The 56,007-nt window shown below is 72.9% G+C and carries 55 protein-coding genes (1 of these 55 only partly in view); 28 read left to right on the top strand and 27 right to left on the bottom strand.

Annotated elements, in window-relative coordinates; genetic code table 11:
* Positions 1 to 1,103: the start of a sigma-70 family RNA polymerase sigma factor gene (locus AB0I91_RS35915; protein WP_499640895.1), read on the bottom strand. 1,150 nt of this gene lie to the left of the window's left edge; 1,103 of the gene's 2,253 nt are visible here — the first part of the coding sequence; its start codon is at positions 1,101 to 1,103; its stop codon lies off the left edge, out of view.
* Between the two features lie 147 nt (positions 1,104 to 1,250).
* Here AB0I91_RS35915 and AB0I91_RS35910 point away from each other — a divergent pair, with 147 nt between their 5' ends.
* Positions 1,251 to 2,057: a GGDEF domain-containing protein gene (locus AB0I91_RS35910; RefSeq protein ID WP_499640893.1), complete on the top strand. Its 807-nt coding sequence runs from the start codon at positions 1,251 to 1,253 to the stop codon at positions 2,055 to 2,057.
* A gap of 238 nt (positions 2,058 to 2,295) precedes the next feature.
* On the opposite strand, the gene AB0I91_RS35905 is transcribed toward AB0I91_RS35910, so the two are convergent.
* Entirely contained in the window at positions 2,296 to 2,778 is a 483-nt protein-coding gene (locus AB0I91_RS35905) for a ricin-type beta-trefoil lectin domain protein (protein WP_499640891.1), read from the bottom strand.
* Positions 2,779 to 3,038: 260 nt separating this feature from the next.
* Between AB0I91_RS35905 and AB0I91_RS35900 the strand changes: the two genes are divergently transcribed.
* From AB0I91_RS35900 to AB0I91_RS35870, 7 genes are all read left to right on the top strand, one after another.
* Positions 3,039 to 3,455: a GntR family transcriptional regulator gene (locus AB0I91_RS35900; protein ID WP_499640889.1), complete on the top strand. Its 417-nt coding sequence runs from the start codon at positions 3,039 to 3,041 to the stop codon at positions 3,453 to 3,455.
* Positions 3,452 to 4,324 (top strand): ATP-binding cassette domain-containing protein, encoded by an 873-nt coding sequence (locus AB0I91_RS35895; protein ID WP_499640887.1) that lies wholly within the window; start codon positions 3,452 to 3,454, stop codon positions 4,322 to 4,324. The genes AB0I91_RS35900 and AB0I91_RS35895 overlap by 4 nt, the downstream gene beginning before the upstream one ends.
* Complete coding sequence (locus AB0I91_RS35890; protein ID WP_498780455.1) at positions 4,321 to 5,301, top strand: ABC-2 membrane transporter-related protein; 981 nt, start codon at positions 4,321 to 4,323, stop codon at positions 5,299 to 5,301. Before AB0I91_RS35895 ends, AB0I91_RS35890 begins: the two co-directional genes overlap by 4 nt.
* Before the next feature lie 130 nt (positions 5,302 to 5,431).
* Positions 5,432 to 6,628, top strand: coding sequence for a 5-(carboxyamino)imidazole ribonucleotide synthase (locus tag AB0I91_RS35885; RefSeq protein WP_498780453.1), 1,197 nt, complete (start codon positions 5,432 to 5,434; stop codon positions 6,626 to 6,628).
* Between the two features lie 17 nt (positions 6,629 to 6,645).
* A complete protein-coding gene (purE, locus tag AB0I91_RS35880; RefSeq protein WP_499613308.1) occupies positions 6,646 to 7,131 on the top strand; it encodes a 5-(carboxyamino)imidazole ribonucleotide mutase in 486 nt (161 codons plus the stop codon).
* Between the two features lie 52 nt (positions 7,132 to 7,183).
* Positions 7,184 to 8,347 (top strand): acyl-CoA dehydrogenase, encoded by a 1,164-nt coding sequence (locus AB0I91_RS35875; protein ID WP_498780451.1) that lies wholly within the window; start codon positions 7,184 to 7,186, stop codon positions 8,345 to 8,347.
* 216 nt (positions 8,348 to 8,563) lie between these two features.
* Positions 8,564 to 8,893 (top strand): hypothetical protein, encoded by a 330-nt coding sequence (locus tag AB0I91_RS35870; protein WP_498780450.1) that lies wholly within the window; start codon positions 8,564 to 8,566, stop codon positions 8,891 to 8,893.
* A 24-nt stretch (positions 8,894 to 8,917) separates the two neighbouring features.
* Here the strand turns inward: AB0I91_RS35870 and AB0I91_RS35865 are convergent, their stop codons facing one another.
* The 4 genes from AB0I91_RS35865 to AB0I91_RS35850 all read right to left on the bottom strand — a co-directional run bounded on the left by AB0I91_RS35865 (position 8,918) and on the right by AB0I91_RS35850 (position 11,106).
* Complete coding sequence (locus tag AB0I91_RS35865) at positions 8,918 to 9,115, bottom strand: hypothetical protein (protein ID WP_498780448.1); 198 nt, start codon at positions 9,113 to 9,115, stop codon at positions 8,918 to 8,920.
* A 9-nt stretch (positions 9,116 to 9,124) separates the two neighbouring features.
* The gene (locus AB0I91_RS35860; protein WP_499640904.1) at positions 9,125 to 10,186 is read right to left on the bottom strand and encodes a VanZ family protein; all 1,062 of its coding nucleotides are present in this window, start codon (positions 10,184 to 10,186) and stop codon (positions 9,125 to 9,127) included.
* Between the two features lie 112 nt (positions 10,187 to 10,298).
* Entirely contained in the window at positions 10,299 to 10,778 is a 480-nt protein-coding gene (locus AB0I91_RS35855; RefSeq protein ID WP_499613253.1) for an SRPBCC family protein, read from the bottom strand.
* On the bottom strand, positions 10,768 to 11,106 hold the full coding sequence (locus AB0I91_RS35850; RefSeq protein WP_498780444.1) for an ArsR/SmtB family transcription factor: 339 nt from the start codon (positions 11,104 to 11,106) through the stop codon (positions 10,768 to 10,770). The genes AB0I91_RS35855 and AB0I91_RS35850 overlap by 11 nt, the downstream gene beginning before the upstream one ends.
* Positions 11,107 to 11,250: 144 nt before the next feature.
* Here AB0I91_RS35850 and AB0I91_RS35845 point away from each other — a divergent pair, with 144 nt between their 5' ends.
* The gene (locus AB0I91_RS35845; RefSeq protein WP_499640885.1) at positions 11,251 to 11,658 is read left to right on the top strand and encodes a DoxX family protein; all 408 of its coding nucleotides are present in this window, start codon (positions 11,251 to 11,253) and stop codon (positions 11,656 to 11,658) included.
* Between the two features lie 3 nt (positions 11,659 to 11,661).
* On the opposite strand, the gene AB0I91_RS35840 is transcribed toward AB0I91_RS35845, so the two are convergent.
* The 4 genes from AB0I91_RS35840 to AB0I91_RS35825 form a co-directional block, all read right to left on the bottom strand.
* Positions 11,662 to 12,357 carry a TIGR03089 family protein gene (locus tag AB0I91_RS35840; RefSeq protein WP_498780440.1) on the bottom strand — a complete coding sequence of 232 codons (696 nt, stop codon included), beginning with the start codon at positions 12,355 to 12,357 and terminating at the stop codon, positions 11,662 to 11,664.
* A 54-nt stretch (positions 12,358 to 12,411) separates the two neighbouring features.
* Complete coding sequence (locus tag AB0I91_RS35835; RefSeq protein WP_498780439.1) at positions 12,412 to 13,284, bottom strand: hypothetical protein; 873 nt, start codon at positions 13,282 to 13,284, stop codon at positions 12,412 to 12,414.
* A 225-nt stretch (positions 13,285 to 13,509) separates the two neighbouring features.
* A complete protein-coding gene (locus tag AB0I91_RS35830) occupies positions 13,510 to 14,721 on the bottom strand; it encodes an LCP family protein (protein ID WP_498780438.1) in 1,212 nt (403 codons plus the stop codon).
* 83 nt (positions 14,722 to 14,804) lie between these two features.
* Positions 14,805 to 16,241, bottom strand: a complete 1,437-nt coding sequence (locus tag AB0I91_RS35825) for an LCP family protein (protein WP_499640883.1) — start codon at positions 16,239 to 16,241, stop codon at positions 14,805 to 14,807.
* Between the two features lie 266 nt (positions 16,242 to 16,507).
* Between AB0I91_RS35825 and rfbB the strand changes: the two genes are divergently transcribed.
* Positions 16,508 to 17,500, top strand: coding sequence for a dTDP-glucose 4,6-dehydratase (gene rfbB, locus AB0I91_RS35820; RefSeq protein WP_498780435.1), 993 nt, complete (start codon positions 16,508 to 16,510; stop codon positions 17,498 to 17,500).
* Positions 17,500 to 18,393 carry a dTDP-4-dehydrorhamnose reductase gene (gene rfbD, locus AB0I91_RS35815; RefSeq protein WP_499613261.1) on the top strand — a complete coding sequence of 298 codons (894 nt, stop codon included), beginning with the start codon at positions 17,500 to 17,502 and terminating at the stop codon, positions 18,391 to 18,393. The genes rfbB and rfbD overlap by 1 nt, the downstream gene beginning before the upstream one ends.
* A 9-nt stretch (positions 18,394 to 18,402) precedes the next feature.
* On the opposite strand, the gene AB0I91_RS35810 is transcribed toward rfbD, so the two are convergent.
* The gene (locus AB0I91_RS35810; RefSeq protein WP_498780431.1) at positions 18,403 to 18,885 is read right to left on the bottom strand and encodes a GNAT family N-acetyltransferase; all 483 of its coding nucleotides are present in this window, start codon (positions 18,883 to 18,885) and stop codon (positions 18,403 to 18,405) included.
* A gap of 36 nt (positions 18,886 to 18,921) precedes the next feature.
* Here AB0I91_RS35810 and AB0I91_RS35805 point away from each other — a divergent pair, with 36 nt between their 5' ends.
* Positions 18,922 to 19,665, top strand: a complete 744-nt coding sequence (locus tag AB0I91_RS35805) for a hypothetical protein (RefSeq protein WP_499640881.1) — start codon at positions 18,922 to 18,924, stop codon at positions 19,663 to 19,665.
* A 44-nt stretch (positions 19,666 to 19,709) separates the two neighbouring features.
* Complete coding sequence (locus AB0I91_RS35800; protein WP_499640879.1) at positions 19,710 to 20,576, top strand: GNAT family N-acetyltransferase; 867 nt, start codon at positions 19,710 to 19,712, stop codon at positions 20,574 to 20,576.
* Here AB0I91_RS35800 and AB0I91_RS35795 read toward each other — a convergent pair.
* The 3 genes from AB0I91_RS35795 to AB0I91_RS35785 all read right to left on the bottom strand — a co-directional run bounded on the left by AB0I91_RS35795 (position 20,573) and on the right by AB0I91_RS35785 (position 22,308).
* Positions 20,573 to 21,013 (bottom strand): Imm1 family immunity protein, encoded by a 441-nt coding sequence (locus AB0I91_RS35795; protein WP_498780425.1) that lies wholly within the window; start codon positions 21,011 to 21,013, stop codon positions 20,573 to 20,575. The two genes, AB0I91_RS35800 and AB0I91_RS35795, sit on opposite strands and share 4 nt — an antisense overlap.
* 237 nt (positions 21,014 to 21,250) lie before the next feature.
* The gene (locus AB0I91_RS35790; RefSeq protein WP_499613273.1) at positions 21,251 to 21,475 is read right to left on the bottom strand and encodes a DUF397 domain-containing protein; all 225 of its coding nucleotides are present in this window, start codon (positions 21,473 to 21,475) and stop codon (positions 21,251 to 21,253) included.
* Positions 21,457 to 22,308 (bottom strand): DUF5753 domain-containing protein, encoded by an 852-nt coding sequence (locus tag AB0I91_RS35785; RefSeq protein WP_499640877.1) that lies wholly within the window; start codon positions 22,306 to 22,308, stop codon positions 21,457 to 21,459. The genes AB0I91_RS35790 and AB0I91_RS35785 overlap by 19 nt, the downstream gene beginning before the upstream one ends.
* A 112-nt stretch (positions 22,309 to 22,420) precedes the next feature.
* Here AB0I91_RS35785 and AB0I91_RS35780 point away from each other — a divergent pair, with 112 nt between their 5' ends.
* Positions 22,421 to 22,771 (top strand): hypothetical protein, encoded by a 351-nt coding sequence (locus tag AB0I91_RS35780; protein WP_498785457.1) that lies wholly within the window; start codon positions 22,421 to 22,423, stop codon positions 22,769 to 22,771.
* Here the strand turns inward: AB0I91_RS35780 and AB0I91_RS35775 are convergent.
* From AB0I91_RS35775 to AB0I91_RS35755, 5 genes are read right to left on the bottom strand one after another with little or no spacing between them, the layout of a single operon-like run.
* Positions 22,710 to 23,795, bottom strand: coding sequence for a glycosyltransferase family 4 protein (locus tag AB0I91_RS35775; protein WP_498785455.1), 1,086 nt, complete (start codon positions 23,793 to 23,795; stop codon positions 22,710 to 22,712). The two genes, AB0I91_RS35780 and AB0I91_RS35775, sit on opposite strands and share 62 nt — an antisense overlap.
* Positions 23,788 to 26,280, bottom strand: a complete 2,493-nt coding sequence (locus AB0I91_RS35770; RefSeq protein WP_499640875.1) for a glycosyltransferase — start codon at positions 26,278 to 26,280, stop codon at positions 23,788 to 23,790. The genes AB0I91_RS35775 and AB0I91_RS35770 overlap by 8 nt, the downstream gene beginning before the upstream one ends.
* A gap of 47 nt (positions 26,281 to 26,327) precedes the next feature.
* Entirely contained in the window at positions 26,328 to 26,765 is a 438-nt protein-coding gene (locus AB0I91_RS35765) for a CU044_2847 family protein (RefSeq protein ID WP_499613282.1), read from the bottom strand.
* An 11-nt stretch (positions 26,766 to 26,776) separates the two neighbouring features.
* On the bottom strand, positions 26,777 to 30,598 hold the full coding sequence (locus AB0I91_RS35760; RefSeq protein ID WP_499640874.1) for an nSTAND1 domain-containing NTPase: 3,822 nt from the start codon (positions 30,596 to 30,598) through the stop codon (positions 26,777 to 26,779).
* Between the two features lie 12 nt (positions 30,599 to 30,610).
* Positions 30,611 to 31,525 carry a glycosyltransferase family 2 protein gene (locus AB0I91_RS35755; protein WP_499640903.1) on the bottom strand — a complete coding sequence of 305 codons (915 nt, stop codon included), beginning with the start codon at positions 31,523 to 31,525 and terminating at the stop codon, positions 30,611 to 30,613.
* Between the two features lie 26 nt (positions 31,526 to 31,551).
* Between AB0I91_RS35755 and AB0I91_RS35750 the strand changes: the two genes are divergently transcribed.
* Positions 31,552 to 32,589, top strand: a complete 1,038-nt coding sequence (locus AB0I91_RS35750) for a glycosyltransferase family 4 protein (RefSeq protein WP_498785446.1) — start codon at positions 31,552 to 31,554, stop codon at positions 32,587 to 32,589.
* A 76-nt stretch (positions 32,590 to 32,665) separates the two neighbouring features.
* Positions 32,666 to 33,793, top strand: coding sequence for a glycosyltransferase family 4 protein (locus tag AB0I91_RS35745; RefSeq protein WP_498785468.1), 1,128 nt, complete (start codon positions 32,666 to 32,668; stop codon positions 33,791 to 33,793).
* Position 33,794: 1 nt separating this feature from the next.
* Here the strand turns inward: AB0I91_RS35745 and AB0I91_RS35740 are convergent, their stop codons facing one another.
* Positions 33,795 to 35,180, bottom strand: coding sequence for a hypothetical protein (locus AB0I91_RS35740; protein WP_499640872.1), 1,386 nt, complete (start codon positions 35,178 to 35,180; stop codon positions 33,795 to 33,797).
* Positions 35,181 to 35,272: 92 nt separating this feature from the next.
* On the opposite strand from AB0I91_RS35740, the gene AB0I91_RS35735 reads away from it, so the two are divergent.
* From AB0I91_RS35735 to AB0I91_RS35725, 3 genes are read left to right on the top strand one after another with little or no spacing between them, the layout of a single operon-like run.
* Positions 35,273 to 35,698: a DUF4396 domain-containing protein gene (locus AB0I91_RS35735; RefSeq protein WP_498785466.1), complete on the top strand. Its 426-nt coding sequence runs from the start codon at positions 35,273 to 35,275 to the stop codon at positions 35,696 to 35,698.
* A 10-nt stretch (positions 35,699 to 35,708) separates the two neighbouring features.
* A complete protein-coding gene (locus AB0I91_RS35730; RefSeq protein ID WP_498785442.1) occupies positions 35,709 to 36,560 on the top strand; it encodes a glycosyltransferase family 2 protein in 852 nt (283 codons plus the stop codon).
* A 40-nt stretch (positions 36,561 to 36,600) separates the two neighbouring features.
* Entirely contained in the window at positions 36,601 to 39,798 is a 3,198-nt protein-coding gene (locus tag AB0I91_RS35725; protein WP_499640871.1) for an NACHT domain-containing protein, read from the top strand.
* Here the strand turns inward: AB0I91_RS35725 and AB0I91_RS35720 are convergent.
* Together AB0I91_RS35720 and manB are read right to left on the bottom strand one after the other, a co-directional pair.
* Positions 39,783 to 40,673 (bottom strand): DNA-3-methyladenine glycosylase family protein, encoded by an 891-nt coding sequence (locus AB0I91_RS35720; protein ID WP_499613317.1) that lies wholly within the window; start codon positions 40,671 to 40,673, stop codon positions 39,783 to 39,785. The genes AB0I91_RS35725 and AB0I91_RS35720 overlap by 16 nt on opposite strands.
* Before the next feature lie 20 nt (positions 40,674 to 40,693).
* Positions 40,694 to 41,770, bottom strand: a complete 1,077-nt coding sequence (gene manB / locus AB0I91_RS35715; RefSeq protein WP_499640869.1) for a mannose-1-phosphate guanylyltransferase — start codon at positions 41,768 to 41,770, stop codon at positions 40,694 to 40,696.
* Between the two features lie 158 nt (positions 41,771 to 41,928).
* Here manB and AB0I91_RS35710 point away from each other — a divergent pair, with 158 nt between their 5' ends.
* Positions 41,929 to 42,312, top strand: a complete 384-nt coding sequence (locus tag AB0I91_RS35710) for a hypothetical protein (RefSeq protein WP_499640867.1) — start codon at positions 41,929 to 41,931, stop codon at positions 42,310 to 42,312.
* Positions 42,313 to 42,361: 49 nt separating this feature from the next.
* On the opposite strand, the gene AB0I91_RS35705 is transcribed toward AB0I91_RS35710, so the two are convergent.
* From AB0I91_RS35705 to AB0I91_RS35690, 4 genes are read right to left on the bottom strand one after another with little or no spacing between them, the layout of a single operon-like run.
* Positions 42,362 to 42,904, bottom strand: a complete 543-nt coding sequence (locus tag AB0I91_RS35705; RefSeq protein ID WP_499640865.1) for an NUDIX hydrolase — start codon at positions 42,902 to 42,904, stop codon at positions 42,362 to 42,364.
* Positions 42,901 to 44,235: a coenzyme F420-0:L-glutamate ligase gene (locus AB0I91_RS35700; protein ID WP_499640901.1), complete on the bottom strand. Its 1,335-nt coding sequence runs from the start codon at positions 44,233 to 44,235 to the stop codon at positions 42,901 to 42,903. Before AB0I91_RS35700 ends, AB0I91_RS35705 begins: the two co-directional genes overlap by 4 nt.
* Positions 44,228 to 45,193: a 2-phospho-L-lactate transferase gene (gene cofD, locus AB0I91_RS35695; protein WP_498785430.1), complete on the bottom strand. Its 966-nt coding sequence runs from the start codon at positions 45,191 to 45,193 to the stop codon at positions 44,228 to 44,230. Before cofD ends, AB0I91_RS35700 begins: the two co-directional genes overlap by 8 nt.
* Positions 45,194 to 45,217: 24 nt before the next feature.
* A complete protein-coding gene (locus AB0I91_RS35690) occupies positions 45,218 to 45,970 on the bottom strand; it encodes a site-2 protease family protein (RefSeq protein WP_498785428.1) in 753 nt (250 codons plus the stop codon).
* Between the two features lie 269 nt (positions 45,971 to 46,239).
* Here AB0I91_RS35690 and AB0I91_RS35685 point away from each other — a divergent pair, with 269 nt between their 5' ends.
* Both AB0I91_RS35685 and AB0I91_RS35680 read left to right on the top strand, forming a co-directional pair.
* Entirely contained in the window at positions 46,240 to 46,545 is a 306-nt protein-coding gene (locus AB0I91_RS35685; RefSeq protein WP_053723270.1) for a WhiB family transcriptional regulator, read from the top strand.
* Positions 46,546 to 46,632: 87 nt separating this feature from the next.
* On the top strand, positions 46,633 to 49,908 hold the full coding sequence (locus AB0I91_RS35680) for a glycosyltransferase (RefSeq protein ID WP_499640863.1): 3,276 nt from the start codon (positions 46,633 to 46,635) through the stop codon (positions 49,906 to 49,908).
* A 90-nt stretch (positions 49,909 to 49,998) separates the two neighbouring features.
* Here AB0I91_RS35680 and AB0I91_RS35675 read toward each other — a convergent pair whose 3' ends face one another.
* Positions 49,999 to 50,442, bottom strand: a complete 444-nt coding sequence (locus AB0I91_RS35675; protein WP_230570507.1) for a metallopeptidase family protein — start codon at positions 50,440 to 50,442, stop codon at positions 49,999 to 50,001.
* 150 nt (positions 50,443 to 50,592) lie between these two features.
* On the opposite strand from AB0I91_RS35675, the gene AB0I91_RS35670 reads away from it, so the two are divergent.
* The 6 genes from AB0I91_RS35670 to AB0I91_RS35645 all read left to right on the top strand — a co-directional run bounded on the left by AB0I91_RS35670 (position 50,593) and on the right by AB0I91_RS35645 (position 55,867).
* Positions 50,593 to 50,952: a DUF3499 domain-containing protein gene (locus tag AB0I91_RS35670; RefSeq protein WP_073885657.1), complete on the top strand. Its 360-nt coding sequence runs from the start codon at positions 50,593 to 50,595 to the stop codon at positions 50,950 to 50,952.
* Positions 50,953 to 51,040: 88 nt separating this feature from the next.
* The gene (locus tag AB0I91_RS35665; RefSeq protein ID WP_498785425.1) at positions 51,041 to 52,393 is read left to right on the top strand and encodes a phosphomannomutase/phosphoglucomutase; all 1,353 of its coding nucleotides are present in this window, start codon (positions 51,041 to 51,043) and stop codon (positions 52,391 to 52,393) included.
* 5 nt (positions 52,394 to 52,398) lie between these two features.
* Positions 52,399 to 52,596 (top strand): Trm112 family protein, encoded by a 198-nt coding sequence (locus AB0I91_RS35660; protein WP_053723294.1) that lies wholly within the window; start codon positions 52,399 to 52,401, stop codon positions 52,594 to 52,596.
* 6 nt (positions 52,597 to 52,602) lie between these two features.
* Positions 52,603 to 53,679, top strand: coding sequence for an SIS domain-containing protein (locus AB0I91_RS35655; protein ID WP_498785423.1), 1,077 nt, complete (start codon positions 52,603 to 52,605; stop codon positions 53,677 to 53,679).
* 10 nt (positions 53,680 to 53,689) lie between these two features.
* Positions 53,690 to 54,901, top strand: a complete 1,212-nt coding sequence (gene manA, locus AB0I91_RS35650; protein ID WP_498785461.1) for a mannose-6-phosphate isomerase, class I — start codon at positions 53,690 to 53,692, stop codon at positions 54,899 to 54,901.
* A 42-nt stretch (positions 54,902 to 54,943) separates the two neighbouring features.
* Complete coding sequence (locus AB0I91_RS35645) at positions 54,944 to 55,867, top strand: cation diffusion facilitator family transporter (RefSeq protein ID WP_498785421.1); 924 nt, start codon at positions 54,944 to 54,946, stop codon at positions 55,865 to 55,867.
* Positions 55,868 to 56,007 lie beyond the last annotated feature (140 nt).

The raw sequence follows: 56,007 nt of genomic DNA, 5'->3' as shown, positions 1-56,007 counted from the left end.
GCCGGTTCGGTCGTCGGCGCGGGTTCGGTCGTGGGCGAGGGCTCCGGCGACGGCACGACGGCAGGCGGCGGCACGGGTGGCGGCGGCTGGGTCGGTTGGGCCGGTTGCGTGGTGACCACCGGGGCGGCCTGCGCCGCGGGCACCTCCTGCTCGCCGCCGGAGGCCAGGCCGATCGCCACCGCGACCACCAGGGCGGCGGCCGAGACTCCGGCGACGAGGAACTGGCGCGGCGCGGACGCGACGGCGCCGGCCGCGCCACCCGTGCCCGCGGCGGCGACCGTGACGGCCTTGGCGGTGCCCGCGCCGGCCGCGGCGAGGTAGCCGGACGCGCCGAGGCCGAGCACCAGCGGCGCGATGATGCCGCGCAGCGCGCCGTTGACGTCGGCCAGCTCGGCGGCCAGCGCCCGGCAGGAGCCCGTGCACTCGTCCAGGTGAGCCTCGACCTGCGTGGTCTCCCGCTTGGACAGGCCGCCGCGCGTCCACGCGCCGAGCCGCTCCACAGTGGCACGGCAGCGCTCGGTCTGCGTCTCGGCCAGGTGCACCTGCAAATAGGCCTGCTTGAGGCCCTCGCGGGCCCGGTAGGCCAGCGCGGAGACGCCGTTGGCGGTCAGACCGAGCAGCGGCGCGATCTCGGCGGGCGACTGGCCCTCGATCTCGGTGTGCCACAGCACGGTCTGCCAGCGCTCGGGCAGCCGGGCGAACGCCTTGGCCGCCATCGACCGCTCCAGCCCGGCCACCGCGGTGTCCTTGAACGGCACGCTGGTCGCCTCGGGCGCGACCTCGGCCACGTCGTCGGCCAGCTCGAGCTTGCGGTCCCGGCGCGTCTTGTCGTAGGCGGTGTGGCGCAGCGCGGTGAGCAGGTAGGCGCGGAACGCCGAGTCGGGCCCGCGGCCCGCCCGCAGCGTGTCGAGGACCTTCGCGAAGGCGTCGGAGACCAGGTCGTCGGCCTCGGCGGAGGACCTGGAGAGCTGGCGGGCGAGGTTGTACGCGGCGGACACGTGGCGTTCGTAGAGCTGCCCGTAGGCCTCGATGTCCCCGGCGCGCACGGAGTCGATCAGCTCCGCATCGCTAGGTCCCTGGACTTCGGCAGGAACGGTCGCCACGTGTTCTTCCCTCCTCGCGCGGCGTCAGTGTGACCTACGGAGTCGCACACCGTCACCCAGAACCCCCCGACTGGGTGGACTTAATGCCGTCATGGCTGAGTGGCGGCGACGTCTCGTAGGCGAAACCGACGTCGAGGAGGCATCCGGGTGGATGTTCGGGAAGCGGTCGCACGGCGTGGCGGCGCCGAGGGGACGCGGGCACTGCGGTCGAGGTGGCGCACGGCCACGATGGCCGCCGGCTGGGCGTTCCCGGCGGACTGGCCGTTGGCCGAGGTGGACGGGGTGTGCCGGGCGGTGCTGGACCAGGAGGACGTGAGCACGGCGCTGTACCGGCTGGGTGCCGCGCGCGCCGAGGCGGGCGCCGGGCTGGCGGAGACGCTGCTCGACCTGGCGGCGCTGCACGCGGTGCTGGCGGAGCCGCCGGGGTCGACGGGCATCGTGTCGCCGGGGGTGGACGCGATCCCGTCGCCGATGCTGCGGTCCACCGCGCTGGGCTGGGGCGACGTGATGAGCAGGCGTGCGGCGGCCTGCGCCGCGGACAACCCGCTGACCGGCCTGGCCACGCCCGCCTACCTGCGCACGAGGCTGCGCGAGGTGTACGCGGAGGCGCGGGCCGTCGGCCGCCAGGACCACGTGCTGGTGTTCGTGGCGCTCGACCTGACCCGCACGTCCGGGTGGTCGCGCGTGGTGGCGATGACCCTGCTGGCCGACGCGCTGAAGGAGGTGTTCGACGGTGGCGAGACGGTGGCCTCGATCGGGTCGTCGGTGGCGTGCGTGCTGCTGCGCCGGGACCGGCACCTGCCGCGGGCCGTGCTCAACCTGCGGGTGCTCGCCGCGGACCGGCTGGCCGTCGACCCCCACGTCGCGCCGACCGGCCCGGTCGAGGTCTGGGTGGAGGAGTTGCCCCCGACCTGCGAGGACGCGGTGGCGTTGATCGCCGGTCTCGGCCACTGAGAGCCCGGGCGCCGAACCCCTGTCCGGCGTCCGACAACTGAAGACCCCCCTCCCCCGAAGGAGCCCGGCGCCTGGTTTCCCAGCGCGCCGGGCTCCTCGCTCTCAGGCCCCTTCGGGAGACATTCCCGGCCGATTCCGGTGCGGAACCCGCGGCGGGTGGTGGTCTCCCGGTGTCGAGGTCGGCGAATCGGGGACACCTGTCACCAATGGACCGGTGGGGTGAGCCGAGTGCCTTCGGCTATCGCTCGATGAGGTGCCACAACTGGTCGACCCGGTCCTCCTCGCACCTCGTGAGGACCAGCGCGTTGTAGGTGCCGTTGTGGGTGACGCAGAGATTGGTGCCCCTCAGTTCGACCTTCCAGACGCGCCAATTGTCACGGGGAGAGAGATCCCACTCCTGATTCGGGTAGGCGCCGCAGTCCCGGCCCGCCAACGTACCCTCGATCGAGGTCACGCACCATCCGTACTGCTTGTTCCTGATGGTGCCGTCACCGGGCCAATACCATTGCTGGTTGTCCCCGCCGTGGCGCGGGTGGGCGATGACCGGGTAGTCGGGGTTCCAGGCCCAGTTGGTCTGGTCCCATACGTCGTCGGTCACGGTATCGCTCTGGATCTCGTAGAACGTCTGTTGCGCGTCGGGCTGGGCCGCGTTGGAGAGCGGCGCGACGAGCAACGCCGAGACGGTCGCGACAAAGGTGACGAGGAGTCGTGCGAATTTCATTCGCTTTCCTTTCGGTACCGGGTTTCGTGCACGCTCCAGTAAAAGGGCCGGACCGGATTCCCGAGCGGCGGGAACAACCATCGTGGCGATAAACGACCCGGCCGGTCGGGGCGGGCGTTGCGCGGTCACGGACGCGGGACGGGCCGACACCCCACCGTGCGCGGCGGGGTGGGTCCACGGGTGACCCGCTTGACAACCTCGGGGCGTTCCGCAACCGTGTGTCAGTGTCTTAGTCGAGTGACACAATTTGGAGGCGCCGGGTGGAGTTCCGCATCGACCGGTCCAGCGGCCTCCCCGCGTACCTCCAGCTCGTGCGCCAGGTCCGGGAGGCGCTGCGCCTGGGCTGGCTAGGGCCGGGAGACCGGCTGCCGACCGTCCGCGACGTCGTCGCGAGGAGTGGTGTGAACGCGAACACGGTGCTCAAGGCCTATCGCGAACTGGAACTGTCCGGCCTGGTCGAGGCACGCCAGGGCTCGGGCACGTTCGTCAAAGCCGGGCTCGGCTCGACCGACCCGCGGGTGATGGACGCGCTGAGAGCGCGGCTCGCCGTGTGGGTCCGCGAGGCGCGCGAGGCGGGGTTGGACGCGGAGGACATCGACGCGCTGGTGCGCTCGGTCCTCGTCGCCGACGAGGGCGGCGAGCAGCAAACGGCAGGGGAGGGGGTGGCGGTCCCGTGAGCACCGGGGTGGAGACCGCCGACGCGGCCGCGGTCGCGGTCCGGGCGCGGTCGCTGGGCAAGCGCTACCGTGCGAAGTGGGCGTTGCGAGAGTGCACGTTCGAGCTGCCCGCGGGTCGCGTGGCGGCGCTGGTCGGCGCGAACGGCGCCGGCAAGACGACGTTGATGACCGTCCTGGCCGGACTCCTCGACGCCGACGAGGGGTCGGCGGGCGCGGTGGGCCGGGTGGCGTTCGTGTCGCAGGAGAAGCCGGTCTACCGGAACTTCTCGGCGGCCGACGTGCTGCGCCTCGGCGCGCGGCTCAACGTCGTCTGGGACGAGGCGCGCGCCCGTCGCTGGCTGGAGCGCTTCGAGATCCCGTTGGACCGGGCGTGCGGCAAGCTGTCCGGCGGCCAGCAGGCCCAGGTGGCGTTCGCGCTGGCCATCGGCTCGCGGCCGGACGTGCTCATGCTGGACGAGCCGCTGGCCAACCTCGACCCGCTGGCCCGCCGCGAGGTGACCGCCGAGCTGCTGGGCGAGGTCGAGCAGACCGGCATGACCGTGCTGCTGTCCACGCACGTCGTGGCCGAGCTGTCCGGCGTCGCCGACTACCTGCTGCTGCTCGCGCACGGCCGGCTGCTGGCGGGGGGTGACCTGGACGAGCTGCTCGGCAGGCACGTCAGCTACACCGGGCCGCGCTCGGACGTGCCGCCCGCGTTGGGCGGGATCGTGGAGGCGCGGCACACCGCCCGCCAGTCGACGTTCCTGGTCGAGCTGCCGGAGGGGCAGCCGCGGCCGGTGGTGGCGGGCCCGTGGGTCGAGCGCGCGCCGACGTTGGAGGACTACGTGCTCGCGCAGCTCGAAGCCACTCGGAAGGGGGCCCGCGCATGACCACCACGACGGACACCACGTCGGTGACCAAGCGTGCCGGCGTCGGGTGGGCGGACCTGGCGTGGCTGACGTGGCGGCAGCACCGGTGGGCGATCGCCGGCGTGGTCGTCGTCGCCGGCGCGGCCATCGCGCTGGCGCTCCTCCTCGCGTGGCGGGTCGAGGCCACCGGCGACGCACGGGGGCTGTTCGGCCGCTGGCGCTTCATCAGCGTGGGCAGCGTGGTGATGCTGGCGCCGATGGTGACCGGCCTGGCCGTCGCGGTGTTCTGGGCGGCGCCGGTGCTGGCGCGCGAGTACGAGCAGCGCACGCACCTCGTCGTGTGGAGCCAGGACATCACCCCGACCCGCTGGCTGGCGGGCAAGGCGGTGCTGCTCGGCGTGCCCGCGGTGGCCCTCGCCGTCGTGGTCGGCCTGGCGTCGAGGACGCTGATCGACAGCATCAACGCCACGACCGACCGGCCGATCTTCCCGCCGTTCACGATGCCGGCGTTCGAGGCGGCGCCGCTGGTCCAGGCCGGGTTCGCGGCGTTCGGCTTCGCGCTCGGGCTGGCGCTCGGCGCGGTCACCCGGCGCACGGTGATGTCGATGGGCCTCGCCCTCGGCGTGTTCGTCGCGGTGCGCGGCGTCGTGGCGGGCCTGTGGCGGCCGAACTTCCAGGAGCCGTTGCTCAAGGTGGAGCGGTACGACGCCTACGAGCGGTCGTGGGACGGGCCGGGCGACGGTTCGTGGACGGTGGCGAGCGGGTTCTCGGACGCGGCGGGCAACGAGGTCGCGTACCCCTCGGCGTGCTCGAACGTCCACGACAGCGACGCCTACACGAAGTGCATGAACGACAACAACGTGCTGTTCTTCACCGAGTACCACCCGGCGGAGCGGCTCGTGCCGTTCCAGCTGTTCGAGTCCGCGATCTTCCTCGTGCTCGCCGCGGGCCTGCTCGCGCTGGCCTTCGTGCGGGTGCGCCGCGCCAGTCGGGTCTGACCGGGGACCGGGTTCGCCGCCTTCACACCGCGGCGGCCCTGCCGTGGGGGTCCCGCGCGCGTCACCGACCGCGCGGGGCTTCCGCACCCGGTCCGGAGCACCCTGTTTGTGCACGTAGAATCACGAAACCGTGGACTCCCGAACCCGCCTCCCCGTCGTCGGCATGATCGGCGGCGGCCAGCTCGCCCGCATGACGCACCAGGCCGCCATCCCGCTCGGCCAGTCGCTGCGGGTGCTCGCCGAGTCGGACTCCGACCCCGCCGCGCTCGTCGCGCGCGACGTGGAGCTGGGCAAGCACACCGACCTGGACGCGTTGCGCGCGTTCGCCAAGTCGTGCGACGTCGTCACGTTCGACCACGAGCACGTGCCGCAGGAGCACCTGCACGCGCTGGTCGCCGACGGCGTGAAGGTGTTCCCCGGGCCCGACGCCCTGGTGCACGCGCAGGACAAGCTGGTCATGCGGGAGCGGCTGTCGGCGATGGGCGCGCCCGTGCCGCCGTTCGCCGCGGTGCTGGACGCGTCCGACGTGCTCAAGTTCGGCGCTCGGCACGGCTGGCCGTGCGTGCTGAAGGCCGTGCGCGGCGGCTACGACGGCCGCGGGGTGTGGATGCTCAACACGCCGCAGAGCGCGCAGCGGGTCGTGCCCGAGCTGTTGGCCGCCGGCACGCCGTTGATGGTCGAGCAGTGCGTGCCCATGCACCGGGAGCTGGCCGCGCTGGTCGCGCGCTCGCCGTTCGGCCAGGGCGCGGTGTGGCCGCTGGTGCAGACCGTGCAGCAGGAGGGCATCTGCGTCGAGGTGCTGGCGCCCGCGCCCGAGGTGGACCCCGCGCTCGCCGAGCAGTCGCAGGAGCTGGCGCTGCGGATCGCCGCCGAGCTGGGCGTGGTCGGGCTGCTGGCCGTGGAGCTGTTCGAGACCGCCGACGGGCTGGTCGTCAACGAGCTCGCCATGCGCCCGCACAACTCCGGCCACTGGACCATCGAGGGCGCCCGGACCTCGCAGTTCGAGCAGCACCTGCGCGCCGTGCTGGACTACCCGCTCGGCGCGACGGACCTCGCCGCGCCCGCCGTCGTGATGGCGAACGTCCTCGGCGCGGCGGACTCGCCCGAGATGGGGCCGGACGAGCGGTTGCACCACCTGTTCGCCCGGTTCCCCGACGCGCACGTGCACCTGTACGGCAAGGCGGAGCGGCCGGGGCGCAAGATCGGTCACGTGACGCTGCTCGGCGAGCGGATGGACGAGGTGCGGCAGCGGGCGAGGCTCGCGGCGCACTGGCTGTCCGACGGTGCGTGGCTGGACGGGTACGACATCCACGGAGGACAGCAGTGACGCACGTCGGCGTGATCATGGGCAGCGACTCGGACTGGCCGGTGATGAAGGGCGCGGCCGAGGCGCTGGCGGAGTTCGACGTCGCCTACGAGGTGGGCGTGTACTCGGCGCACCGCACGCCGCAGCGGATGCTGGACTACGCCACCACGGCCGCGTCCCGGGGGTTGCGGGTGATCATCGCGGGCGCCGGCGGGGCCGCGCACCTGCCGGGGATGGTGGCCTCGGCGACCGCGCTGCCGGTGATCGGCGTGCCGGTGCCGTTGAAGTACCTGGACGGGATGGACTCGCTGCTGTCGATCGTCCAGATGCCGGCGGGCGTGCCGGTGGCCACGGTGTCCGTGGGCGGCGCGCGCAACGCCGGGCTGCTGGCCGTGCGGATCCTGGCGGCGGCGGACGAGGAGCTGCGGAAGCGGATGGAGGCGTTCCAGGCGTCGCTGTCGGAGTTGGTGCTGGCGAAGGACGCCGCGCTGCGGGCTGTTGCGGACGGCACAGCGGCGAATTGAGTGAACGCGCGCTAACATCCCGGTAGGACGCCCTACCGGGAGGTAACTTAACGTGGACCCGAGCTTCGGTACCTATCAGCTCGCCGAAGAGCACGAGGCGCTGCGCGAGGCGGTCCGGTCGCTGGCCGACAAGGAGATCGCGCCGCACGCGGCGGACGTGGACGAGCAGGAGCGCTTCCCGGTCGAGGCGTTGAACGCGCTGGTCAAGTCCGGTTTCGCGGCCGTGCACGTGCCCGAGGAGTACGACGGCCAAGGCGCCGACTCGGTGGCGACGTGCATCGTGATCGAGGAGGTGGCGCGCGTGTGCGCGTCGTCGTCCCTGATCCCGGCGGTGAACAAGCTGGGCACGATGCCGATCCTGCTGTCGGCGTCGGAGGAGTTGAAGCGGCAGGTGCTGCCGTCCATCGCGTCGGGCGAGGCGATGGCGTCGTACGCGCTGTCCGAGCGGGAGGCGGGCTCCGACACGGCGTCGATGCGCACGCGGGCCAGGCTGGACGGCGACCACTGGGTGTTGAACGGCACGAAGTGCTGGATCACGAACGCCGGTGAGTCGACGTGGTACACGGTCATGGCCGTGACGGACCCGAACGCGCCGAAGAAGTCGCAGGGCATCTCGGCGTTCGTCGTGCACAAGGACGACCCGGGTTTCGTCGTGGGTTCGAAGGAGCGCAAGCTCGGCATCAAGGGCTCGCCGACCCGTGAGATCCACTTCGAGAACTGCACGATCCCGGCGGACCGCGTCATCGGCGAACCGGGCACCGGCCTGAAGACCGCGCTGCGGACGCTGGACCACACGCGTCCGACCATCGGTGCGCAGGCGGTGGGCATCGCGCAGGGCGCCCTGGAAGCCGCCGTGGCCTACGTGAAGGACCGCAAGCAGTTCGGCAAGTCGATCTCCGAGTTCCAGGGCGTGCAGTTCATGCTGGCCGACATGGCGATGAAGATCGAGGCCGCCCGGCACATGGTCTACGTGGCCGCGGCGAAGGCCGAGCGGGGTGAGCCGAACATCGGCTTCATCACGGCGGCGGCCAAGTGCTTCGCGTCGGACGTGGCGATGGAGGTCACGACGGACGCCGTGCAGCTGTTCGGGGGCGCGGGCTACACGCGCGACTTCCCGGTGGAGCGCATGATGCGTGACGCGAAGATCACCCAGATCTACGAGGGCACGAACCAGATCCAGCGGGTCGTGATGTCGCGCTCGCTGCTCAACGGCTAGTCCGCCCGGCACGCCGGCCCGACGGCGGCCTGATCTTCGCCGATCAGGCCGCCTTTGTCTTGTCTACGGACATCCGCACGCTCCTCGGTGGATTATCACCGTTGGTAGCGTCGCATTACTCTGATGGTCGAGTGTGTTCGGTGTGGCCTGCCCTTAGCGTTGCGTCCCGGTTCGACGAATCGAGCCGCAGGTAATGGAAAAAGGGGAGCAGGCCTCATGAAGAGCATCAAGACCGCGGTCGCCGCACTCGCGCTGGGCGCCGGTCTCACCGTGTCCGGCGGTGTCGCGACGGCCGCTCCGGTCGAGGCCACGGGCGGTGACGTCGGTGTCCAGTGCACCCGGCAGTACGTGCTGACCAGCAATGCGACGCTCCGTCACTCGCCCGGGGGATCCGTCAAGGCGTACGCGTTCGTCGGGGACAAGTTCAACGTGCCCAACCCGTCGGGCAATTGGTACTACGGCAACCTCTACGACCAGTACAACACCCACTTCGGTGATGGTTACATCCTCGCTTCGGCGCTCGCCTACACCGGTATCTGCTTCTGATCGGTGAATTGATCGGGTTCCCTCTCACGGGTTCCAGAACTTCGTGTCCCCCAACGGCGTGTACGCGTCCTCCGGGCCCTGCGGGTGGCGGCCGAAGGACACGTACACGTCGCCGTACCCGGTCGGCACCGAGAACTGCTCCGCCTGGTCCAGCTCCTCCTCGCAGTAGCGGTGGAGGAGGGTGAAGAAGGTTCGGTACTCGTCGTCCGACAGCGGTCCCATGGGGTGAGGCTAAGGGCTGGTCAGGGCGGTTGCGGGGGTTGGGTCGGTCGGAACGGCACGGGTTCCGGCGGCCAGGTCCGGCAGGCTCCGCTGGTCCCGGCGCAGGACCGGGATGACGAACGTGCCCAGGACGAAGAACGCCAGGACGGTCAGGTCCACGGCGAACGGCCACGGGGTCGGGGCCAGGGTGGTGTAGGTGATCAGGCCCGTGACGCCCAGGAGCTCCCGCAGGGCGATCCGGAACGGGTTCGCGCGGTCGCCGTCGGCACGGCGGAGTCGGTGGCGCAGCAGCCAGCCGCCCGGCGTCCGGCCGGTGACCGACGGCAGGACGACGCGGATCACGACCGTCAGCGCCAGCAGCCACCAGCGGTTGTCGTCGAAGATCAGGTGGGTGACGACGATCAGGATCACCACGTCTACCGCCAGCGCCATCAGGCGACGCGGCACGGTCACCGTGCGAGGTGGGGCCGTCGACGCGTCCGGGTGCGGCACGGCGGGGACGACCAGCGCGACCGGGGCGAGCATCCAGCCGAGCAGCGCACCGGTGGTGTTCGAGATCAGGTCGTCGACGTCCGCCACGCGGTACGGGCACGGGTACGCGCCCAGGTTCCCCGTGTACTGCACGACCTCGACGGCGAGCGAGATCCCCAGCCCGATCACGACCACGGTGACCGCGCCCCGGCCGTAGGACTTCCGCAGCACCACGCCCAGCGGCACGAACAGCGCGACGTTGAACGCCTGCTGGACGAACGCGCTCGACGTGACGACGGCGCCCACCCCGGAACGCCCGTTCGCCGCCAGGTTGTGGCGCATGTCCGTCACCCACTGGAACGGCGTGGTGGACAGCATCGCCTCGCCGTCGCACACCAGCGCCGACGGGAACGGCAGGAAGATCAGCGCCAACGCCACCAGCCCGTAGGCCAGCAGCCCGTACAGGACCACCGCCCGCCGCGGCTCCACCCGCCCGAACCGGTAGTAGTGCAACGCGATCAACGGCAGCAGGACGAGCACGCCGACGCCGACGAACGCCGCGAACCCCGTCCGAACCGACTCCAGGTACGAACTCAGCATCTCCACCGATCCGGTCCACCGATCCCGCGACGTAGGTCAACCGCTCTGTAACCCCGATCGCGTGAACCCCAAACCCGATCGGCTCACGTTGCCGCCGAACGGACGTGCCGGGTCAGCCCGTCGACGTCAGGTAGGCCGCCAGCCGCTCGTAGCTGGTCTCGGCGCCGTCCTTCATCCCGGTCTCCAGGGCCCGGTCCCGGTCGGCCCGCGACGGGAACTCCATCGTCTGCACGACCGTCGTGCGGTCACCGTCCGCGATGAACCGGGTGGTGTTCACCGTCGAGGGCCACTCCGGACCCCACGACTCGGTCTGCACCGTCTTCGACCAGGGCGTGACCTCCCGGTACTCGCCGGTCATCGCCATCTCGCTGCCGTCGGCCCGCTGCCACACCATGTGCCACCGCCCGCCCGGCCGCAGGTCGATCTCGCAGACGGGCATCGTCCAGCCCTCGGGCCCGAGCATCCAGTGCACGACGTGCTCCGGCTTGGTGAACGCCTCGAACACCAGCTTCTGCGGCGCGTCGAACGTCCTGGTCATGGCCACCTCCACCGCGGACGGCGTGGTCCACGAAACGGTGGTGTCAGTCGTCATCGTCCTGCTCCTTCATGCGTTCGAGGTAGCCGTCCAGGCGGCGGTAGCTGTCGTCCCAGAACCGGCGGAAGCCGTCGGCCCACTCGCTGACCTCGCGCAACGGCGTCGCGTCGAGCGCGCACGGCCGCCACTGCGCATCACGACCCCGCGTGATGAGCCCCGCCCGTTCCAGCACGCGCAGGTGCTTGGACACCGCCGGCCCGCTCATCGCGAACGGCTCGGACAGCTCCTTCACAGTCGCCGCGCCGTCCGCGAGCCGCGCCAGGATGGCCCGCCGCGTCGGGTCGGCCAGGGCCGCGAAGGTGGTGCTCAGGGGATCGTCCGCCATGGCTACCTAACCACTCGGTTATCTAACTGACTGGTTTTCTACGCCCCTGTCGAGTCGCTGTCAACCTCGCCCGCGGGCCGGGAAGTGGTTGAAACTTCATATAACTTCGAGGGTGTTCGACAGTCGACGTGAAGGGGAAACGCAATGCTCAAGGACGTGGCAGCGCTCATCGGCCGCATCGGCGTGGGAGTGGTCTTCATCGCCCACGGCTGGCAGAAGGTCACCGAGTGGGGTCTCGACGGCACCGCCACCGCCTTCGCGGGCATGGGCGTGCCGCTGCCGACGCTGTCCGCCTGGTTCGCCGCGATCGTCGAACTCGTCGGCGGCGCGCTGCTGGTCCTGGGCGTGGCGATGCCCGTGGTCGGCGTGCTGCTGGCGCTGAACATGCTCGGCGCGCTGGTCCTCGTGCACCTGCCGAACGGGCTGCTCGGCCAGGGCGGCTACGAGCTGGTCCTCGTGCTCGCCGTGGCCGCGATCGCGGTGGGGTTCAACGGCGGGTCGCTGTCCGTCGCCCGGTTGGCGAAGGGGCGCAAGGCCGAACAACCCGCCTGACGTTCAGCCGACCAGGTCCAGGGTCGTCTGCTCGCTGGCGCGGCGTGCGGCCAGCAGGTCCGGTGCGGCGTTGCTGCACTGCACCAGCGAACCGCCGCCCGCCAGCACGGCCAGGAAACCGTTCAGCAGGCCGTCCGGCAGGCCCCACTCCACAGTGGACAGCACGCGGGACGTCGTGGTGATGCCCAACGTCGCCGCCCGCTGGTGCGCCTCCTCCACAACCTCGTCCACAGTGGACTTCAGCAGGGCGGGCGTGGTGCCGGGGATCGGCTCCCAGGGTGCGAAGTCGTCGCCGAACACGCGCACGTCGTCGTTGTAGTCCACGGGCGCGCCGCTGCCCAACCCCATGGGGTGCAACGACGCCACGGCCGTGACCACGGCTCCGGGCGCCTCGACGCCGGGCGCCACGACGGCCACCTTCGCGCCCGCCGGGTCGTCGGTGACCGCCGCGCCGCACCACCACGCGCCCAGCAGCACGCCGGCCGTCTGCCAGTGCGCGGGCAGCAGCACGGCCACCGGGTCGCCGGGCTCGACGTCGTGCTCGTCACGGAGCCAGTTCGCCGTCTTGGCCGCCCAGTTCCGGATGGTGGCGCGCGACAGCTCCACCCGCGTGCCCGCCGCGTCGTCGTAGTGCGTGATCAGGGGACGGCCGGGATTCGCCGCGAACAGGGGCGCGAACAGGGCATCCGTGACGGTCATGCGCCAACCTTGCCACGCCCCGCCACCCCCGCGCCCATCGCCCCGAGCACCGGGTCAGTCGGCGGTCAGGACGCGGAGGGCGTTGGCGGTGACGATGCCGCGCCACTCCAGCGCGGCGGCCGGGCCCGGTGGCCGCCAGGTCACCGGCCAGCCGCCGTCCTCGCACTGGGCGGCGGCGAGCGCGGTCAGGTGGGCGGTGATCGCGTCGGCCGGGAAGAGGGCGCGCAGCGGGTCGGTCGGCAGCGGCGCGAAGTCCAACGGGGTCAGGCCGTAGCCCTCGCCGGGGTAGAGGTGGAACAGGCTCAGATCCTCGACCGACAGCCCGTGCCGACCGGCCCACTCCCGGTCCGGGGTGGTCGCCAGGAAGTGCAGCACGTTGACCGCCGTGTGCGCGTCGACGTCGCCGGACAGCGCCTCGATCCGCACGCGGCAGAACTCGTCGGCGGAGTCGACCCACGCGGCGGACACGCCGGCCTTGCGCAGCCCCGCGACGATGCCCGCCGTCGGGTTGAGGCCGACCGGGAACCGGCCGTCGCCCCAGTGCTCGGCGCGGGCGTGATCGGCGATGTCGGGCAGCACGATCGGCAGCCCGCCCTCGGGGGAGGTCACCGAGTCGAGGTACGGCACCAGGCTCCCGGCGAACCCGGCGACCTTCTCCCGCACCACGGCGTCGGCCGCGGCGGGCGAGTCCAGCACCTGCCCGAGCACGCCGAGCGCGAAGTCGACGGCCAGCGGCTGGCTGTGCGGCGCGCGGACGTCCGGTTCCAGCGCGTGGCCCAGCCCGCCGTCTGCGTTGCGGTAGCCCGCCAGCGCGTCCACGACCGCGACCGCCGCGACCGGGTCGGGCCGGGACCACAGGAGGGCGAGCCGTCGTTCGAGCAGCCGGGCGTGCGTGTCCAGGAACGCGTGTGCGCGGGCGAGGTCCATGCCGACGATGCTGGCACCTGCGCCGCCCGCGGGTCTTGAACGAATCGGCCGTCAGCCGACGCAGGCCGGTCAGCCGACGCGGGCCGTCAGTCGACGCGGGCCGTCAGCCGACGCAGGCCGGTCAGTCGACGCGGGCCGTCAGTCGACGCGGGCCGTCAGCCGACGCAGGCCGGTCAGTCGACGCGGGCCGTCAGTCGACGCGGGCCGTCAGCCGACGCGGGCCGGTCAGTCGACGCAGACCGGGCCGGCCTGGACGACGCGGTGGCGGGGGCCGTCCAGGCTCACCAGGCGGTCGCCCGCGAGGCGCTGGGTGGGCGGAGCGCCGGCCGTGGTCGAAGTCCCGGTGGCCGGAGGGGCAGCCGAGGTCGGGGGCGGGGCCGGCGCGGGCGTCTTCTCGCCCAACAACTCCGCCACGAACGCCTTCACCTGCGCCGGGTCCACGGTCACGATGCTCTGGCCGCGGTCGTTGCGCGCGCCGACGCCGGTCACCGGGATGGTCGCGAACTCGACGTTCCCGCCGGCCAGCCCGCGCGCCTGACCGGCGAACTTCGCCAAATCCAGGGCCTCGTCCACCACGATCGACTTGTTCACCGCGTCCAGCAGCCCGGACAGCCGCGTCGGGTCCGCCAGCGTCCCCGCCGACAGCAGCTTCGACATCGCCGCCGACATGAACACCTGCTGCCGGGTGATCCGGCCCAGGTCGCCGTTCGGGATGCCCTTGCGCTGGCGCACGAACGCCAGCGCGTCCCCGCCCGAGATCGTCTGCACGCCCGCGCGGAAGTTCGCGCCCGAGTCCGGGTCCGACGTGCCCTGCTTCAGGCACACCTCCACGCCGCCGATCACCTCGGTGAGCAGGTAGAACCCGTAGAGGTTGATCTCCGCGTAGTGGTCGACCCGCACGCCGGTCAGCTCCTGCACCACCTGCACCAACGCCCGCCGCCCGGCCTGGTCGCCCGCCTTGGAGCGCTCGGTCAGGTCGGACATGCCCGACGCCGCCAGCCGCTCCATGGTGAAGAACTTGGTCAGCCCGTACGCCGAGTTGATCTTCTCCTCGCCGACCTCCGGGATCGGCACGTAGGTGTCCCGGGGGATGGACACGGCGTGCGCCTTGCTGCCGTCGTGCGGCACGCGCATCACGATGATCGTGTCCGTGTTGAGGGTGTCCGTCGCCTCCGTGCGCAGCTTCCGCAGCACGTGCTCCGGCAGCGGCACGCCCTGGGCGTCGGTGCGGCTGTCGCTGCCGACCAGCAGGATGTCGGTCGCGCCGTCGGCCGCGGGCGGCGCGTTCGGCACGTCCGACAGCGCGGTCAGCACGTCGGTCGTGTTCACGCTCTCCTGCACGCGCTGCAACGTCGACCAGCCGTACCCGGACGCCGCCAGCACGGCCGCGGACAGCAGCGCGACGAGCACGCGTCCCGCGATCACCGCAGCCCTCACCGGCGCTCCTCCTACGAATGGGTGTCCGACCAGGCTAACCACCCTCGGCCGGTCGGACGTCCGGATTCACCGGGAGGTGGTGCTCAGTTGACGCAGACCACACCGTCGGCGGTGATCGGCGGGGTCGAGCTCGTCGAGGGCGGGCTGTCCGTGCCCGGCACGCCGACCGACGCCGGGTCGGACTGGTCCGGCGGCGCGTAGTCGGCGCCGGCGTACACGAGAACCTGCCCCCTGGGCACGGAGTCGTCCTCGATGGCCTCGGCGTTACCGGTCAGGGCCGAGATCACCTTGTCGGCGCTCGCCCGCTCACCCGGCGCGTACCGCACGGACGTCGTCTCCGCGTACGCCCCGGAGTCCGCCCGACCGCGCTTGAAACCCTTCTCCACCAACATGTCCAGCACGCTCGCGGCGAGCCGGTTCACCCCGGCGGAGTTGTAGACGTGCACGGTGATCGCCGAGGGCGGCGGCCCGGACGGCGTCGTGGTCGTGGCGGGCGCCTTCGACGGGTCGTTGTCGGTCGCCAGGCCCTTGATGAACTGGCGCACCCGCGCGGGGTCGACCGGCAGCACGTTGCCGTCGCTCCACGTGTCCATCGGGTCGCCCACCGGGATCGTGCGGAACTGGATGTTGCCGCCCACGAGGCCCTGCATCTGGGTGGCGAACTCGGTGATGTTCCACCCCTCGCTCAGCACGACGGACTTCTTCACCGCCGTCACGAGCCGGTCGAGCTGGTCGAAGTCGGTCAGCGTGCCCGTGGAGAGCACCTTGCGGGCCAACGCGCCGATGAACACCTGCTGCCGCACGATCCGGTCCAGGTCGCCGCCGGGCAGCCCGCCGCGCTGGCGGACGAACGACAGCGCCTTGGCGCCCTCGATGGTCTGCCGCCCGGCCGGGAAGTCCGCGCCCGAGTCGCGGTCGCTGGTGGCCTCGTTCAGGCACACCTCGACGCCGCCGAGCGCCTTCGTCACCTCGTAGAAGCTGGCCAGGTTGACTTCGGCATACCGGTCGACGGTGACGGAGCCGCCGGTCAGCCCCTCGATCGTCTTGATCAGCGTCTTGCGGCCGGCCAGCGTCGACTCCAGCTCGATGCGGGCCTCGTCGGTCACGCCCTTGTCGCGCAGCTCCTGCGCCTTGTCGTTCTTCTGCCTGGCCAGCGCGGAGTTCAGCTTGTGCTTGCCGAACCCGTCCGCGATCTCCACGTACGCGTCACGCGGGAACGAGATGGCCACCGCACGCGTGCCGTCCTGGGGGATGTGCACCAGGATCATCGTGTCGGTGTTCTGCGTGCCGTCCGCCACACCGCCGTTGAGCAGCGCCAACACCTCGTCCGACAGCGGGTTGCCCTGCGCGTCGGTGCGGCTGTCGACCCCGACCAGCAGGATGTCGACCGCGCCGTCGAGCGGCCTGCGGGGCACGCCGTCGGCGTCCTCGGTCACCGAGGACGCGATGACGTCGGTCGTCGTGATGTCATCGTCGATGTCGCTGAGGTAGTACCAGCCGTACCACGTGACGACGAGCACAGCCGCCGAGACCAGCGCCAGCAGTGAACGCGCGGTGATCGCGAGTGCACGCAGTGCAGCCGATCCACCGGCTGTTCCTGGCGGACTGGAGTCCACTGCCTGCCTCCCCCGTGCGCTCAGGCGTGCCTGGTCGACATTACTGGCGCGGAGGTTGGCCGCGCCGGACATTCCTCTTATACGGGAGACGCTGTAACAACCAGGTGGGTTGCACGAATGGCACTCGTGACAGACTGCGATGAGCAACCGCCTTCAGGAGGACACTGAGCATGCGGGTACTGGTAACGGGTGGGGCCGGGTTCATCGGTTCGCACTACGTGCGGGAGATGGTGGCCGGCGCGTACCCGGCCTACGCCGATGCCGAGGTGGTGGTGCTGGACAAGCTCACCTACGCCGGCAACGAGGCGAACCTGGCGCCGGTCGCGGACAGCCCGAGGCTGACCTTCGTCCGGGGCGACATCTGCGACCGCGAGCTGGTCGCCGACCTGATGGGCCGGACGGACGTGGTGGTGCACTTCGCCGCCGAGTCCCATGTGGACCGCTCGATCTCCGGCTCGGCCGACTTCGTGCTGACCAACGTGCTCGGCACCCAGACGCTGCTGCAGGGCGCGCTGGAGGCCGGTGTGGAGAAGTTCGTGCACGTCTCGACCGACGAGGTCTACGGCACGATCGAAGAGGGTTCCTGGACCGAGGACCACATCCTGGAGCCGAACTCGCCCTACTCGGCGTCCAAGGCGTCGTCGGACCTGCTGGCGCGGTCGTTCTTCCGCACCCACGGGCTGCCGGTGAGCATCACCCGGTGCTCGAACAACTACGGTCCGTACCAGTTCCCCGAGAAGGTCATCCCGCTGTTCGTGACCAACCTGGTCGACGGCAGGAAGGTGCCGCTGTACGGCGACGGCCTCAACGTCCGCGACTGGCTGCACGTGGACGACCACTGCCACGGCATCCAGCTCGTGCTGGAGGGCGGGCGCGCCGGTGAGATCTACAACATCGGCGGCGGCACGGAGCTGACCAACCGCGAGCTGACCGAGCGCCTGCTGGAGGCCACGGGGCGTGACTGGGACTCGTTCGTCGAGCCCGTCACCGACCGCAAGGGCCACGACCGGCGCTACTCGGTGGACATCACCAAGATCAGCACCGAGCTGGGCTACGCGCCGCGGGTCGACTTCGCCGAGGGCCTGGCCTCGACCGTGCGCTGGTACCGGGACAACCGGTCGTGGTGGGAGCCGCTCAAGCAGCGCGCGGCGCTGGCCGGCTGATGGCGCTCGCACTCCTCGTGCCCGGTGGCCGCGGCCAGCTCGGGCGGGACCTGGTGACGGCGGCGCCCGGCGACGGCCTCGTGCACGCGCCGTCGTCGGCCGAGCTCGACCTGACCGACGCCTCGGCGGTGGCGGACGCGGTGGCGGTGTTCGCCGCGAGCGCCCGTGACGCGGGGTTCCGGCCGGTGGTCGTGAACGCGGCGGCCTACACGGCGGTGGACGCGGCGGAGACCGACGTCGACCGGGCCGCGGAGGTCAACGCGGTCGGGCCCGCGAACCTGGCCACGAGCTGCCGCGAGCACAACGTGCCGCTGCTGCACGTCTCCACGGACTACGTGTTCCCCGGCGACGGCACGCGGCCGTACGAGCCGACCGACGAGACCGGGCCGAAGTCCGTCTACGGCCGCACGAAGCTCGACGGCGAGCGCAACGTGCTGTCCACATGGGACCGTTCCTGGGTCGTCCGCACCGCGTGGGTCTACGGCGAGCACGGCAACAACTTCGTGAAGACCATGGCCCGCCTGGCCGCCACGAACGACACGCTGTCCGTTGTGGACGACCAGATCGGCTCGCCGACGTGGTCGCTCGACCTGGCGCACGGGCTGGTGGACCTGGCCGCCGCGGTCACGTCGGGCGGCACGCCCGCCCGGGTGCTGCACGCGACCGGCGGCGGCGAGACCACGTGGTGCGGCTTCGCCCGCGCCATCTTCGCCGAACTTGGCCTCGACCCGAACCGCGTGCACCCGTGCACGACCGCCGACTTCCCCCGCCCCGCCCCGCGCCCGGCGTACTCCGTGCTGTCCAACAAGGCCTGGGAGGACTCGGGCCTGACCCCGCTGCGGCACTGGCAGGAGGCGTTGGCGGCGGCCGTGAAGGCGAACGCGGTGCCCTGAGCCGTCGGTTCAGGCCGGCAGTTCCTTGCGCAGCATCGTGCCGCGAGGCCCGTACCCGGCCGACGCGTAGAAGCGGACGGCGTCCTCGTTGAGCGTCAGGACGCCGGCGTAGAGGACGGTCACACCGCGTGCCGAGGCGGCTTGCTCCGCCCCGGCGAGCAGGGCCTTGCCGACGCCCCGGCCGCGGTGCGCGTCCAGGACGACCGTGTGCACGTCGGCCGCCGGGCGCGGCACCGCGATCTGGTGCGCGGGCGGGTCCGGCAGGGGCACCACTTCCGCCATGCCCGCGACCTCGCCGTCGACGTCCGCGACGAGGACCAGGACGTCCGACCCGCCGGAGAGCACGTCCTCGAAGTGCTGCCGGACGACGTCGGCCTCGGGCAGCCGGTAGACGGCCGGGTCGAGCCGGACGTGCTGCTCGGCGTTCGCGAGGCGGAGGCGGACGAGCGCGGGCACGTCCTCCCGCGCGGCTGCCCTGACCGTGGTCGTCACGGCCCGCAGTTTCCCAGACGGGGGGAGGATGCGGGGGTGCGCGTGATCACCCTCGCTTCGCGGCCCGACCTGGCCGACGCCGTCTACGGGATCCCCTACCCGCCCGACTCGCCCCGGTTCATGCAGGGCGACCTGGCGTCCCTGCTCGTGCGGGGACGGCGGGTCGCCGCGCGGTGGCCGCACCTGGTGGTGGCGCTGCTGGACGGCGACAGGCCCGTGGCACGGGGGATCATGGTCGCCTTCCTGGCCGACCGGGACTCCCGGGAGCGGTTCCCCGACGGCGGGTGGGACCAGGTGGCCGTGTGGGCGGCCGAGGACCTGATGGACGGCGTCGAGCCCGACACCGCGTGCGCGCTGGAGATCGCCGTGGACCCCGCCTACCTGGGACGCGGGCTGTCCGGCGCGGTCGTGGCGGCGATGCGTTCGGCGGTCGCGGCGGCGGGGCTCGCCGAACTCCTGGTGCCGCTCCGGCCACCGGACAAGGCCACCGAGCCCGAGGTGCCGATGGACGAGTACGCCGCGCGGACCCGTGCCGACGGGCTGCGCGAGGACCGGTGGCTGCGGACCCACGTGCGGGCCGGGGGACGGGTCGAGGGCGTCGCGTGGTGCTCGTCGACCGTGCAGGCGACGTTGGCGCGCTGGCGGGAGTGGACCGGGCTGCCGTTCGACCGGGACGGGCCGGTGCTCGTGCCCGGCGCGCTCGCCCCGGTGCTCGTCTCGACGTCGCAGAACGTGGCCGTGTACGTCGAGCCGAACATCTGGGTGTCCCACCGGACCTGAAACCGGGGTGCGGCCGGTCGGTGCGGTGGTGTGTGATGCGGGGCATGGCGATCGAGTTGGGCACGCCGTCCGTCGACGGGCTGGCCGGTGCGGTGGACGCGCTGCGCGAGTGGCAGCACGATGGCGCGCCGATGCAGCTGCACCCCGGCGACATCGGCTGGTTCTGGCGGTACGGCGCGGAGGCGACGGCGGCGGCCGTGCGGACCTGGAGCCGGGGCGGGCGGATCCTCGCCGTCGGGCTGCTGGACTCGCCGGACCTGCTGCGGATGACCATCGCGCCGGACGCCCACCAGGACGAGGAGCTGGCCCGGCGGGTGGTCGAGGACGTGATCGCTCCCGAGCGCGGGGTGCTGGTCGCGGGCGAGGTGTACGTCGAGGCGCCGAGGAGCGCGCTGGTCCAGGACCTGCTGGCCGAGGCCGGCTGGGACACCGACGAGCCGTGGACGCCGCTGCGGCGTGACCTGGCGGAGCCGGTGGAGGACCCGGGCGTGCGGGTCGAGGTGATCGGACCGGAGCGGGCGCACGTGCGGGCCGCCGTGCAGCGGGCGTCGTTCAGCAGTTCCACGTTCACCGACGAGCGCTGGCACGCGATGGCCGCCGGAGTGCCTTACACCGACGCCCGGTGCCTGGTCGCGCACGACGAGCAGGGCAACGCCGTGGCCGCCGTGACGGTGTGGTCGGCGGGTCCGGGCCGGCCCGGGTTGATCGAGCCGATGGGCGTGCACTCGGACCACCGGGGCCACGGCTACGGCAAGGCGATCACGGTCGCGGCGGCGGCCGCGCTGCGTGAGCTGGGCTCGTCGAGCGTCCTGGTCTGCACCCCGAGCTCCAACGTCGGCGCCGTCGCCACCTACAAGTCCGCCGGCCTCGAAGCGCTCCCCGAGGTCCGCGACCGCCGCCGGGACGCTTAGGCGGCCTGCCAGGTGACGCCCTCGGGGCGCTTGGCGGTGGCCAGGAACTCCTTCAGCGCGGTCGCCAGGACGTCCACCGGGACGCCCGCGCCGGCCGGGTAGTCGACGTACTCGGAGCGGTACTCGGGGGAGGCCGGGTCGCCGGCCAGGGTCGAGTAGTCGTGCTCGGGGTCGGCGTAGGTGAGGTAGCCGTAGCCCTGGTGGATGGCGGCGGCCATGTCGTGGTCCGGGATCTTGGCGCTGCCGGGCGCGCCGAGCAGGCCCTCGGTGTCGGTGATCAGCTCGCGGTCCTGGTGCTCGATCACGGCCGGTCCCGCGCCGGGTTCCGCCAAGCGGGTCAGGAGGGTGTCGACGTCCTCCGGCGTGCCGACGGTCATCTCGTCGGCGGCGTCGGCGTCGCGCTCTTTCATGATCGGCCACACAGCCGTGAAGCTCATGGCCGGCATCATCGCAGTGGACGCGCTGAGTGACCACCGGAGGGGTCGGTTGGGCCGTTGGGGTGGAGTAGGTTTATCGCACTGGTTTTGCGCTCAACCGGTGCGAGAACCTTTCCGCCATGTCCGCGCTCGGGCGATCCCCTGAAGCGACCGCGCCTCGTCCTGACGGCGAGCGGCAGCGGTTCTTGCGTCGCGTCTGTGCCGTGACCGGGTCACGGCAGATCTCGTGGAGCGTCCTCAAGCCCGCCCAGGCCGACCGGCAACCCGGGCACTCGTAGCGGCGGTATCGGACAGGAACGCCAACCAGGCGGACCGGGAGACGGTGAGGGTGCCCGTGCCCGGCGACTTGCTGTCCCTGATGCCGACGACGGTCGGGGAGTGCGCCACCTCGACGCAGTTCGAGTTGCCGCCGCTGTAACTCGCCTTGCGCCACGTCCCGAAGGTCAGCTCCGACGCTCCCATTCGCTGTGCTCCTCCTTGACGTACTTCCGCAGCAGGGCCAGCGAGTCCGGCTTACTGAGCGCAGTGCCGCACAAATGCTGGAACGCCAGCCTATACCGCTCCACCTCGGCTTCTTCTTCCAAGAAGAGAGTGCCGGTGAGGTGATCGATCGCGACCGTGCCATAGCCGTCGTCGAAGCGGAAGCAGGAGAAGGGCACACCCATGGCGATGTATTCGCCCGCGCGGTTCGGGATGACCTGGAACTGCACATTGGGCAGGGAGGCGGCCTCCAGCAGGTGTGAGAGTTGGGCGATGTGCACGTCCCGGCCGCCGATCGCGCGGAGCAGGGCATCTTCGGTGATGACCGCCCACACCGCCAAGTCGCCGACCAGCACGCGGTCCTGGCGTTTGGTGCGCAGTTCGACGCGCTGGTCGAGGACCCCGCTGCCGATGCCGGGGTTGGCGGCGCGGATGACAGCGCGGGCGTAGTCCTCGGTCTGGAGCAGGCCGGGGACGAGATCGATCTCGAAGTTGGACACCGCCACCGCGTCGGTCTCCAACTCCACGAAGTCGATGTTCTCGGGGTTGGCCGACTCGTCGTAGACCTGGTACCAGCCACGGGTCTTGGCGGTCCGGGCCAGGGCGACCATGCTCTCGACGGTGGCCCGGCCCGCGCCGTACAGCTCGCAGAGCATCCGCACCTCTTCGGGCTTCGCGCCCAGCTGGCAGATCTCGATCTTGGTGATCTTGGGCTGCTTGCACCCGAGGTGGTTGGCGGCGTCCTCCAGCGACGTGCCCGAGTTGACCCGGAGCTGGCGGAGGCGGCGGGCCAGGCGGCGCTGCTTGGGAGTCATCAGAGTCCCTCGATCGAGTGAAGATTGGAATTTGATTCCAATCAGGCTTGCGTCCGGATCAGGGTGCGAGCAACCTAGCGGAACCGAATTCCACACGATCGAGGAGGGTGTTGTGGCTGATCAGGTGGCCGTGGCCTACGTCCGGGGAGACACGCCGCTGCGCGCGTGGGTGGACGACGAGACCGGGACGGTGTGCCTCTCCGTCGGCCCACCGCCGGGGCAGGTCGTGCTCGGCCTCACCGCGAACGCCGCGGACCGGCTGCTCGACGCCGTCCGGCGCGAGCTGAAGATCCTCGAACCGACCGGCTACGAGTGCGACGACTGCCTCGACACCGGTCAGCAGTGGACTCCCGTCGCACGTGGCGCGGTCCGCCTCAGCGGCTGCCACTGCACGGCGGCCGTCACCGCTCGGCGGCACGCCGATAAGCCGTCAACGTCTTCTCGGCCGTCCGCCGCCACGTGAACTCCGCCGCGTGCGTCCGCCGTGCCGCCTGGTCGGCGGGCGTGGGCGGGGCCTCGACCGCCTCCACCATCGCCGTCGCCAACGCCTCCACGTCACCCACCGGCACGTGCGTCGCGTGCCCGCCGGCGACCTCGCGCAACGCCGGCACGTCCGTGCACACCACGGGCACGTTGCACGCCAAAGCTTCCAGCACGGGCAGCCCGAAGCCCTCGTCGCGCGACGGCAGCACCAACGCCGCCGCACCCGCCACGACACTCCTCAAATCGACATCGTTGAGGTAGCCGGTCCGCATCACCCGGTCGTCGGAGCTGACCACGTGCGGCCCGGCCAGCACCAACGGCGGCAACGACGGCCGGGCGGCGTGCGCGGTCAGCAACGTCCCCAGGCCCTTGCGCGGCCCGCCGGCACCCACGAACAGCAAGTACTCCGACGGCAACCCCAGTCGGGCGCGCAGCGCGGGCGACGGCGAACGGGCCGCGAACCACGCCGGGTCGACACCGAGCGGCGTCACCACGATCTTCGACTCGGGCACGCCGAGCCGTTCCATCACGACCTCGGCCACCGCACGGGTCGGCGTGCACACCACGTCGGCCCGCGTGGCCGACTTGTGCACCAGCTCGGGCAGCCGGCGGTCCGACGGCGGCAGGTCGCCGGGCGTGTCCAGGAACGCCAGGTCGTGGATGGTCGTCACGCCACCCGCCCGCAGCGCCGGCGGCAGGATGAAGTTGGTCGCGTGCATGACGTCCGTCGGCCCGGCCAGGAACTCCACCGGCGGGAACGGCATCCGCAGCCAGAACTGCCGCAGCAGCCGCGCCGACACCGGCAGCCCGCGCGCCACCACGTCGTGCGGCAGCACGGTCCGCAGCGCGCGCCACCCGCGCAACGTGAACGCGACCGCGCGCACGTCGACCTCGTCCAGCATCGACGCCAGCTCCTCGGCCAACGCCGCGGTGTAGCGGCCGATCCCGGTCCGCTGCCCTAGCAGCGGGGTGCCGTCGATCAGCACCCGCAGCGGCCTAGCCACGGCCGCGCAACTTCTTCAGCACCCGGCCGGTCGCGCGACGGGCCACCTCGCCGGCGCCGCCGGCGGTCATGTACTCCTTGACCAGCGCGACGTCCCGCTGCACCTTCTCCAGCCGCCCGAGCGACCGGTTCGGCACCATGAACGACGTGCCGGTCAGCCGGTCGGCGGCGGGCCGCGGGTTGCGGCAGAACTCGGTCAGCGGCGCGAGCACGTTCTCCCAGGTGTAGCGCTCCCGCACGGCGGCGATCCGCTCCGCGCACCCGGCGGCGAAAGCGGTGTCGTACATGACCTTCTCCAACGCGTCGGCCAACGCGTCCGGGTCCTCCGACGGCACCACCACGCCCAGGTCCTCGCGGCGCACCAGGTCGGCGAACGAGTCGCCGTCCGTGGTCACGATCGGCAGCCCGGCCCACAGGTAGTCCAGCACCCGCGTGCGGAACGCGAACGTCGTCTCCACGTGCTCGTAGTGCGTGGTCACGCCGGCGTTCGCGTCGAGCAGCCAGTTCTGCCGGTCGTGGTAGGGCACCCAGGTCTCGTTGAAGAACACGTGCGAGCCCGTGAGGTCCAGCCGCCCGGCCAGCGCGCGGGTCTGCCCGGCGATGTCCATGTCCGGCACCTCGGGGTTGGGGTGCTTCATGCCCAGGAACACCAGCCGCGCGTCCGACCGGCGCGTCCGCAGCCGGTCCATGGCGTGCAGCAGGGTCAGCGGGTCGAACCAGCTGTAGACGCCGCCCGCCCACAGCACGACCTTGTCCGACTCGTCGATGCCCAGCGTCGAGCGCAGCCCCGGCCCGGTGCGCTGCGGCGGCTTGCCCGGCAGCCCGAACGGCGCCTCGGCCAGCAGCGAGCGGACGGTGGGGTCGTTGTCGTAGAGCGCGGGCGTGAGGCGGCCGATCGCGGTCAGGTGGCCGAGCCAGAAGTGCCGCTGCCGCTCGGAGGCGCACAGGAAGAAGTCGCCGCGCCGCAGCTGGTTGTCGATGATCCTGGTGACGCCGACCAGGTCGAGCGAGCGCTGCTCGTCGGTCGAGTCCTTGCCCTGCTCCAGCAGCTCCAGGTGCATCGGGTCGTAGATGTCGCAGACGACGATCTTGGTGTTGCCCGGCTCCTTGAGGAAGCCGACGTTCTCCAGCACGTGCCCCTGGAGCACGACGATGTCGGCCCACTTGGCGTGCTCGACCAGCTCGCGCGGCACGGCGCGGCTCACCGGGAACGACGACTCGGGCGGGTCGCACAGCGCGTTGATCGTGACCAGCCGGACATCGTGCTCGGCGGAGAGCACGTCGGCCATGTTCCAGGCCCGGATCGCGGGGCCCGCCATCCGGTCGGAGAGCGCGTCGCCGGTCACCACCAGCACCCGGCGCGGCCGGCCGAACACCTCCTCCAACCCGAACACCTCGACCAGCACGTCGTGCGCGGCCAGGTAGCGGGGCAGGGGGTAGGCGGGCTCCATCGCCTTGCGCATCAGCGGCACCAGGTCGGTGTCGGTGACCCGGCGCGCGGCCTGCTCGGCCTTGCGCGACTCGGCCAGGGACGGCAGCAGCTCCACGAACTGGTCGATCGCCAGGAACCCGGCCAGCGCCTGCCGCGACACCGGCACCGGGGCGCGGTCGTTGGCCGGGTTCTCGGGACGGCGGGTGATCTCCAGCTGGGTGGCGTCCAGCTCGCCGCGCGCGGTGGCCCGGCGTACCACCAGGGCCAGCGCGGCGGGCAGCACCTTGGCCAGCGTCTCGTCGGAGAAGTTCTTGTAGAGCGCGGCGAGGGCGTTGCGCTCCAACAGGTACAGCTCACGGCTGGTGTCCACAGTGGACATCGAGGCGTGGTGCTTGTGGTAGGTCAGGGACGTGGGCACGTAGCGGACGCGCCAGCCGCGCAGGTTCATCCGCCAGCCGAGGTCGACGTCCTCGTAGAACATGAAGAACCGCTCGTCGAACCCGCCCAGCTCGCGGAACACGGCGGTCCGCGCCACGAGCGCCGAGCCGGTGCCGAAGAGCACGTCGCGCGGTGTGTCGTGGGAGCCGTCGTCGGGTTGGCCCGCGTGCCGCTTGTAGCCCATGCCGAACCACGTGAGGCCGCCGTCCACGAAGTCGATCTCGCGGCCGTCCCAGTCGAGCACCTTGCTCGCCACCGCGCCGACGGTCGGCTCGGCGCGCAGCACCCGCACGGCCTCGCGCAGCCAGCGCGGGTCGGGGCGGGCGTCGTTGTTGAGGAACGCGACCACCGAGCCGCGCGCGGCCCGCACGCCCAGGTTGCAGCCGCCCGCGAAGCCGAGGTTGGCCGGGGCCTCGACGACCTCCGCGTTCGGCGCGGCGGCCCGGATGCGGTCCGCGCTGCCGTCGCCCGAGGCGTTGTCGACCACGATGACCTGGAGTTTCTCCGCCGGGTAGTCGAGGTCGCCGAACAGCGCGCGCAGGCAGGTGACGGTGTCGTCCGCGCCGCGGTAGTTGACGACGACCACCGACACGTCAGGCAGGGTTCCGTGCTCCACGGGCTAACTCTGCCTCATCACGCTCCGCAGCGTTCGGTCAAGGTGTCCTACGCCTCGGCGTCCGGCCCGGTGCCGGGCTCGGCGTCGGGCTCCTGGTCGGGCCCCCGGTCGGGCTTCGACTCGTTGTCCTCGGGCGGGGCCTCGGTGGGCAGGCTGTCGCGGTGCCACTCGACGGTGATCTTGACGTGGGCCTCGGCGGAGGACTTGGCGATGGCCAGCGCGGCGCTGGAGCTGACCTTCAGGCCGATCTCCACGGCCACCTTGTCCGGTCGCGGCGACGGCATGCTGCCGATCTTCGCGGCCACCGACCTGGCCACCTTCTTGGCCCGCTCGATGCCGTGCTCCAGCGTCTCCTCGGCGCGCTCGACCGGGTTCCAGCGGCCCGCGCGCACCGGGCCGTCGTACTCCTCGTCCAGCTCGAACGGCACCAGCTCGCCGTCCTCCGTGCGCACCTCGACGTACTCGGCCACTGCGTTCCCCTTCACCTGGGCTTCTCTCAGCAGACCGGGTCGTCGGACGACCCGGCCGGTGGTTCCCCGTCCTCGGACAGCTCGCTGCGCGTCACCACCGCGCACACCGCGGCGCGCCAGGCGTCCGGGTCGCCGGACTCCAGGCCGCCGTACTCGCCGCCCGCGTTCGCGTAGCCCGGCACGGCGGGCACGTCCAGCCGCACGACGGTCTCGTCGCTGCGGCCCAGCAGCGTCGGCAGGCCCCACAGCACGTCCCGCGTCCACAGCTCCACCTGCACCCCGCCGTCGGCCTGGCCACCGCCGTCGCGGCCGTCCAGCGTCACCTCGACCTCGTCGGTGTCGTCGCGGAACCGCAGCGCCGACACGGTGTAGTCGGCGGGCACGTCGTGCCGGTCCAGCCGTTCTCCCCGGTCCAGGTCCCACACCTCGACGCCGTCGGCCTCCGGCACGGCCAGCAGGTCGTCCGCCGCGGCGAGCGGCACGACGGGGGAGCCGGTCGGGGAGCCGCCGAACCGGAACGCGGAGCCGGGCACCTCCGCGCCGTCCGCGATCGCGTGCCGGCGCACCCACTTGTCACCGCTCACCACGGCGAGCTGGTCGTCGCCGACCGCGACGGCGGTGAGCGGCGTCGCGCCGGACGCGGTGAACGGCTTGCCGACCGGCTCACCGGTCCTGGCCGACCACACGCCCACCTCCTGTCCGCGCACGACCGCCAGCCGGTTCGCGTCCAGGAACCCCAGCCACGCCTCGCCGTCCCCGGGCACCTGGCCGAGCGGTGCGAGGTCGGGCAGGTTCCACAGCGTGATCGCGCCGCCGTCCTCGGGCACGGCCACCGTCGCCGAGTCGAGCGTGACGTCCTCCGCCGGGCGGTCGAGCCGGCCGGTCCGGGTGCGGCTGTCGACGTGCCAGACCTCGACGGCGGACCCGGTCAGCACGACGTGCTCGCCGTCGGGGGTGAGCCGGGCGTCGTGGGCGGTGTCCAGCGCCCGGTCCAGGTCGTCCGGTGGCGGTATCCGCAGCACCAGCGCCGCCTTGTCGACGGCCAGGAGCACCCGGTGCGCCCCCGACGGCTCGACCTCGACGTGCGTGACCTGTGCGTCGTTGGGCACCTGGGCGACGTAGCGCGGTCCGCTCGGGTCGGTCGCGCCGAACTGGAGCATGGACGGGTTGATGTACGGGTTCTCGTAGACCATGGCGAACGCGCGGCCGTCCGGGCTGAACGCGCCGGACGCGCAGTCCTGCTCGCTCGGCCGCACCTCGGCCAGCACCGAGCCGGTGGACGTGCCCTCCATCACCAGCCGGGCGCCGTCGCACCCGGTCCGGGTCGGCTCGGGGCGTTGCGCCAGGTTCTCGGTGTAGCCCATCGACAGCTCGCGGGAGCCGGAGGTGGACAGCGCGAGCCGTCTCAAGCCGTGGTCCACGACCACCTCGCCGGAGCCGAGCACGCTGACGAGCCCGACCTCGTGCGGGTCGGTGCCGAGCGGACCCGGCGCGGTGCGCGTGGTCGGTTCGCCTCGCAGGTCGAGCACGTGCAGCTCGGTCGAACCCTCGGCGGCGTAGGCGACGTAGCGGCCGGTCGGATCGCCGGACACCAGGTCCGCGTCGGCCTCCACCTCGGTCACCACGTCGCCGGTGCGGGCGTCCAGCACGACCAGCGGCCGTCCGGGGGCGGTGACGACGAGCGCGTCGTCACCGGTCCACGTGAGGGTGGCGCCCGGCGTGCCCGCGACGGTGACCTTGGTGGTGGCGGCGAGGTCCCACAGCTCGACGCGGCCGTCCGGCAGCTGTCGGGCGAGCCGGCTGCCGCGGGCGTTGACCACGGAGGTCGGTTCGAGCAGCAGCACGGCGTGGCGCAGGGACCGGGACAGCGAGCGCAGCGACTGCCTGGTGTGCAGGGTGTCGGACGTGCGGTGGGCCCGGAGGACGTCGAAGACCCGCTGGTCGAAGTCGCTCTCCTGGGCCCTGGTGAGCAGCGCGCCCGCCGCGTTGGCCGCGGAGACGGCGTTCTGCTGGCTGATCAACCGCACCACCGTGTAGGCGACCCCGGACGTCAGGACCAGCACCACGACCGCGGTCAGCGCCAGGGCCGCGACCACGATGGCGTAGCCCCGCGCGCTCGCCGCCACGAACTCGTGCTGCCGCCCGGTCACGTCGTCCCGGCGTTGCGCCGCCATCGCCCAGGCCTGCCGCAAAGCGTTGCCGCGCAACAACAACGCCCGCTCGCGGTGGTCGTGCCAGCGGGTGGCCTGGCGGTCGACCTCGTCCTGCCAGAGCCGGAACTCCCGGTCCTCCTCGACCCAGCCGCGCAGCCGGTCCCAGTGCCGCACCAGGGCCTCGTGCACCAGCTCCACGGCGTCCGGCCCGAGCGTGACCAGGCGGGTGCGGGCCAGCTCCAGGGCGATCGGGCCGAGCTCGTCCGGCGGCACGGCCCGGCGCAGGTAGCCGCCGTCCGGCAGCGGGCTGACCAGCTGGGTGAGCACGCGGCGCACCTCGTCCGGGTCGAACCGCCGCCACACCTGCTCGGCGTACGTGGACACCGCGCCCGCGACGCCGCCCAGGTCCCGGTACGCCCGGTGGGTGAGCACGCCCCGCTCCTGCCGCTCCCACAGCAGGGTCAGGGTGAACTCCAGCAGCGGCAACGGGTTGCGCTCGCCGGCGAGGTCGTCGAGCAGGGCGTCGGCGAGGCCCTGCTGGAGCACGGGCAGGCCGGGTGCGGCGAGCGGGCCCTCGACGACCTCGCGCAGCTCGGCGACGCTCGGCGTGCCCAGGGTGGCCGTGCGGCCGGCCAGCCGTGAGCCGAACCGGGGATCGGCCAGGAGGCGGTCGAGCGGTTCGGTCGTGGTCGTGACGACGACGTCCACGCGCGGGGTGCGGTGGTGCGAGTCCGCGATGCCGAGGAGGGTGTCGAGCAGGTCCGCCGACTCGTCCGGGAACCGGGTCAGCGCCTCGTCGAACTGGTCGACCACGAGCGTGAGGCGGCGCAGGTCCTCGCGCACCAGGAGCCGGTTGACGACGTCCTCCGCGCGGTCCGCGTCGATCTCCTCGACGCCCAGCGCGGCCGCCGCCGCGGCCCACGGCGAACCGGCCGGGCGGATCACGACCGCGTGCGGCAGCTTCGCCGCCAGACCGGCCAGGACCAGGGACGACTTGCCGCAGCCGGACGGTCCGGTGACCACCAGGACGCCGTCGCGGTCCAGCTGCTCGGCCAGCTCGCGCGCGCGGTCGGCGCGGCCGAAGAAGTGCTCGGCGTCCTCGGGCTGGAACGGCTCCAGGCCGCGGAACGGGCTCGGCTGGTTGGCGATCGCGGACAGCTCCGGCCACGCGTCGTGCAGCACCGCGCCGGACAGGGCGTACCCGATGCGGTGCTCGCGGCGGGCCTCCACGTCCACGACCATGCCGACCACCGCGCCCAGGTCGTCGTCGATGACCGGGCTGCCGCTGAAGCCGCGCAGCATCGGCAGGCCGTGCGCGCGGTCGTCCTCGACGTGGATCCGCCCGCCGGCGATCGCGCCGCGCACCACGCCCTGCGACCACACGCCGTCCGGGCGGCGGTCGGGCACGCCGAACGTCCGCACCCGGTGGTCGCGGAGATCGCTCTCGGCGACCACGCGCACGGCCCGCGCGCCCGCCGGGGTGTGGTCGAGGCGGAGGCCGACCAGGTCGACGTCCTCGGGGCGGTGGACCACCTCGGCCCGCGCCCTCACGCCGAGCAGCGGGAAGTCCAGCTCGACCGCCGGGGCGTCACCGACGACGTGCGCGCAGGTCAGGACCAGGTCGGCGGAGACGAGGAAGCCGACCCCGACCGGCTCGTGGTCGCGGAACACCCTGACCAGTGCCCGCTCGACCACCCCGGTGCTCCCTCAACGGCCCGCCCACTCCCGCCACACCACGCGACGGTCCACTCTCGCACGTCGGCCGATCCGCCACCGCTGGATCAGCGTGATCGGCGCTCTCGCCAGCACTTCCAGCAGCACGCGCAGGCGAAGCGGCACGTGGAAGTTGGCCGCGTCGGGCCGGTCGCGGCGGGTCGGCAGCAGGGCGGTGATGGCCGCGAACCTGGCCAGTTCGCGCAGGGCCGTGCCCGCGGGCGCGCAGCGCAGGAGCATCAGCAGCCGGTTGCGCTCGTTCCAGCGGTGGAACGGGCGGGAGCCGGGGTCGGTGCTGGCACCGTGCCGGTGGCGGACCCGGGCCGGGCCGACGGACAGCACCCGGTGCCCGGCCAGCCGGAGCCGCCAGGCCGTGTCGGTGTCCTCGTAGTAGCAGAAGAACGCGGCCGGGACGCCGCCCGCGCGCTCCAGCGCGTCCCGCCGCAGCAGCGCCGCGCCGCCGCAGAAGCCGAACACGTCGCGACCGGCCAGGACCAGGTCGGCGCCGTGCCCGTCGGCGGTGAGCCGGACGCCGACCGACTGGGTCGAGCCGTCGGCCAGCAGCATGGACGGGGTCGCGGCGGCGGCGTCGGGCGTGGCGTCCAGGGCGTCTTCGAGGGCGGCGAGCCAGCCGTCTTCGGGCTCCGCGTCGTCGTTGAGCCAGGCCACGTACTCGGTGGTGATCCCCGGCAACGCCGCCGCGATGCCGCCCGCGTAACCGCGGTTCACCGGCATTCGCAGGGTCTGCGGGCGGCTCGGGTGCGCGGCGACGAGGTCGGCGGTGCCGTCGTCGGAGGCGTTGTCGACCACGAGTGTCCGGTGTGGACGTTGGCGGGCGAGCGCGTCGAGGCACGCCGTGATGTGCTCGCGGCCACGCCACGTCACCACGACCACCGTCGTGCTGGGGATCGGCACGGCGTGAGACGGTACGCGACGTGCCCGACCTCGTTGTGCTGACCGAGCAGTTGCTGGCGCCGGTGCCCGGCGGCACCGGCCGGTACACGCGCGAGCTGGCCGCCGCGCTGGCCGCCACCGCGCCCGCCGGGTGGACCGTCACGGGGGTGGTGAGCAGGCACGCGGACCCCTCGGCCGCCGTGATCCCCGGTGTGCTGGGTCCGCGCGTGCTGCCGTTGCCCCGACGTGCGCTGATCGCGGCGTGGGAGCGGGGGGTGCCGTACTGGCCGGGCGGCGACTCGGTGCACGCGTTCACGCCGTTCGCGCCGCCGCGCGGGCGGGTGGTGGTGACCGTGCACGACACCGTGCCGTGGACGCACCCGTCGACCCTGACGCCGCGCGGGGTGGCGTGGCACCAGCGCGTGATCAGCCGTGCGGTGGCCCGTGCGGGCGCGATCGTGGTGCCGACGTCGGTCGTCGCGCGGGAGTTGGAGCGGTACGCGCCCGGACCGGCGCCCGTCCACGTGGTGGGCAACGGGGTGACGGAGTTCCCGGCGGAGGAGCCGGTGGACGTGCCGCCCCGGTACGTGCTGGCGATCGGCACGATCGAGCCGCGCAAGGGTTTCGACCTGCTGGTGGCCGCGACCGCGGAGCTGGGCGTGCCACTGGTCGTGGTGGGGCCGCAGGGGTGGGGCGGGGTGGACCTGCGCGCACCGCACGTCCACCTGCTGGGACGCTTGACCGACGCGCGGTTGGCGTTCGTGCTGCGGCGGGCGGCGGTGCTGGCCGCGCCGAGCCTGGCCGAGGGGTTCGGGCTGCCGGTGGTGGAGGCGATGGCGGCCGGAGTGCCGGTGGTCCACTCCGACGCGCCCGCGCTGGTCGAGGTGGCGGGCGGCGCCGGGGTGGTCGTGCCACGCGGCGATAATGCGGCGCTCGTCACAGGACTTCGTTCGGTGCTCTCGGATCCGGGTGCGGCCGAACGGCTGATCTCCGCGGGTCGGCGGCGGGCCGAGGCGTTCACCTGGGAAAACGCCGCGCGTGCGGTGTGGGCGATCCACGTCGGCTTGTTTCGTCGTTGAATCGTTTGCACCATTCCCGGTCAACCCGTCGGTCGCCCGCCGTACCCTTCACCGCGTGTCACCCGTCGAACCCAGCGTGCTGATCGACGCCACCGCCGTCCCAGCCGACCGAGGTGGCGTCGGACGGTACGTGGACTCCCTGGTGGCCGCGCTGGACGCGGACGGCGCACGGCTCAGCGTGGTGTGCCAACCCCGCGACGCGGCGCTCTACACGTCCCTGGCGCCCGACTCGCGGGTCATCCCGGCGGCGGACGCGGTGGCGACCCGGACCGCGCGGCTGACGTGGGAGCAGACGACCCTGCCGCGGCTCGCGAACCGGCTCGGCGTGGCGGTCGTGCACTCGCCGCACTACACCGTGCCGCTGGCGAACCGGGCGGCGTCCGTGGTGACGCTGCACGACGCGACCTTCTTCACCGACGCGGTGCTGCACTCGTCGGTCAAGGCCCGCTTCTTCCGGGCCTGGACCAGGGCGTCGCTGCGGCGGGCCGCGCTGTGCGTCGTGCCGTCGCGGGCCACCGCCGACGAGCTGGCCCGGGTGGCGGGCGCCGACCGGCGGTTGCTGCACATCGCGCAGCACGGCGTGGAGAACGAGCGGTTCCACCCGCCGACGCCCGAGCAGGTGGCCTCGGTCCGCCGGATGCTCTCGCTGGGCGACGCGCCCTACGTGGCGTTCCTGGGCGCGTTGGAGCCGCGGAAGAACGTGCCCGCCCTGATCCGCGGTTTCGCGCAGGCGTGCCGCGACCGGCCGAACCCGCCCGCGCTCGTGCTCGCCGGCCAGCCCGGCTGGGACAGCCAGGTCGAACGGGCGCTGGACGCCGTGCCGCACCGGGTCCGCGTGATCCGGGCCGGTTACCTGCCGTTCTCGTCGCTGGCCGGTTTCCTCGGCGGCGCGGAGCTGGTGGCCTACCCGTCGCTCGGCGAGGGGTTCGGGCTGCCCGTGCTGGAGGCGATGGCCTGCGGCGCGGCCGTGCTGACGACGCGGCGGCTGAGCCTGCCCGAGGTGGGCGGCGACGCGGTGGCGTACTGCGGGGTCGGCGCGGGTGACATCGCGGCGGCCCTCGGCGAGCTGCTCGACGACCCGGCCCGGCGCGCCGAGCTGTCGGCGGCGGCGGTCGTGCGGGCGAAGGACTTCTCCTGGTCCACGTCCGCGGCCCGGCACCGGTTGGCCTACGAGCGCGCGGCGCGCTCGCACCGGCAGCGCTGACTCACGCCAGGACCGCTTCGACCAGCCGACGGGCCAGGGCCGGCGGGATCGACGGGTTGCGCGCGGCCGCGGTGACCAGGCCGACGTCGTTGCCGGACAGCAGGCGTCGCAGCTCGGGCTCGGGCAACGCGGGGTTGAGCGCAGCCGTGATCCGGGTGCTGTGGTGGGGGTGGTCGAGCAGGCGCACGAGCACCGGCAGGGGCAGGCGGGGACTGCTCGCGGCAGGCGCCCTGGCGTAGTCGTCGTCGCCCTCGGCGAACGCGGTCAGCGCCTCCGCGGTCAGGTTCGGGTGCTTGATCAGCTGCCACGTGGCGTGCCCGCAGGGGATCAGCGCGGCCACCACGTCGCCGGGAACGTCCGGGTGGTTCTCCGCCAGCAGCAGCCGCACGCTGTGGTCGGGGTCCGCGGCGAGCCGGCGCACCGCGTCGATCGGCAGGTCCGACGACAGCGCCACCGCCCGGCGGAAGAAGGCGAACGGCGAGTCCACGTGTTCCAGGCGCACGGCGAGCGGTGCCTGGTCGGGCATCAGTCGGCGGGCGAGGTGGTAGTCCTGCGGTTCGACCGACGCCTCGACCCTCGTGCGCACGTCGGTGGGCAGGTCCGGGTGGAGCATCACCGCGGCCCGGACGTCCTCGTGCGGGTCGTCGGCCAGCCGCGACAACAACGCCGGCGGCAGGTGGGGGTTGCCCACGACCGCTTCCCGGACCCACGGGTCGGGGTCCGCCGCCAGTTCGGCGGCCGACTCCGCGGTGAGCGGCAGTTCCTTGGCGGCGGTCGAGCGCAGGAGTGGGTCGGCCGGCACGACGTTCACCAGGTCGGGCGGCACCGTCTCGGGGAGCACGGCTCGCGCGCGGACTTCCGGGTCGACGTCGGTGAGCAGGGCGCGTGCGGTGGCTCCCGGCAGTCGACGCCCGGCGAGCGCGCCGCGGACCCTGGGCGACGGGTCGTCGACCAGGTGGAGCACGGCCTCGATCGGCCCCCAGGAGGCCGTCTCGCGCCGCACCTCGACGTCGGGGTCGCGCACCAGCTCCCGCGCGGCCGGTTCCGGCAGGGACGGGTCGCCCTGCCTGCGGTGCCGGAGGCCGTTCGACGCCAGCGCGCGACGGACGCGCACGTCCTCGTCCTCGGCCAAGCGGGCCCACGCGTGCCGGGCGGCGAGGCTGCCCGCCAGTTCGGCCCTGACCTGGGCGTCCGGGTGGCCGGCCGGCGTCCCCGCCGCGTCAGGCGGCAGGTCCCGGCGTACGGCCGGCGCCATCAGCACCTGCCGGTCGGCGCCGGCCAGCAGCGGTCGGACGACGTCGAAGCCCAGGTCGGTGTTCTCCGCGAGCCCCCTGGCGAGGAACGGACGGGTGACCTCGGTCGGCGTCCACGCCGCTTCGTCGCGCACGCGGCCGACGTCAGAGGAGGGTCGAGTCCGCCGTCACTGGAATTCTCATACCCCTAGGGGGTATAGTCCCCCGCATGAAGGCATCCTGGTCAATGGCGGTATCGGCGACACTGCACTGCCTCACCGGCTGTGCGATCGGCGAAGTGCTCGGCATGGTCATCGGCACGGCGATCGGCCTGCCCAACTGGGGCACCGTCGTGCTGGCCGTGGCGCTGGCGTTCTTCTTCGGCTACGCGCTGACCCTGCGCGGCGTGCTGAAGACCGGTCTGGGCTTCGGCGCGGCGCTGAAGGTGGCGCTGGCCGCGGACACCGTGTCCATCGCGGTGATGGAGGTCGTCGACAACGCGATCATGCTGGTGGTGCCCGGCGCGATGGAGGCCGGCGTGGCCAGCCTGCTGTTCTGGGGCGCGCTGGCGTTCTCGTTGGCGGTGGCGTTCGTGCTGACCGTGCCGGTGAACCGGTGGCTCATCTCGCGCGGCAAGGGGCACGCCGTCGTGCACCACGCGCACCACCACTAGGGTGGCCGGCGTGACGCGTTACGGAGATGAGCTGGCGGTGGTGACCGTCACCTACTCGCCCGGTGAGACCCTGGACACCTTCCTGTCCACGTTGTCCGCGGCGACCACGCGACCGGTGTCGGTGGTGCTGGCGGACAACGGGTCCACCGACGGCGTGCCCGAACGCGCCGCCGCCGAGCACCCGCACGTGAGCTTCGTGCCGACCGGGGGCAACCTCGGCTACGGCGCCGGTGCGAACCGGGGCGTCGCGTCCCTGCCGCCGTCGGTCGGGTGGGTCGTGATCGCCAACCCGGACCTGTCCTGGGGCGTCGGCAGCCTGGACAAGCTGCTGGAAGCCGCCAAGCGGTGGCCCCGCGGCGGCGCGTTCGGCCCGCTGATCCGGGAGCCGTCCGGCGCGGTGTACCCGTCGGCACGCCTGCTGCCGTCGTTGGGGCGTGGGCTGGGGCACGCGTTGTTCGCGGTCGTGTGGCCGGCCAACCCGTGGTCGCGGGAGTACCGGCAGGCGGCGGCGACGCCGGAGGAGCGCACGGCCGGCTGGCTGTCCGGCTCGTGCCTGCTGCTGCGGCGGGAGGCGTTCGACTCGGTCGACGGGTTCGACCCCCGGTACTTCATGTACTTCGAGGACGTGGACCTCGGCGACCGCCTCGGCCGCGCGGGCTGGCTGAACGTGTACGTGCCGGAGGCGGAGGTCGTGCACATCGGCGGCCACTCGACCAAGCGCGCGTCCAAGCGCATGCTCGCCGCCCACCACTCCAGCGCGTACCGCTACCTGGCCGACCGCCACCGCGGCCCGCAGTGGGCGCCGCTGATGCTGGCCGTGCGCGCAGGTCTGTCGTTGCGGCTTCGCCTGATGACCCGCTGATCGCCCCTTGCCACGGGGCGTTCCCGTGGATGATGTCCCGATGCGCCGCTCCTTCTCCTACCGCGACGCGGTGAAGCTGCTCGGCGGCGACACCGGTCTGGTGAAGCTGCTGGACCACGCCTCGGCGGCGGCCGTGCTGGCCACGGGCGGGATCGACCTGCTGGACGCCCGCACGGAGGTCGTGCGGGTCGGCAAGCAGGTGCTGTCGTCCGTGCGCGAGCGGGTGTCGGGCCTGCACCGGGTCGACCGGACGCGGTTGCTGGAAGCCGCCCACGGCATCCTCGTGGTCACCTCGTTCTTCGAGGCCGTGGACGAGTTGAAGCTGCCGTTCGAGATCACGTTGTCGAAGGACGAGCAGCTGGTCCTCGCCGGCGTCGGTCGGCCTCTTTCGCCGCACGCCCGCGTCGTCGAAGGGCTGCTGGACACGACGATCCCCCTGCCGGGCGCGGAACAGCCTCCCGAGGTCGTCACCAACGAGCTGTCGGCCTTCTACATGGTCACGGTGGGGAGGCTCCTCGACTTCATCGCGGGCTTCGAGGCCTGGGGTGACGTCCCCATGGTCAGGCGCGACGAGTTCGTCGTGGAGGTGCAGGAGGCGCCGAGCCGGGCCGTGGCCCTCTACCGGGCGCACTACCGGCAGCTGGCGGTCGACTGCCCCGAGTTCGCGGTGTGGGCCTCCGGGATCGAGCACGCGGCGACCCGGGCCGAGGTCCGAAACGCCCTGGAGGACATGCGGGGGCTGTTGGCGCAGCTCGCGGGCGCGGTGCCGCCGGACGACCGCCGCACCGGCCTGGCCCGGAGCTGCCGCGCCGAGCTGGACCGGCCGATCGTCGACGGCGAGGTCCCGTCCGGGCTGGTCCTGCCGACGTTGGCCCAGGCGTACGTGTCGCCGCGCTTCAAGGTCGCGGAAGCAGGCACGGCCGACGACGTCAGCGCGGACGCCTGGTGGTCCGACGAGCCGGTCCGCACCGACCTGGACGACTACCTGGTCGGCTACTTCACCTCGTCGCGGGCGACCGCCGCGCCGCTGGTCGTGCTGGGGCAGCCGGGCGCGGGCAAGTCGCTGCTGACCAAGGTGCTCGCCGCGCAGCTGCCGGCCGAGGACTTCCTGCCGATCCGGGTCGTGCTGCGGGACGTGCCGGCCGACGCGACGTTGCAGGACCAGGTCGAGGACGCCATCACGCGGGCCACGGGCGAGCGGCTGACCTGGCCCGACCTGGCCCGCGCGGCGGCGCCCGCCGTTCCGGTGGTGCTCCTGGACGGCTTCGACGAGCTGCTCCAGGCCACCGGCACGAGCAGGTCGGACTACCTGGCGCGGGTCCGCGACTTCCAGCGCCGCGAGTCCGACCAGGGACGAGCGGTGATCGTCGTGGTGACCAGCCGCATCGCGGTCGCCAACCGCGCGCGGTTCGCGGGCTCGACCATGGTGCTGAAGCTGGAGCCGTTCGGCGACGACCAGGTCCGCCGCTGGCTGGGGGTGTGGAACGAGGTCAACCCCGGCGCCGTGCTGTCGCCCGAGGTCGCACTGCGGTTCCCGGACCTCGCCGGCCAGCCGTTGCTGCTGTTCATGCTGGCGCTCTACAACGCCGACGGGAACGCCCTCGACACCGAAGGGGCGGAACTGGCCAAGGCCCGCCTGTACGAGCGGCTGCTGACCAGGTTCGCCCGGCGCGAGGTCGTCAAGAGCCTGCACGGCGCGTTGGACGACCAGGTCGACCAGGCCGTGGAGGAGGAGCTGGTCAGGCTGTCGGTGGTCGCCTTCGCGATGTTCAACCGCGGCGTGCAGTGGGTCGACGAGAACGAGTTGGACGACGACCTGAACGCCCTGCTGCACGTCGGGGCGCGAGGCGTGCGGGACAGGCTCCGGCTCAGCTCGGCCCAGCTGGCGGTCGGCCGGTTCTTCTTCGTCCACGCCGCCCGCGCCGCGCACGACGGCCAGGTCCTGCGGACCTACGAGTTCCTGCACGCGACGTTCGGCGAGTACCTGGTGGCCCGCCTGGTCCACCGGGTGTCACTCGACCTGCTCGCCCGGGAGCGCGCGGCCAAGTCGCGTTACGGGCGTCAGGAACCCGGCACGGGTTGGCTCGAGCCGGTGCTGTCCTTCGCGCCGCTCACCACCCGCGCGCCCGTGGTCTCGTTCTTGCGGGAGCTGTTCGACGGCATCCCCGAAGCCGACCGCGCGGCGCTGCACCGGCTGTTCACCGACCTGGTCGGCACGGCCCAGCACCGGCCACCGGGCGTCGACCACCCCGAGTACGTGCCGCGCGTCCTGCCGATCGCCGGCCGCATCGCGGCGCACACGGCGAACCTCGTCGTGCTCGCCGTGGTCGTCGGCGGGCGGTTGGCGGACTTGGACCGGGACGAGTGGCAGGCGCTGGCGCTGCTGTGGCAGTCACAGCTCGACGGGGAGGAGTGGGCCAGGCTGATCGAGGTGCTGGACGTCGAGCGCCTGCGCGTGGACGGCGAGTCGACCGTCGCGGTGGTCCTGCGGGAGAGCGGGTGGTCCTCACCGGTCGACATGGCGTGGTTGGTCGGTCTCGACCCCGCCACACGTGGCGCCCACCTGCCGCCGTTGCTCGACGAGTTGGAGCGGTGGGAGGACTTCCGCCCAACCTGGTCCGGTGGACATGCGCTGCACAACCTCGAACCTCTCATCGCCTGGATGGAGCGCGCGCTGAACTCGCTGGTGCCGCACCGGGGCGAGTTCCACTCGTTCGCGCGCCTGCTGCTCACCGTGCTGACCTCCGACGACGAAGCCGAGCGGGTCGCCGCCTACACGACCACCTTGTCCTCGCTGCGGGACCGGGAGTTCCGGCTCGAACGGGGCTACTGGACGTTGCTCTTCACCTCCCTGGCCGGGGACGAGGCGGCCACGGTCGAGTTGCTCGACCTGGTGGCCCAGTACGGGTCGAGGGCCGAGGCGGAACCGGCGTCGTTGATCGCCTGCGCGTTGCGCCTGATACGGATGACCGGGATGGCCCGCCGCGCCGCGGTCGACCTGATCGCGTACGTGTTCTCCGTCTCCGAGGTGCTCGACGACCTGCCACTCGTCGCCGAAGTGCTGATCTGCTTCACGGACCTGGGCCTGGACGTCCGGTTGCTGAACGTGTTCCGCGACGTCCCGGAACTGCTCGGGGAGGCCGACGTCGAGTTGATCGGGCGGTCCGACCGGCAGCTGGCCGTTCGGTTGCAGCGGGCGTTGGAGTCGATCGGTCCGGACGGTCACATGGCGCGGTAGTCGCGGGGGGAGAAGCGGGGACCCCGGCGTGGTTTGGTGACGCCGGAGGCCAGGACGTAGCGGACGGCGCGGTGGCGTTGAGGCGCGTACGGGGCGAGGAGTTCGGCCATGCCGTCGTCGTCCACGGCCTCGCCGACCAGCGCCCAGCCGACGATCCCGGCCAGGTGGTAGTCGCCGAAGCTGACCGCGTCCGGGTCGCCCCAGGCCCGCTGCGCGACCTCGGCCGCCGTCCAGACCCCGATCCCCGGCACCTTCCGGAGCAGGTCGCGGCCTTCCTCGCCGCCCAGTTCGGACGCGCGCTCCAGCCGGTGCGCCACCTGGGCCGCCGCGATCAGGGCACGGCGACGCCCGCCGTCGACCCCCGCCCGGTGCCACTCCCAGTCCGTGATGCCCAAGATCGCCCGCGGCGTCGGCGGCACCTGGAGGCCCGTCGTGCCGGGCGCGGGCGTGCCGAACCGCCGCGCCAGCTCGCGGTAGGAGCGGAACGCCTCGACGCCGGTCACCTTCTGCTCCAGGATCGAGGGCAGCAGCGCGTCCCACACGCGGCCCGTCGTGCCGAGCCTGATGCCCGGACGTCGTCGCCGCGTCTCCGCGACCAACGGGTGGTGGCACTCGAACGCCGAGTCGTCGTCACCGGCTCCCAGCAGCGCGGGCAGGCCGTCCAGCAGCCAGTCCGCCCCCTCGCCCCACGCGTGGGCCTCCACCACGTCGGTGACCCGCACGCGCAGGGTGCCCGGGCCGGTCGGGGTGTTCGCGGCCAGCCACACGCCGTCGGCGCCGGCGCGGAACGTGGGGTCGCCCGCGCCCCGCCGCAACGGCATCAGCAGCGCGCCGACGTCCAGCGGGAACGTCGGCGTCCACGTCCTACTCGGCATCACGGGCCATTACACCTCGGCTACACATCGGCGGAGAACCGCACCCCGCCCTCCGGCAGCACGACACCCGGCCACACGCGGGCGCCGTTGATCAGCTCGCACCGCGCGCCGACGACCGCGTCGTCACCGATCACCGCGTCCGACACGACCGCACCGGCCTGCACCAGCGAGTTCGCCCCCAGGACGCTGCGCTCCACGCGCGCGCCCTCGCCGACCACCGCGCCGTCGAACAGCACCGAGCCGTCCACCACCGCGCCCGCCGCGACCGTGCAGTTCGCGCCGATCGTCGCGCCGCCCGTGACCACGGCGCTCCCGTCGACCACCGCGCCGTCGAGGATGACCGCCTCACCCCGCAGCGAGAGCGCGGCGGTGGGCGCGACCCCGCGCACCAGGTCCGCCGAACCCCGCACGAACGCGGCGGGCGTGCCGAGGTCCAGCCAGTACGACGCGTCGACGTACCCCTGCACGCGCGCGCCCGCCGCCAGGAGCCCCGGGAACGTCTCCCGCTCCACCGACACCGGCCGACCCGCGGGGATGCCCTCGATCACCTCGCGCCGGAACACGTAGCAGCCCGCGTTGATCTGGTTCGTCGGCGGGTCCTCCGTCTTCTCCAGGAACGCCGTGACGCGGCCGTCGTCGTCCGTCGGGACGCAGCCGAACCGGCGCGGGTCGTCCACCCGGACCAGGTGCAGCGTGGCGTCGGCCTCGGCCTTGCGGTGCGTGTCGACGACGGCGCGCAGGTCGACGCCCGACAGGATGTCGCCGTTGAACACCACCACGTCGCGTTCGCGCAGCTTGTGCGCGACGTTGCGGATCGCGCCCGCCGTGTCCAGCGGCACGTCCTCGACCACGTACTCCAGCTCCAGGCCGAGCGCCGCGCCGTCGCCGAAGTGCTCCTGGAAGACCTCGGCCTTGTAGGACGTGCCCAGCACGACGTGCGTCATGCCGGCTTCCCGGATCCGCGACAGCAAGTGGGTGAGGAACGGCACCCCGGCGGTCGGCAGCATGGGCTTGGGCGCGGACAGGGTCAGTGGTCGCAGCCGGGTTCCCTTGCCCCCGACCAGAACCACTGCCTCGGCGCCTTGCAGCTCCGACATGCCGTTTTTCCTCCTCCGCTTACTTCCACCTGTAGTTTGCGAATACTCTGGCACGAGCACTCCGGAGGCACGGGCGGTGGTCCGTGTCGACGAGCGTCACCGATCGGCACCGCCGGCGTTACCCCAGCCGGCCCAAGGCACACGCAGGAGAGATCCGGATGGACCCCCGCGCTCGGGCCGACGCGGCGCTGGCCCGTGCTCGTGCACGTGGCCGCCACGTCGTGACGCCGGACAACATGACGTCTCCCATGGACTCGTCGGCGACCCAGCAGATACCGCGAGCCGTGGTCAACGCGGTCGACCCGCGTGGCGACGACCCGGACTCGACCATGGTCCTGGCGGCGCACGTCGCCGCAGGTCAGCCCGCCCCGCCCCCGCCCCCAGCGGCGCCCGAACCCGAACCGGAGCTGCGCGTCGCCCCGGGCCCGGTCCCGACCGTCCAACAGGTCCCGACCGCCCGCCCGTCGCTGTCCCAACGCCTCGCCGGCGGCCAACCCCAACACCCGCCCGGCCTCTCCCAACGCCTCAACGGCGACACCTGACCTCCGCGTGTCGAACCTTCACGCGGGACGTGAGGGTTCGACTCGCGGATCAGAGGTGGGGGTGGGCGGCGGTGATCATGGGGTGCAGGTCGTCCACGTCCGGTGGCAGGGCGGTCAGCGGCCACCAGCGCAGGTCCAGCGATTCCGCGCTGCGGGTCGGTTCGGCCCCCTCAGGGGCGCGGACCAGGAAGCGGACGTCGAAGTGACGGGTCGGCTTGCCCAGTGAGCACGTGATCGGGTGCACGTCCAGGTGGATCGGCGCCGGGGAGATGCGCAGGCCCGCGATGCCCGACTCCTCCGTCGCCTCGCGCAGCGCCGCACCGGCCAGCGTCGTGTCCGACGCCTCGCAGTGCCCGCCCAGCTGGAGCCAGCGGCCCACCCGCGGGTGCAGGGTGAGCAACGTCGCGTCCCCGGACGAGGACACCACCAGGGCCGACGCCGTGATGTGCCCCGGCTCGCACGAACGCGCGCACGCGTCCTCCCGAGCCGCCAGGAACCCCAGGTACGCCTGCCGCAGCGACTCCTGCGCCCGGTCGGCGGGACGCCAAGCGCCCAACGTCGCCGCCGCGTCCCCGTGCAGGGCGGAGCTCACAGTTCCCGGTACCTCTCACCCGGGTCCGGCAGCCCGCGCGGCGTCAGCTCCGCCTCCGGGTGCCCGACCGCCACCGCGCCCAACGGCTCCCAGTCGGCCGGCAGCTCCAGCACGTCGCGCACCACGTCCGCGCAGAAGATCGTGGACGACACCCAGCACGACCCGAGCCCCTCGGCGGCCAACGCCACCAGCAGCCCCTGCACCGCCGCGCCGCCCGCGATCGTGAACATCGTCCGCTCCGCCGCCGCACGCCGCTCGTCCGGGTACGAGTGCGCCCCCGTCCGCACCAGGAACGGCACGACGATCTCCGGCGCGTTCCGCAGGAAGTCACCCCGCCCGAGCCGCTTCGCGACCCGCTCCTCCGACCACCCGTCGGCGCGGAGGTCCGCGCGCCACCGGTCGGCCATCGCGTCCAGCAGCACGTCCCGCCGAGCGGTCAACCGGACGAACCGCACGGGCTGCGTGTGGTGCGGCGCGGGCGCGGTCAACGCCGCCGCCACGGCCCGCCGCACGGCGTCCGCCGGGACCGGGTCCGAGGAGAACGACCGCACCGAACGGCGCAGCAGCACCGCCTCCGCCCGCCCCTGCGCCAGCGCCTCGTCCGTGCCCAGCCAGAACATGTCATCCGGCACCGGCCGGGTCAGCTCACGCGCGGTCGACCCGTCGTCGGTGAACGGCAACCCGCGCACGACCGCCACCGGCACCGCGCCCAGCTTGCCCTTCACCAGGTCGGCCGCCGCCGCGATCTCGTCGGCCACCGCGACCTCGGTCACCACCAGGGGGTTCCCGTAGCTGTCGACCGAACCCCCGTACCGGTGCAGCACCGCCAGCCCGGACGACCCGATCGCGGCGTCCGTCTGACCGACCCGCCACGCCCGGCCCATCGTGTCGGTCACCACGACCGCCACCGAGACGCCCATCCGCGCCGCCAACGCCCCTCGCAACGCCGCCGCGGACCCGTCCGGGTCGACCGGCAGCAACGCGATCTCGTCGCCGTTCACGTTCGAGGCGTCCACGCCGGAGGCCGCCTGCACGACCCCGAGCTTGTTCTCGGTGATCAACGTCCGCCCGCGCCGCGCCAGCACGCGCACCGACTCGGCCTCGACCCACTCCCGCCGCACGGCGTCGCGCGCCTCGGGGTCGGCCGGCACGGACACCAGTCGACCCTCTACTTTGGACAGCACCTTGGACGTCACGACGACGATGTCGCCGTCCGCCAACCAAGGCGCGGCCGACGCGATGGCGGACGCCAGGTCGTCACCGGGCCGGAACTCCGGCAGCCCGGCCACCGGCAACACCGTGATCGGCGCGGACGCCGCGTGGTCAGCCAACGTCGACACCGGCCAGTTCCAGCGCCGCCCGCGCCATCGCCGCCGTCGCGTCCACATCGGACATCAGCAGCGGCACCGCGCGCACCGCGACACCCGGCACGTCGCAGCGGTCGCCGGTGTGCACGAGCCACCCGTCCAGCACGCCCTTGTCCGTGGTCCGGCGCGACCCGTAGTACCGGCCGACGGCCTCGGCGGAGGTCTCCACGCCGATCGCCGACAGGCACGCGTCGGCCATTCCGCGCAGAGGCTTGCCGCCGATGATCGGCGACAGCCCCACCACACCGGCCTCGGTCTTGCGCAACGCGTCACGCATCCCCGGCACGCCGAGGATCGTGTTCACGCTCACCACCGGGTTGGACGGCGCGATCAGCACCGCGTCGGCGTCGCGGACGGCGTCCAGCACACCGGGGGCGGGCGTCGCCGTCTCCACCCCGACCGACGCGAACGACCGCGCGGGCAGCTGGGCGCGGTGCTTGACCCACCACTCCTGGAAGTGGATCGCCTGCTCGCTCTCCTCCGTGGTCACCACGACGTGGGTCTCGACCCGGTCGTCCGACATCGGCAGCAGCCGCACGCCCGGCTCCCAGCGGTGGCACAACGCCTCCGTCACGGCCGACAGCGGGTAGCCCGCGCGCAGCATCCGGGTGCGCACCAGGTGCGTCGCGATGTCCCGGTCGCCGAGCCCGAACCACGTCGGGTCGGCGCCGTAGGCGGCCAACTCCTCCTTGGCCGACCACGTCTCGTTCGCACGTCCCCAGCCGCGCTCCTTGTCGATCCCGTCACCGAGGGTGTACATGCAGGTGTCCAGGTCGGGACAGATCCGCAACCCGTGCATCCACACGTCGTCACCCGTGTTCACCACGGCGGTGATCTCGTGCTCCGGACCGGCCAGCAGGCTCTTCAGCCCGACCAGGAACCGCGCCCCGCCAACCCCGCCAACCAGTACGACGACCTTCACGAGTCGTCATCCTCCCACCGCTCGTCACCGCCAGAACAGGAAGGTGCCCTGGCCGCGCGCGGCCAGCCACCGGTCGCCGCCGATCATCTCGAACACCGAGTACCCGGCCTCGAAGAACAACCGGCCGATGGTCGGGAACCCGATCAGCACCGCGAAGAGCACGAACGGCGCCCACATCCGCGCCTTCGCGCCGAACTGCCGGGCCGAGTAGGACATGTAAGGCTCGATCGCACCCCAGCCGTCCAGGCCCGGGATCGGCAGGATGTTGAGCACGAACGCGAGGATCTGCACGGCCGCCAGGTACGACAAAGCGGCGGCCAAACCCGCGGGCGGCGTGAAAAGGATCACCGACAGCGACAGCAGCACCCCGAGCACCAGGTTGCTCAGCGGCCCGGCCAACGACACCATCGACTCCACCCGCTTGTCGCGCAACGCGTGGTGGTTGATCCACACCGCGCCGCCGGGCAGCGGGATTCCGCCGAACGCCAGCAGCACCAGCGGCAGCACGATGCTGAAGACCGGGTCGGTGTAGCGGCGGATGTCGAGCGTCAGGTAGCCCTTGGCCCGCACGGCGTAGTCGCCGCCGCGGTAGGCCACGATCGCGTGACCGAACTCGTGCAGGCACAGCGAAACCGCCCAGCCGCCGAGCACGAACAGCACCGTGCCCGCGGTCACCGCGGCCGTGGAGTCGTCGAACAGGGTCAGCACGGCGCCTGCCACCGTCACCGCGAGCAGGCTGAGGAACAGTGGACTCGGACGCACCGCTGATCGCTTCACGCTTCCAGTGTGGCCTCTCCGGACCGGTGGCTCACAGCCCGTCCGGTAGGCCATCCGCGCAGCCGTTATCGCTCGGCGCACCGCCCCAATCACCGTCTGTGCTGCTAGTCAAGGCTTTTCGCGCCATCTGCGCGAATATCCCCCGTCCTGTGGACTCCGCTTGACCGCGTGTTGTGACACAGGTGTAATCACATCGGTGTCATTCGTCGTTGTGGGGACGGCGAGTGGTGTCCGCCAACCGGGGAGAGCGGAAGGCGAGGAGGCGGACTATGCAGGAATTCGACGGGGGTCGCATCGTGGACGGGGACGTCCCGGCACCGGAGCCGGTCGTACTCGACCTGTTCGACGCGGCCGATGAGCAGGACTGGCAGGAGCGCGCCCTGTGCGCGCAGACCGACCCCGAGGCGTTCTTCCCGGAGAAGGGCGGCTCGACCAGGGAGGCCAAGCGGATCTGCCTCGGTTGTGAGGTGCGCTCCGAATGCCTGGAGTACGCCTTGCAGCACGACGAGCGCTTCGGCATTTGGGGCGGGCTGTCCGAGCGCGAGCGGAGGAAGCTCAAAAAGCGCGCGGTGTGATCGAAGCGCACGGGTGATCGCTCGCGCGTTCGCTCTGGCTTACCGTGGTCGTCCCACGGCGTAGTCGGAGCAACCTAGGAGCGGCACTTGACGAGCGGGGCCACTCCGCGGCTGCGCACCGCGCCCGTGCTGGCGGTGCTGGTGTGCCACGACGGCGACCGGTGGCTGGGCACGGCGCTGTCGTCGCTGCGCCGCCAGCAGCCGCGTCCGCGGCACGTGATCGCGGTCGACACGGGTTCCGCGGACGGCACCGCGAAGCTGCTGGCCGAAGCCGCCGCCGGTCCCGATCGGGTGATCGACGGCGTGCTCACGCTGCCCCGCGGCACCGGGTTCGGCGCGGCCGTGCAGGCCGCCGTCGAGCACGCCGTGCAGCGGTGGGGCGATCCGGGCGCGTGGCTGTGGTTGCTGCACGACGACTGCGCGCCGGAACCGGACTGCCTGTCCGCGCTGCTGACCGCGGCCGAGGTGTCGCCGTCGGCGGCCGTGCTCGGCCCGCTGAGCCTGGACTGGACCGACCCGCGGCTGGTGGTGGAGGCGGGGCTGTCGACCGACGCGTCCGGCCACCGGCAGACCGGCATGGGCCGGGTGGAGCTCGCCGGCTCGTTCCAGCAGAGCACCGAGGCGTTGGCGGTGCCGTCGGCCGGGTCGCTGATCCGCCGCACGGCGTGGGAGTCGCTCGGCGGCTACGACCGCGCGATGCCGTTGCTGCGCGACGACATCGACTTCGGCTGGCGCGCCAACCTCGCCGGGCACCTCGTGCTGTCCGTCCCGGTGGCGCGGATGCGGCACGCGCGGGCGGCGGGACGTGGCGCGCGGCGGTTGGACGCGGCGGCGGCCCGGCCCGGACCGGCATCGCGCGGCGTGGACCGGGCGCACGGGCTGCGCACGTTCCTGGTCAACTGCGGCACGGTCTCGTTCGTCCTGGGGCTGCCGCGGATCGCCGTGCTCGCGGTCCTGCGCGCCCTCGGCTTCTTGGTGCTGCGCCGCTTTTCCGACGCGCGCGCGGAGCTGGGCGCGCTGCGGTACCTGCTGAGCGGACGGGCGGGGCTGCTGGCCGGCCGTGCCGAACGGCCGGCGCACGGGGTCGTGCGCGGGCTGTTCACCAGCCGGATCACCCGCTCTCGCAACGCGATCCGCGCCGCGTCGGCCGCGCTGGTCCGGCGGCGCGTCGAGGCGGACCTGGCGCTGGGCCGGTTGCCCGAGGACGACTCGCGGCCGGGCGCGTGGTCGCTCCCGTCCGAAGTGGAGCGTCCGGTGGTCGGCCCGGCGGCGCTGCCGGCCGGCGTGCTGTCGCGGCGGCGTCCCGTGCGGGCGACCGGCGGGTTGCGCCGGCCCGTGGTGACGGTGCCGGTGGAGGCGTCCGCGCCGTCCGGGCGGCGGCCCTCGCCCCGTCCGCGCCCGTCGCCGTCGCCGCGCGGTCCGGGCTCGCCGGGTGTCGTGTTCGTGGAGGTCGACCGGGCGCGGGTGCTGTGGTCGTTGGTGCTCGGACCGCCGTTGTTGCTGGTCCTGGGGCTGGCGGTGTTCGGCGTCCTGGCGAACGCGGCGCGGATCGGGCTCGACCTGAGCGGCGGTCGGCTGCTGCCGGTCGGCGACCTGGAGAGCACCTGGTCGTCGTACGCGGCGGCGTGGCACCCGGTGGCGGGTGGGACCACCGCGCCCGCGCCGGCCGCGCTGGCCGTGCTGGGGACGGTCGGCGTGCTGGTCGGTTCGCCCGCGTCCCTGGTGGCGTTGCTGTTCATCGGTGACGCGCCGCTGGCCGGGCTGCTGGCGTACGTGGCGTCACGGCGGATGCCGGTGCGGCGGCCCGTGCGCGCGCTGGTGGCGGCGGCGTACGCGCTGCTGCCGGCAGCGACGGCGGCGGTGAGCCAGGGGCGGCTGGACGTCGTCGTGGTGCACGTGCTCGCGCCGGTGGTGTTCGCCGGTGTGGCGTCCGTGCTGCGGGGTGGGGCGGGCGCGTCGTGGCTGCCGGTGGCGTCGGGGACGGCGCTGGCGTTGGCGGCGGTGGGCGCGTTCTCGCCGTTCGTGCACGCGCTGGTGGCGTTGGCGGCGCTGGTGGGGTTCGTGGTGGTGCCCGGGCGGCACGGTGACGGTCGGCGGCGGGTGGCGTCGCTGTTCATGGTCGTGCTGCTGCCGATGGCGTTGCTGCTGCCGTGGCCTGCGGTGGTGCTGCAGCACCCGACCGTCGTGCTGCACGGGGTCGGCGCGTTCGTCGAGTCGCCCGCCGTGGGGCTGCTGGACCTGCTGTCGCTGCGGCCGGGCGGTACGGGCGCGTTGCCGTTCGTCGGGGTGGTGGTGGTCGGGTTCGCGCTGGTGGCGGCGGTGCTGCGGCCGTCGCGGTCGATGCTGGCGGGGTTCGCGGTGGTGGTGCTGGGCGGGTTCGCGGTGATCGTGCTGCGGACCGTGCCGGTGGCGCCGCTGCCCGGCGGTGACGCGTCCCACGGGTGGACCGGCGGGCCGTTGGTGCTGGTCGGGTGGGGGTTGCTGTGGGTGGTCCTGTCGGCGTTCCGGCGGGACGTCGGCACGGTGCCGGTGCGGCGGGTCGTGTCGGTGATCGGGGTGCTGTCGGTGGTGGGGCTGGCGTGCGCGGGGTTCGTCGGGCTGCGGTCGGGCGCGTTGACGGCGGACGGCGCGCGGTTGCCGTCGACGTTGGCGCAGGAGCTGCCGCGGACCGGGCGGTCGGTGCTGGTGCTGGGGACGCCGACGCGGCTGGTGGCCGGGCGGCTGCCCGCGTTCGGCGACGACGACCTCGTGCCCGTGCCGACGGCCGTGGCGCGGCTGGAGCGGTGGTCGCGCGACCTGACCGGCGGGTCGCCGGAGGCGGCGCGGGTGGCGTTGGCGCAGGCGGCGGCCGCGGGCGTGGCGTTCGTGGTCGCGCCGGACCTGGGCACGGCGCAGCGGGTGCGTGACGCGGTCGGCGAGCTGGTGGCCGTGACGCCGGCGATGTCGGACGGGCGGCCGGTGCTGCGGGTGCAGCTGGCGGCGGGCAACGCCGTGCTGCTGTCGCCGGAGCTGGCGCGGCGGGCCCGGACGGGCGGCAACCCGCCGGTGGAGCTGGGCGCGCCCGGCATCGCCCCGGTCGAGGCCGCGCCGCCGGAGGTGGGCGTTCAGGTGTCCGAGGGGCCGGAGGGGCGGCTGCTGGTGCTGGCGGCGGAGGAGGAGCCGGGCTGGCGGGCGTGGGTGGACGGGCGGGAGGTGACGGTCGTGCGGGCGTGGGGCCACCTGGTCGGCGTGACGGTGCCCACCACGGGCTCGGAGGTCCGCGTGGAGGTGTCCTCGACCCTGCGCGAGCTCCTGCTGATGCTCCAGGCCGCCGCCGCGCTCTTCACCGCCCTGACCGCCATCCCCTCCCGCCGCCGCCCCTGAACGCCGACCTCGGGGTACCCGGGCGTCCGACACCCGGGCCCTGAACGCAGGACACGCCCAGGTACCCCGGGTCGAACGTTCGGGAGGCGGTCAGTCGCCGTCGATGACGTCCGGGTCCAGGCCCAGGTAGTTGGCCACCTGCTCGACCAGCACGTCGTGCACCAGGTCGGACAGGTCGGCGCCGTCCTTGGCCCGCGCCTCCAGCGGCCGCCGGTAGAGCACGATCCGGGCCCGGCGGTCGGCCCCGGCCGGCACGAGGCGGGCCAGCGGCACGTTGCCGTCCTCGACCACGTCGCCGTTGTCGTCCGACTGGATGTCCGGCACGTCGTCCACCGCGACGTCCAGCTGCGTGAGCTCCGTCCGCCACCGCGCCTCGATCGGCTCCAACGCCTCCAGCACCAGCGCGTCGAACCGCTCCGCCCGGCTGCGGGCCGCCGGCAACGTGGCCGGGTAGAGGGGACCGCGCAGCCCCCGACCGTGCCGGTCGCGGTTGCGTCGCCGCGGAGTGCCCTGCCGCCGTGAACCCCGAGCCATCACCACGAGGTAGAGGGTAGTTGTCCACCCGTGGACCCCGTACAGCCGGACCTCCGCGACCAGGCAACTTGCCGCGCCGCGGCACCACCGCCAACGCCGCGCCGGAGGTAATCCAACACACGTCGCGCGGGACGCGATATCGTCCCCGCCGTGCGGAGCGTGAGACGGTGCTCGCGAACCGGGTGCGCGAACCCGGCAGTCGCCACGCTCACGTACGCCTATGCGGACTCCACGGCGGTGGTAGGACCCCTGGCGACGTACTCCGAACCGCACTCCTACGACCTCTGCGAAGAACACGCCCTGCGCCTCACCGCGCCGCGCGGCTGGGAGGTCGTCCGGCACCAGGGCGAGTTCCGCGCCCCCGAACCCACCGTGGACGACCTGACCGCGTTGGCCGAGGCCGTCCGGGAAGCGGGCCGGGCCACACCGCAGGTCGAGCTGCCGGAACTGCCCGCCGGCACGATCCGGCGCGGTCACCTGCGCGTTCTGCCCGATCCGAACGAAGACTGAACGAAGACTCATCGACCGGACACGACGCTCACGCGCGCGCCGGTAGGCTTCCCAAGGCAGTGTCAAGAGCCAACTTGGGAGTGTGGCCGTGCGCGATCTGTCCGGCATCGTCAAGGCTTACGACATCCGCGGTGTCGTCGGCGAACAGCTCGACGCCGACGTCGTACGCGACTTCGGCGCGGCGTTCGCCCGCCTGGTCGGTGGCCCGACCGTGGTGATCGGGCACGACATGCGCGACTCCTCGCCCGGCCTGGCCGCGGCGTTCGCCGAGGGTGTCACCGCGCAGGGCGTCGACGTGGTCAACATCGGTCTGGCCAGCACCGACATGCTGTACTTCGCCTCCGGCAAGCTCGACCTGCCCGGCGCCATGTTCACCGCGAGCCACAACCCGGCCAAGTACAACGGCATCAAGCTGTGCCGCGCGGGCGCCGCGCCGGTCGGCCAGGACAGCGGCCTCGGCCAGATCCGCCAGGACGCCGAGCAGGGCGTGCCCGACGCCGAGGGCGTCGCGAAGGGCGCCGTCACCGAGCAGGACATGCTCGCGGACTACGCCGCCTACCTGCGGGAACTGGTCGACCTGAGCGGCAGCCGGCCGTTGAAGGTCGTGGTGGACGCGGGCAACGGCATGGGCGGCCACACGGTGCCGAAGGTGTTCGAGGGCCTGCCGATCGAGATCGTGCCGATGTACTTCGAGCTCGACGGCGACTTCCCCAACCACGAGGCCAACCCGCTGGACCCGAAGAACATCGTGGACCTGCAGAAGCGGGTCCGGGAAGAGGGCGCCGACGCGGGTGTCGCGTTCGACGGTGACGCGGACCGCTGCTTCGTGGTCGACGAGCGCGGCGAGCCGGTGTCGCCGTCCGCCATCACCGCCCTGGTCGCGGTGCGCGAGCTGGCCAAGGACCCGGGCGGCACGATCATCCACAACCTGATCACCTCGCACGGCGTGCCGGAGATCGTCCGCGAGCACGGCGGCGTGCCGGTGCGCACCCGCGTCGGCCACTCGTTCATCAAGGAGGAGATGGCCAAGACCGGCGCCATCTTCGGCGGCGAGCACTCCGCGCACTACTACTTCCGCGACTTCTGGCGTGCCGACACGGGCATGCTGGCCGCGCTGCACGTGCTGGCCGCGCTCGGCGAGCAGGACGGCCCGCTGTCCGCTCTGACCAGCGACTACGCGCGGTACGCCGCGTCCGGCGAGATCAACTCCACGGTGGACGACCAGCAGGGCAGGCTGGCCGCGATCAAGGCCGAGTTCGGCGGTCGCGAGGGCGTCGAGCTCGACGAGCTGGACGGCCTCACGGTGAGCCTGCCGGACGGCTCGTGGTTCAACCTCCGTGCGTCCAACACCGAGCCGCTGCTCCGGCTCAACGTCGAAGCCGCCGACGCGGCCTCCGTCGCGGCGCTGCGCGACGAGGTCCTGGCGATCGTGAGGGGATGAGCGCCGTGGCCGTCCAACTGGACCCGCAGTTGCTGGAGATCCTGGCCTGCCCGTGCCCCGAGCACGCGCCGCTGAAGGCGGGCACCGCGTCCGACCCGCTCGCGGACTACCTGACCTGCACCTCGTGCGGCCGGTCGTTCCCGGTCCGGGACGGCATCCCGGTGCTGCTGCTGGACGAGGCTGTCGAGCCGACGGCCGGGTGAGCTCGGGTGCTTGACGACAGCCTCCTCGACGACCAGTCCCGGCTCACCGACGCCGACCGGGAAGGTCTGCTGCGCGCCGCCGCACGGGCGGGCGCGCAGGTCCGGGCCACCGCCGAGGCGGCCGACGAGCTCGGCGTCGAGCGGACGTTCCAGGAACGCCCGCGGGCGTTGGTGCTGGTCACGCGGCCGGGCGTCGGCCAGGCCATCGCCGGGGTGGTGGCCGCGCTGCTGGGCACGCGCTGCCCCGTGCCGGTCGTGGTCGCCGACGACGTGCCGACGTGGGTCGGTGCGCTGGACGTGGTCCTCGCGCACACCGAGGACCCCGGCGACGTGCGGATGGCCGAGTCGATCGACCGGGCGGCCCGGCGCGGCGCGCGGGTGCTGCTGACCGCCGAGCCGGACGGCCCGGTGGCCGCGTCCGCCGCGCAGCACGCGCTGCTGATCCCGCCGCGGGTGCCGGTGCCGCAGGGCTTCGGCTTCGCCCGGGGTTTCGCCGCGTGGGTGGTGGCGCTGAAGTCGTTGGGGCTGCTCGACGTGGACGTGCAGGCCATCGCGGACGAGCTGGACCGCGAGGCCGAGCGGTGCCACCCGATGCACGAGTCGTTCGTCAACCCGGCCAAGACGCTCGCGCTGCGGGTGGCCGACCGCACACCGCTGCTGTGGGGCCTGGACGACCTGGCCACGGCGGTGGCGGCGCACGGCGCGGGCGTGCTCGCGACCTACGCGGGCGTCGTGAGCGACGTGGCCGGCTATCCTCAGGCCCTGACCCGGTCGGTGCTGCACCGCCGGGCCGTGCGCGGCACGTCCGGCGCGGACCTGTTCGCCGACCCGGACGACGAGCACGACGGCCTGGTCCGCGTGCTGCTGGTGGCCGTGCGCCGGGGAGGGCAGGCCGATTTCGCCCGGCGGGTCGCGATGGAGACCTTGTCCGGAGCCGACGTGCTCGAACCGGCCGAGGAGGTGAGCGGCGGCGAGGCCCTGTGCGCCGCGCTGCTCGCCCTGCGGTTCGAGCTGGCCGCGCTGTACCTGGGTCTGGCGGCGGGAACGCTGGGCGGACCCGGGCTGTACGCGCCGGCCGTGTGAGGGGATGACTGTGGATCTGCTGCACAACGCGGTGCGCGCGTACGCGTGGGGATCACGCACCGCCATCGCCGAGATGCTCGGGAGGGAGGTGCCGACGCCGCACCCCGAGGCCGAGCTGTGGATGGGCGCCCATCCCGGGGACCCGTCACGGGTGGTGGGGCCGGACGGCGAGACGCGGTCGCTGCTCGACCTGCTCGCCGACGACCCGGACGGCCAGCTCGGCACCCGCCACGCCGACCGCTGGGGCAGCAGGCTGCCGTTCCTGCTCAAGGTGCTGGCCGCGGACGAGCCGCTGAGCCTGCAGGCGCACCCGTCGGCCGCGCAGGCGGCGAACGGCTTCGCGGCCGAGGACGCGGCGGGCGTGCCGATGGACTCGCCGATCCGCAACTACAAGGACCCGTCGGCCAAGCCCGAGCTGATCTGCGCGTTGACCGAGTTCCACGCGCTGGCGGGGTTCCGCGAGCCCTCGCGCACGGTTGCGCTGCTGCGGTCGTTGGACGCGCCGGACTTCGCGCCGTACGCCGAGCTGCTGGCCGCCCAGCCGGACGCCGACGGCCTGCGCGCCATGTTCACCACCCTCATCACGCTGCCGCAGACCGCGCTGGACATGCTCCTGCCGCAGGTGCTGGACGCGTGCGTGCTGCACGTGAAGGAGCACGGCGAGTTCGACCTGGAGTGCCGCACGATCCTGGAGCTGGGCGAGGCGTACCCCGGTGACGCGGGCGTGCTGGCCGCGCTGCTGCTCAACCGGCTCGTGCTGCGGCCCGGCGAGGCGATCTACCTGCCCGCCGGCAACCTGCACGCGTACCTGCACGGCACCGGCGTGGAGATCCTGGCGAACTCCGACAACGTGCTGCGCTGCGGTTTGACGCCCAAGCACGTGGACGTGCCCGAGCTGATGCGCGTGCTGGACTTCGGGTGCGGCGACATGCCCGTGCAGACCGGCGCGGAGACGGCGCCGGGGCTGTGGGCGTACCGGACGCCGTGCCCGGAGTTCGAGCTGTCGCGGATCGAGGTCGGGCCGTCGGTCGAGGTCCGGGTGGACCACAGCGGGCCGCAGATCCTGCTCTGCACGCGTGGCCGGGCGCGGTTGACCTGCGGCGACGAGACCGTGGAGCTGTCGCGCGGCCAGTCCGTGTGGCTGCCCGCGCGCGACCCGGCGGTGGTGGTCACGGCGGACGTCGACACCCAGCTTTTCCGGGCGACGCCCGGCGTTGAGTAGGGTCACACCGACAAATCGGACTTGGGCGCAAAGGGAGCAACCGTGTCAGCAGGGGGCGGGACCAAGGCGATCATCGCCGCACTGGTGGCCAATGCGGGGATCGCGGCGGCCAAGTTCGTGGGCTTCCTGATCACCGGGTCGTCATCGATGCTCGCCGAGTCGGTGCACTCGGTGGCCGACACGTCCAACCAGGGCCTGTTGCTGCTCGGGCAGAAGACCGCGCGGCGCAAGGCCACCCCGATCCACCCGTTCGGGTTCGGTCGGGACCGGTACTTCTACTCGTTCATCGTCGCGTTGATGCTGTTCAGCCTCGGCTCGGTGTTCGCCCTGTACGAGGGCATCCACAAGCTGGAGTCGCACGAGGAGCTGAGCAGCCCGATCGTCGCGGTGATCATCCTGGTCGTCGCGATCGGCCTGGAGACCTACAGCTTCCGCACCGCGATCGTGGAGTCCAGGGCGATCAAGGGCGACGCCACGTGGTGGCAGTTCATCCGGCAGTCGAAGGTGCCGGAGCTGCCGGTCGTGCTGCTGGAGGACGCGGGCGCGCTGTTCGGCCTGGTCCTGGCGCTGATGGGCGTCGGTCTGTCGACCTTGACCGGCGACCCGGTGTGGGACGCCATCGGCACGATCTGCATCGGTGTGCTGCTGGGCGTGATCGCGGTCATCCTGATCGTGGAGATGAAGTCGCTGCTGATCGGCGAGGGCGCGGCGCCGGCGGAGCTGGACCTGATCACGGACGAGCTGGCGTCGGGCCAGGTGCAGCGCGTCATCCACATCAAGACCCAGTACATCGGGCCGGACGAGCTGCTGGTGGCGGCGAAGATCGCGCTGAACCCGGGGCTGTCGATCACCGAGGTGGCCCAGGCCATCGACGCCGCGGAGCAGCGCGTCCGGGACAAGGTCCCGGCCGCCCGGCTGATCTACCTGGAGCCCGACCTGGACCGGTCTCTGAGCGCCAAGTCATAACCCAGCGGCGGGCTTCCGCCCGCCGTTCGGGAGCTGTGCGTCGTGATGCGAAGGGCGACGAGCCGCGGGTGGGGGGGGGGGCCCGTTACCGGGGCCCGGGGGGGGGGGGGGACCCGGGGGGGGGGGGGTGGTGGGGGGGG

The sequence above is a fragment of the Actinosynnema sp. NPDC049800 genome, assembly GCF_040656635.1.
In the GTDB taxonomy this organism is placed as follows: Bacteria; Actinomycetota; Actinomycetes; order Mycobacteriales; family Pseudonocardiaceae; genus Actinosynnema.
Note: the sequence above shows the minus strand (reverse complement) of the source record. Positions and strands in the feature narration are given on the sequence as shown.

What these genes read in the sequence shown, in the direction of transcription:
- AB0I91_RS35905 (WP_499640891.1), bottom strand. Translation starts at nt 2,778, where the DNA reads ATGAAATTCGCACGACTCCTCGTCACCTTTGTCGCGACCGTCTCGGCG.
- AB0I91_RS35890 (WP_498780455.1), top strand. Translation starts at nt 4,321, where the DNA reads ATGACCACCACGACGGACACCACGTCGGTGACCAAGCGTGCCGGCGTC.
- purE (WP_499613308.1), top strand. Translation starts at nt 6,646, where the DNA reads ATGGGCAGCGACTCGGACTGGCCGGTGATGAAGGGCGCGGCCGAGGCG.
- AB0I91_RS35870 (WP_498780450.1), top strand. Translation starts at nt 8,564, where the DNA reads ATGAAGAGCATCAAGACCGCGGTCGCCGCACTCGCGCTGGGCGCCGGT.
- AB0I91_RS35865 (WP_498780448.1), bottom strand. Translation starts at nt 9,115, where the DNA reads ATGGGACCGCTGTCGGACGACGAGTACCGAACCTTCTTCACCCTCCTC.
- AB0I91_RS35860 (WP_499640904.1), bottom strand. Translation starts at nt 10,186, where the DNA reads ATGCTGAGTTCGTACCTGGAGTCGGTTCGGACGGGGTTCGCGGCGTTC.
- AB0I91_RS35855 (WP_499613253.1), bottom strand. Translation starts at nt 10,778, where the DNA reads ATGACGACTGACACCACCGTTTCGTGGACCACGCCGTCCGCGGTGGAG.
- AB0I91_RS35850 (WP_498780444.1), bottom strand. Translation starts at nt 11,106, where the DNA reads ATGGCGGACGATCCCCTGAGCACCACCTTCGCGGCCCTGGCCGACCCG.
- AB0I91_RS35845 (WP_499640885.1), top strand. Translation starts at nt 11,251, where the DNA reads ATGCTCAAGGACGTGGCAGCGCTCATCGGCCGCATCGGCGTGGGAGTG.
- AB0I91_RS35840 (WP_498780440.1), bottom strand. Translation starts at nt 12,357, where the DNA reads ATGACCGTCACGGATGCCCTGTTCGCGCCCCTGTTCGCGGCGAATCCC.
- AB0I91_RS35835 (WP_498780439.1), bottom strand. Translation starts at nt 13,284, where the DNA reads ATGGACCTCGCCCGCGCACACGCGTTCCTGGACACGCACGCCCGGCTG.
- rfbB (WP_498780435.1), top strand. Translation starts at nt 16,508, where the DNA reads ATGCGGGTACTGGTAACGGGTGGGGCCGGGTTCATCGGTTCGCACTAC.
- rfbD (WP_499613261.1), top strand. Translation starts at nt 17,500, where the DNA reads ATGGCGCTCGCACTCCTCGTGCCCGGTGGCCGCGGCCAGCTCGGGCGG.
- AB0I91_RS35800 (WP_499640879.1), top strand. Translation starts at nt 19,710, where the DNA reads ATGGCGATCGAGTTGGGCACGCCGTCCGTCGACGGGCTGGCCGGTGCG.
- AB0I91_RS35795 (WP_498780425.1), bottom strand. Translation starts at nt 21,013, where the DNA reads ATGAGCTTCACGGCTGTGTGGCCGATCATGAAAGAGCGCGACGCCGAC.
- AB0I91_RS35790 (WP_499613273.1), bottom strand. Translation starts at nt 21,475, where the DNA reads ATGGGAGCGTCGGAGCTGACCTTCGGGACGTGGCGCAAGGCGAGTTAC.
- AB0I91_RS35785 (WP_499640877.1), bottom strand. Translation starts at nt 22,308, where the DNA reads ATGACTCCCAAGCAGCGCCGCCTGGCCCGCCGCCTCCGCCAGCTCCGG.
- AB0I91_RS35735 (WP_498785466.1), top strand. Translation starts at nt 35,273, where the DNA reads ATGGCGGTATCGGCGACACTGCACTGCCTCACCGGCTGTGCGATCGGC.
- AB0I91_RS35725 (WP_499640871.1), top strand. Translation starts at nt 36,601, where the DNA reads ATGCGCCGCTCCTTCTCCTACCGCGACGCGGTGAAGCTGCTCGGCGGC.
- AB0I91_RS35720 (WP_499613317.1), bottom strand. Translation starts at nt 40,673, where the DNA reads ATGCCGAGTAGGACGTGGACGCCGACGTTCCCGCTGGACGTCGGCGCG.
- manB (WP_499640869.1), bottom strand. Translation starts at nt 41,770, where the DNA reads ATGTCGGAGCTGCAAGGCGCCGAGGCAGTGGTTCTGGTCGGGGGCAAG.
- AB0I91_RS35710 (WP_499640867.1), top strand. Translation starts at nt 41,929, where the DNA reads ATGGACCCCCGCGCTCGGGCCGACGCGGCGCTGGCCCGTGCTCGTGCA.
- AB0I91_RS35685 (WP_053723270.1), top strand. Translation starts at nt 46,240, where the DNA reads ATGCAGGAATTCGACGGGGGTCGCATCGTGGACGGGGACGTCCCGGCA.
- AB0I91_RS35675 (WP_230570507.1), bottom strand. Translation starts at nt 50,442, where the DNA reads ATGGCTCGGGGTTCACGGCGGCAGGGCACTCCGCGGCGACGCAACCGC.